This is a genomic window from Dickeya oryzae (assembly GCF_009372235.1).
Classification (GTDB): Bacteria; Pseudomonadota; Gammaproteobacteria; order Enterobacterales; family Enterobacteriaceae; genus Dickeya; species Dickeya oryzae.
On the sequence record NZ_SULL01000014.1, the window covers coordinates 1 to 57,671 of the forward strand.

Sequence of the window (57,671 nt, forward strand, 5' to 3'; positions counted from 1 at the left end):
TGTGGGATTTTGACGTGTTCTGCCCGAAGGACGGGTCGGTGAGTCGAACGTTGCTGGCGCACGAGCCTCGTCGGTGTATACTCTGTGAGGAATCGGCGCATGCCTGCGCGCGTTCGCGTCGGCATGCGTTACCGGCCGTGATTGAAAAAATCGAGAGTATCCTCCATGCCTGGTTTGACGCACACTGAATCTGTTGTTGCTTCTCCATTACTGACGACGCTATTTCCTGATGCCACCGGCGTGCTGGTGGCTCTACCTGATATTCATCAACGTGTAGTGGCCGCACTGACGGTTGAAGTGATGCTGACGCCAAAACCCGGTCTGGTGGATAGGGATAATAATGGCGCGCATCGCGATATGGATGTACCGTTATTTCAGGCCAGTATCGCCGCGCTGACCCCGTGGTTTGCCCGTTTTACCGAAGCTGGTATGACGCACAGTCTGTTGCCGATAACCCAGCTATTGTCGCAGGTGCGGCCGATTGGTATTGCTGCTGAACAAGCGATGCTGGCAGCAACAGGTGGCGTCAATACCCACAAAGGCGGTATCTTTGCCTTCGGGCTGCTGTGTAGTGCTGCAGGCTGGCTGGCGGGGCGCCGACAGCCGTTGACACAAGATAGCCTATGCCAGTGCGTAGCCCAGATGAGTGCCGATTTGGTTCGCAATGAGCTGGAAAATAGTCAGCATACGGCGACAGCAGGCGAGCTTTTGTTTCGACGCCATGGCTTGACCGGGGCGAGGGGCGAGGCGGCCAGCGGGTTTGCTACTGCACGCCAGCATGCGTTACCTGCCTATCTCAATGCTCGCGCACAGGGTAAGGACGATGAATCCGCTTTATTGCAGACACTGGTAGTTTTAATGGCCAACAACCCGGATACCAATGTCGTTTCCCGGGGGGGGATAGACGGGTTGGCGTTCGTACAAGCCTATGCACGTAATTTACTGTCCGATGGTGTGACCCATCAGGGGTTACAGGAAATGAATCGTGCGCTGGTTGAACGCAATATCAGCCCTGGCGGTAGCGCCGACCTGCTCGCACTGACCTGGTTACTTTCACACTATCCTGCCGCTTAAACCTCGTCTATTATTGACTAACAGCCCTTCCTGTTTTTCATGAATGTTTGCCTCTCATGAAATGTGCCTCGCGCTGGCGGGGCATTGTGCGTGCCGGAGATTCCGCGTGCGCCATATATTTCTACTATTCACGCTTCAGGACATTGGCGGGTTTGGCAGAAATTGAACAACGGAATTGAACAACCGGATAAGTAAATAACAGGTTTTGAATAATGGCTTGCTGAATAGCTGATTATTGAATGACTGTGTGCGTTGGCCCCTTAGCAGGTTTATGGAAAAACGTGAGAAACCGGATTGGCGTATTGGCAACGCGATAGAAGGTGGGTATATAAGCTAATGAATTGATAAAGCACTAAAGTTGACGAGAAGCATGTCGATACTAGTGCCATATCGTCTCCAGGGGGCTGGGACACTGAATAACGGATTAACCATTCAATCGACGGTGGGGATGGATGTAGTGGATGACAATATGAAAGAACAGTACGCCAGGCGTGGCAAGATGGCTATTTGCGCCACATTGCGCGGACTGCAAAAGCAGGACGCCACTGTAATGGTGTATCACACACATGGCCAATTCATCAGTAAGATCCTTGAGGTCGATTCGGACGAGGAAGAGTTCCTGTTTGACCTCGGCGCGCTGGAGCGTGAAAACAGCCGGGCGCTGTTTGCTGGTGAGCTTGGTTTTGTGGCGGAAACGGCGGGTGCCAAAGTTGAATTTCGTACGACGATTATCCGCACGGTTGAACATGACGACTTGCCTGCTTTCTGCGCGGCGATACCTGACGTGCTGTACTATATCCAGCGCCGTAATTTTTTCCGCATTAATTCGCCAGCCTGGCCACCGATGGTTTGCCGTGGGGAATTACCAGACAGTACCTATTTTGAATTTAACCTGAAGGATCTGTCATTGGGTGGTTTGTGCATGTACACCGATGATCAAGGCCTGGCAGGGCTGTTTGAACCGGGAATGATATTGAAAAACGTCGATGTCGATCTTGCCAGTTACGGGCAGTTTTGTCTGGACATGGAGTTTGTCAACCATGCCACCACGAAAGTGGTCGACAGTAAAGGCGAGGTCAAACAAATAGAGCGCCTGAGCTTCAAATTCCCGACGTTAAGTGCGGTGCAGGAGCGTGGATTACAGCAGGTTATTACTGAGCTGGAGTTGGATCAGAACGAAAAACGCAAACGCCTGCGTTGATTAACGAACATCAAGCCTGATGAGTGTGCGCAAGTCACACGCGATTGATATAACAGGTCTTGTCTCAAATTGCTAGCTGGGGCAAAATACGCGCCCTGAAAAACCGACGCACCGTTATCGCGTCGGTTATTTTTTTGTATTTCATCAAGAGGCCGGCGCTGTTGATGGTTCCGGATAGATATCAGTAACACGCATGCCATGCAGGCTGCGCAGAGTGAATAGAGAGAGACAATGGGGCAATCAGTTGTTTTTGAGCCGGTGCCCGCCGGCTGGTGCTGTAAACGCAGCGGCAAAGATGCTATCTGGGCAGACTTTGTAACGGGCGGCGTGTCTGCTGCTCATGCTCACCTCGGTTACGGCGACCTCGTTCGCGCGACCACGTCCAGTTACCTGAAACATCGTTGTGCTACGTTGCCATTGGCGATGAATTCATGGGTGATGGCGGCTATCGGTAAAGGAGGTTTGCGTAATGACAACTGATTCCACGGTTTCCACATCGCGCGTACAACTGCGTAAGACCCTGACGCTGGTGCCAGTGGTAATGATGGGACTGGCTTACATGCAACCGATGACGCTGTTTGATACTTTCGGCATCGTTTCTGGGTTGACGGATGGTCATGTCGCGACGGCCTATGCCTTTGCGTTGATAGCTATCCTGTTTACCGCCCTCAGCTACGGCAAACTGGTGCGTCGTTTCCCGTCTGCCGGTTCGGCCTATACCTATGCCCAGAAAGCCATTAGCCCGACGGTGGGTTTCATGGTGGGTTGGTCATCGTTGCTTGACTACTTGTTCATGCCGATGATCAATATCCTGCTGGCAAAAATCTATTTTGAAACGTTGATCCCCAGTATCCCATCATGGATCTTTGTCGTGCTGCTGGTAGGGTTCATGACGCTATCCAACCTGCGTGGCATCAAAACCGTCGCCAACTTCAACAGCCTGATAGTGGTACTGCAGGTTGCCGTGATGGTGGTTATCACCGGGATGGTGATTTACGGTGTGTCTCAGGGGGAAGGGGCCGGTACGCTGGCCAGCAGCCGTCCGTTCTGGTCTGATAACGCACACGTAGTACCGATGATTACGGGTGCGACGATTCTGTGTTTTTCATTCCTCGGCTTCGATGGGATCAGCTCGTTGTCTGAAGAAACCAAAGATGCCGGTCGCGTGATTCCGAAAGCGATTTTCCTGACAGCCCTGTTGGGTGGGGTGATCTTCGTTGTGGTGTCTTACTTCCTGCAACTCTACTTTCCGGATATCTCGCGTTTTCAGCACCCGGATGCTTCGCAGCCTGAAATCATGCTGTATGTGGCAGGCAAAGCCTTCCAGTTCGGTATTCTGATTTTCTCCTGCGTGACGGTACTGGCGTCTGGCATGGCAGCGCATGCTGGTGTTTCACGCCTGATGTACGTGATGGGCCGTGATGGCGTGTTCCCTGAGCGTTTCTTCGGTTATGTGCATCCCCGGTGGCGTACACCGTCATTGAATGTACTGCTGGTTGGCGTGATTGCACTGTCGGCGATTTCGTTTGATCTGGTTACTGCGACGGCGTTGATCAACTTCGGCGCGCTGGTAGCGTTCACCTTTGTGAACCTGTCAGTGATTTCCCAATTCTATATCCGTGAGCGCCGTAATAAGACGCTGAAGGATACGGTGAACTATCTGGTTCTGCCGGTCATGGGGGCGCTGACAGTAGGCGCGTTGTGGTTGAATCTGGAGCGTACATCCATGACGTTGGGACTGGTGTGGGCAGCGATTGGCCTGCTTTATCTGGCCTTTGTGACGCGTCGTTTCAGCCAGCCGGTACCGCAGTACAACGAAGACCTGGCGTAATCCCAGGTGATGAGAACGGGCTCCTGCGGGAGCCCATTTTTTTGTCAGCTTTAAACCACCTCCTCGGGAGGTGGTGATTGTTTGTCTATAGAAACCCCAGCCAGGCTAGGGGTTCCGTTTACATACTCGATAACGGGTTTTGTGTTGCTGATTTATACCGACATCAGGCCAGCAGTTGCTGTGCATAGGCAAACAGCGCTTTTAGCTGCGTCGTTTTCTTTTCGTCGCCATCGTGCTGCTGGTAAAGCTGATCCAGCGTATCGAAATAGTTTTGTAACCGCTCGGTGGTAAATACTTCTCGGCGATGTGCCAGCCAGCGTTGTTGCTCCTGTTCGTCCAGCGTACCGGGGAAGTTGCGTGCCCGATAGCGAAACAGTAACTCCTCCACCCGACGATCGGCAAATTGGAGATTCAGTGCAGGGAGATGTTGAGCATCGGTTTTACGGATAATTGCCATTGCGGCGCGATCAGCGTCACTAAAAAAACCATCGTAAAGTTGCAGGTCGACATCCTTAGCGGCCTCAAACGGCGGTGCATCGGCAAATAGCGCCACGACTTTTTCTCTTACGCCACTGTTCTGACGCAACAACTGTAAACTATTCAGGCAATGCTGGCGGTCGATACCCAGCCGTTCCGCGTCTTCGGGTCGCAGTGTACTGGCTGGTGCCAGTACTGGGCATTTGTTGATATGCACCAGTTTGATAGGGACGGGCGATTCATCTTCGGCCAGTAAGTCTCGGCGGGTATAAAGCCGGGTACGCAATTCATCCGCATCCAGCGCCAGTAGTGGCTGAATATCTCCCGCCAGATCACAAACAATGACCGCGTTGCGATTATCCGGGTGCCAGGCCAGCGGTACGATCCAACTGGTATTACCCCGTGCGGCACCAAACATACCGGAAACATGTACCAGTGGTTTCATTTGCGGGATATCGATTAACGCGCTGACTTTATTCTTGTTCCGTAACGCATAGAGATAGTCAAACAGTTTGGGTTGTGCCTGTTTAAGCAGCCGCGCCATCGCAATAGTGGCATAGACATCGGACATCGCATCATGAGCCTGCGTATGCTCAACCCCATTGGCACGAGTCAGATGCTCCAGCCTGAAACTGGGAAAACCGTCGTCGTTTTCCGGCCAGACTATGCCATCAGGGCGTAAGGCATAGCATGCGCGCAACATGTCCAGCAAATCCCAGCGAGAATTGCCCTGTTGCCAACTGTAGGCATAAGGATCGAAGAAGTTGCGGTAGAACAGGTTACGGCTGACTTCGTCATCAAAGCGGATATTGTTGTATCCCATGATGCAGGTGCCTGGCACGCTGAACGCCTCATGGATGTGGCTGGCAAACTCGGCTTCGCGTACTCCTCGTTTTTGTGCCACCTGCGGTGTGATGCCGGTAATCATTACCGCTTCCGGCTCGGGCAGATAGTCATCGGCTGGCTGGCAATAGATCACGATTGGTTCGCCAATCACGTTAAAATTCAAATCAGTACGGACACCAGCGAACTGCGCCGGGCGATCTTTGGCTGGGTGTTTGCCAAAAGTCTCATAATCATGAACGAAAAAAGTGGGTTCGATGTGTTGGTTTTGCACGGTTTCTCTCTGTTCAGCCTGGCGTCGGCGTGCGTTATAAAATACTCATACCGCCGCGAAGCGTGTTTGTCATCGCCGGTTTTAGCGAGCCTTAGAACCATGCGCGATGGTTCGCCAGCGCAACGGCAACGTATTACTCTTTCAGTAAAAAGGGTGACGGACAACACAAAGTCGCCATGGTAAACCATCCTGTCGTCTGACTAAAGCTGACCGCAGTGATGTTATGCTGTGTTGAATCGAGTCAGGTGCAATCCGCTCGCGGGAGTGATAGGGTGCACAGAAAGGCAACGATTGCATCAGCGATGTGGGTAAACCACCTTGTCGACGATAGCGGCTAACCTGTATGGTTAACGCAGAGCGGTTTCCGCGTGACGAATCTTAATCGTTAAGTAAGGGTAGAGAAATGGATAAGGGTAACACTAAGCCATGTTTCCAGGATGTACTGGAATTCGTGCGTATGTTCCGTCGTAAAAACAAGCTGCAGCGTGAAATTGCAGATAACGAAAAGAAAATCCGCGATAACCAGAAGCGTGTGCTGCTGCTGGATAACCTGAGTGAGTACATCAAACCGGGTATGTCGATTGAAGACATCCAGAACATTATTGCTAACATGCGTAGCGACTATGAAGACCGTGTTGATGAATACATCATCAAGAACGCGGAACTGTCGAAAGAGCGTCGTGAGCTGTCCCGCAAAATTAAAGAAATGGGTGAAATCAAACCGTCGGTAGAGGCGAAGTAAGTTCACTGATTCAGGGCCGGTTTCCGGCCCTGATGCGTTGGGGCGGGGCACTGCATCTGACGCAAGCTGTTGCCTGGTTTACGACTGACTCATCACGATTTCCGGTGCCAGAGCGTTTTTCCCCTTCATGCAATCACGCCAGGCGCTGCCGGGATTGCCGTTATCTAAGGATGTGGCATTGATAGCAGGAAGCTCTCGTACCTGCGTATCGACAACTCTGCCGCCGTTCATCTCAATCGTCTGATTTTTAATGTAGTATCGCGTTAGTACCTGATATCTCCCACTAAGGCGCTTCACCTGTGCCAGTATATCGGCAGTACATTCGTTGGCGGCGTTTGCCACCCGTTGAATCGGGTTATCACCAGGCGAACTCTGGGGAGTAACCGTACAGGCTGATAACGTCAACGAACCGAGCAGTAAAGCCCCTACTGAAGAAATGCCATGCCTGTCAGCCATAGGTGAGCTATCCCTTTTTAATCGTTATCCCTGGCACGCGTCGTGTATGCCGATGGACGTGCACAATTTTTTACATAATCTCCCGCTATTTACGCAACCTGCATATCTAAACGGTGGTGCGATCGCGATAGACGATTGATCGGGGAGCTGTTGATTGTCAACAGTGGTGCCTGGGGCGTGTTGATACGTTCATAGCACCTCGCAGTCTCAATGTAATGGTGTGCAACTATTGCGGTTGTTTGCGTAACGCATTCCTGATGTGCCCTTTCGGTCTACTACCGGGGATGGTGCGGTGGCAGACTGCAGCCGGAAAGGAGGATTGCCGGAACATCGGCGACAACGGGTAAGGGAATCGCCATCAGAATTTCATTGAACCAACTGGCAACAACATTGAGTGTGGGGCCGCTGCTGTTGCTGATCATGCCAGAGATGCCGGATACCCGAGTGTTGTGGTGGGGGCTTCCCGCATTGTGGTTATTGCGATCACGTTTTTGTCTCATCGGATTGGTGGTGATTGGTGTGCTCTGGAGCTTCTACAGTGGGCGTTTGGTGCTGGATCAGGTGGAACGGTATACCCGACAGCCGCTGACAGCGAAGGTCAGCGTGAGCAGTGTCCGATTTGCACAAGCGGATGCCGATCAGGTCGTGGTGCGTTTGCTACAGATTAACGGGCGTTGGGTATTTCCGCCGCTCTATGCAAGGCTGGATGCACAACCGCAGATGAGTAACTGGTGCGGTGGGCAGTTGTGGAGTCTTCGGTTACGGCTGCGTCCTGTTCATAGTCGACTGAATGAAGGTGGATTTGATCGTCAGCGCTGGGCACTGGCGAAAGCCCAACCGTTTACCGGGCGGATCATGGCCGCTGAGGCTGAGGCATCAGCATGCGGGTTGCGCCAGCGACTGGTTGATGCACTGGAACAGCAAACCCTGCCGTTACCGTGGCGTTCAATCATACTGGCGCTGGCGGTTGGGGAAATGGCCACGGTGGACGACGCGGTGCTCGACGTACTTCGACAGACAGGGATTATGCACCTGATGGCGATATCGGGGTTGCATATTGCACTGGCAGCCCTGCTTGGCTGGAGTCTGGTTCGGGCGGTGCAATATCTGCTGCCAGCCCATCTGGTGGGGCATCGTATCCCGTTGTGGTGTGGTCTGTGTTTTGCCTGGGTGTATGTCTGGCTTGCTGGAGGAAACCCACCTGCAGTAAGGGCGGCGCTGGCCTTGTCGTGCTGGACACTGATCAGATTGCGCGGTCTGTCAGTGTCATCATGGCAGGTGTGGTTGTGGTGTGTGGCCGTAATTCTGGTCAGTGACCCACTGAGCGTTCTCTCAGACAGTTTCTGGCTCTCGGCACTGGCGGTTGCCGCTTTGATTTTTTGGTATCAATGGGCACCTTTGCCGCCGCACATGCAACACGCATGGCGATGGGTATGGCTGCGCGGATTACATATGCAGGCTGGTGTCACATTGCTGCTGATGCCACTGCAGGTGTTGATCTTTCATGGTGTTAGCCTGAGTTCGCTGCCTGCCAACTTGTGGGCGGTACCGCTGGTTTCATTTGTGACGACGCCGTTGATTCTGCTGGCGTTACCGCTAATGGGGTTTCCGGTGATGGCACAAGGTCTCTGGTGGTTGGCTGATCGATCGCTGGCACTGGTCTTCCTGCCGTTGCAGGCTATGCCACCGGGCTGGTTACCACTTGGAGAACATCTCGTACCATACAGCGTAGCAGGATGGCTGGCGGTTATCGTCTGGCGCTTCGGCTGGTGGAGAACATACCCATTCAGCCTGCTGGCGTTGGTTCTCTTCATGGTGCTGCGTCCTAAACCACCGGCACCGTTGTGGCGTATCGATATGCTGGATGTCGGGCATGGGCTAGCGGTAGTGATTGAACGGCAGGGCAAAGCCTGGTTATACGATACTGGGCCCGGCTGGGAAGGTGGTAATAGTGCCGAGCGTGAAATCCTGCCTTATCTTAAATGGCGAGGGCTGCAGCTGGAAGGCATTATCCTTAGTCACAGCCATTTGGATCATCGCGGTGGGCTGAAGACATTGCAGCGCGCATTGCCATCGGTGCCGATATACAGTTCGTTGCTTGAGCCGAGCCACCATCCTTGCGTTCAGGGGGAACAATGGCGTTGGCAGGGACTGACGTTTAGTGTTATCTGGCCACCGCTACGGGTTCGTGAAGCTGGCAATCACGATTCCTGTGTGGTTCGGGTCGATGATGGGCATTACCGGGTATTGCTGACAGGCGATGTAGAGCGCGAAGATGAGGCCGTATTATTGCGCACACAACCGGGCGAGTTAGCGGCGGATATTCTGCAAGTGCCGCATCATGGCAGCACCACATCGTCATCACCACCATTTTTGCGGGCTGTGGGGGCGAAAGCCGTATTGTCGTCTAATTCCCGATACAATCCGTGGCGTTTGCCAGCGGTCAGCGTGGTAAGGCGTTACCGTCAAATGGGGTATCGCTGGCGTGATACAGCCAGCAGCGGGCAATTGAGTGTGCATTTTTTCGACGAAAGCATCGAAATGTTGCGCTACCGGGGTGAAATATCACCTCGCTGGTATCATCAGTGGTTTGGCGCTGGCCGGGATAATGAGTAATAATAGACGGCTATTTATCAAAGGCTCAGGTTTATTGCATGATTAATGATAAAGATCTCTCCACATGGCAGACGTTTCGTCGCCTATGGCCGATGATCTCCCCTTATAAAGCCGGGCTGGCCGTTGCGGCAGTGGCGCTGGTGGTCAACGCCGCGGGCGATACGCTGATGCTGTCCCTGCTTAAGCCGTTGCTGGATGACGGATTCGGCAAGGCTGATCGCAGTGTGCTGGTGTGGATGCCGTTGGCTATCATCGGGTTGATGATTATGCGCGGCATTTCCAGTTATGTATCCAGTTATTGTGTGGCCTGGGTATCGGGCAAGGTGGTGATGAACATGCGTCGTCGGCTGTTCAGCCACATCATGGGGATGCCGGTGTCCTTTTTTGATCAGCAATCTACCGGTACATTGCTATCGCGCATCACCTATGATTCCGAGCAGGTGGCCTCCTCATCGTCAAACGCACTGGTAACCGTAGTACGTGAAGGGGCGTCTATCATTGGCCTGTTTGTGCTGATGTTCTGGTATAGCTGGCAGTTATCGCTGATTTTGGTGCTGATTGCACCGATTGTTGCTTACAGTATGCGGGTGGTGTCAAAGCGTTTTCGTAGTATTAGTAAAAATATGCAAAACACCATGGGGCAGGTCACGACCAGTGCTGAGCAGATGCTGAAAGGGCACAAAGAAGTGCTGATTTTTGGCGGGCAGTCCGTCGAAGCGGAGCGTTTCGATGCCGTCAGCAATCGCATGCGTCAGCAGGGCATGAAAATGGTATCCGCATCTTCCATTTCTGACCCGGTGGTGCAGTTAATCGCTTCGCTGGCGCTGGCATTCGTGTTATATGCCGCCAGTTTCCCGTCGGTGATGGAAACGTTAACGGCAGGTACCATCACGGTAGTGTTCTCCTCTATGTTTACGTTGATGCGGCCATTGAAGTCGCTCACTAACGTCAATGCGCAGTTTCAGCGTGGTATGGCCGCTTGCCAGACCCTGTTTACCATTCTGGATATGGAGCAGGAGAAAGACACCGGTACTCATGTACTGGAGCACGCTAAAGGCAATATCGAATTCCGTGATGTCAACTTCGCGTATCCCGGTAAAGAAACGCTGGCGTTAAAAAATATTAGCCTGTATATCCCGCCCGGAAAAACCGTGGCGCTGGTAGGGCGATCAGGTTCTGGCAAGTCGACCATCGCCAATCTCATTACTCGTTTTTACGATATCCAGTCTGGCGAAATTCTGTTGGATGGATGCGACTTACGCGATTATACGCTGCCATCATTACGCAGCCAGGTGGCGTTGGTATCGCAGAATGTTCACCTGTTTAACGATACGATTGCCAACAATATTGCCTATGCCTGCGGCGATCGTTACAGCCGTGAGGATATCGAGCGAGCGGCCAAAATGGCCCACGCGATGGATTTCATCAGCAAACTGGATCAGGGGTTGGATACCGTTATCGGTGAGAACGGGGTGTTGTTGTCTGGCGGTCAGCGTCAGCGTATCGCTATTGCCCGGGCGCTGTTGCGGGATTGCCCGATTCTGGTTCTGGATGAGGCGACATCGGCGCTGGATACTGAGTCGGAGCGCGCTATCCAGGCGGCACTGGACGAGTTGCAAAAAAACCGTACTGCACTGGTCATTGCCCACCGCTTATCCACGATTGAAAATGCGGATGAAATCCTGGTGGTAGAGGATGGGCAGATCATAGAGCGTGGTCAGCATGATGATTTGCTGGCGCGTAACGGGGCCTATGCCCAGCTCCACAAGTTGCAGTTTGGCGCATGATTGAACGCATCTGGTCAGGGCGCTCGCCGCTGTATCTGGTGTTGCTGCCGCTGTCGTTGCTTTATGGGCTGGTGAGCCATCTTATACGGCTGAGCTACCAGTGTGGCTGGCGTAAGGTATGGCGTGCACCAGTGCCAGTGGTCGTCGTTGGAAATTTGACGGCGGGCGGCAATGGTAAGACACCTGTTGTTATCTGGCTGGTGGAGCAATTGCAGCAACAGGGTTATCGCGTTGGTGTGGTATCGCGTGGTTATGGCGGTAAAGCGGAGCAGTATCCGCTGCAGGTTACAAATAAGGTGACGACCGCACAGGCTGGTGATGAGCCGCTGCTGATTTACCAGCGTACCGGTGCACCCGTTGCTGTGGCCCCTAAACGCTGTGATGCAGTGAAGGCATTGCTGGCTCAGCACCCACTGGATGTGATTGTAACGGATGACGGTTTGCAACATTACGCATTGGCTCGGGATATGGAGCTGGTGGTGGTAGACGGCATTCGTCGCTTCGGTAATGGTTGGTGGCTGCCTGCGGGACCGATGCGGGAGCGCGCCTCGCGCTTGCGGACCGTTGACGCGGTCATTGTGAATGGGGGTGAAGCGAAACCGGGTGAGATTGCCATGCAACTCACGGCGGGTGACGCCGTGAATTTGCTGACCGGAGAACGCCGGGCGGTAGCGACGTTACCGCCACTGGTTGCTATGGCGGGGATCGGCCACCCACCGCGCTTTTTTGCTACGCTGAAAGCGCTGGGAAGCACGCTTTTGCGTGAAGTGGCGTTCGCCGACCACCAACACTGGCAAGCTGAAGAGTTACAGCGGCTGACTGACTCTGACCAGCAACCCCTGATGATGACGGAGAAGGATGCGGTGAAATGTCGCGCCTTTGCTCGTGCTAACTGGTGGTATCTGCCAGTTGATGCCGCATTGTCGGTGCCGGAGTCGACGTTACTATTACAGCGTCTGACGCAACTGATTGATACGAAAAGTAGTATGTCGCGTCAGACGAAAATCGGGTGACCGGCTATTTTTGATAATCGCTTCTTGATGGGAGGAAGCATGGATCATCGTTTACTTGAAATCGTGGCTTGCCCGGTGTGTAACGGGCGGTTGGTTTTTGACAAAGAAAAACAGGAACTGATTTGTAAAGTCGACGGGCTGGCTTACCCAGTGCGGGATGGCATTCCTGTATTGCTGGAAAACGAAGCTCGCTCACTGGCGCCGGATGAGATTGCACAATGACGTTTACTGCAATTATTCCCGCTCGCTATGCCTCTACCCGGCTGCCAGGCAAGCCGCTGGCGGATATTCATGGCAAACCGATGGTAGTACACGTCATGGAGCGTGCTCGTGAGTCGGGTGCCAGCCGTGTTGTAGTGGCGACCGATCATGCCGATGTTGCGCGCGCCATTGAACTGGCGGGTGGCGAAGTCTGTTTGACCAGTCCGGATCACAACTCCGGTACCGAGCGGCTGGCTGAAGTGATCGACCGTTATGGGTTTGCCGATGATGAAATCATCGTCAACGTACAGGGTGATGAACCGTTGATCCCACCGGTGATCATTCGACAGGTGGCAGATAATCTGGCGGGGAGCCGTGCCGGTATGGCAACGCTGGCTGTGCCGATCACGACCTGTGAGGAAGCGTTTAATCCGAACGCAGTGAAAGTGGTCACCGATGCGGAAGGGTATGCGCTTTACTTCTCTCGCGCCACAATCCCGTGGGAACGTGACCGTTTTGCTGAATCCCGGGAGACCATTGGTGATCATTTCCTGAGACATATCGGGATTTATGCGTACCGTGCCGGATTTATCCGTCGATATGTTGGCTGGGAACCCAGCCAACTGGAAAAAATCGAAATGCTGGAACAACTGCGTGTGCTCTGGTACGGCGAGAAGATCCATGTCGCGGTAGCCAAAGAAGTGCCGAGCGTCGGGGTTGATACCCCTGAAGACCTGGCCCGGGTCAGAGCGGTCATGATGGCTAACTGACGTCGGTTTCGGTATACCGTCTCGCCAGCGCATGTGCTAACAACACATGCGCTTTTTTGTCTCACTTTTTTATCCCACCTGTTTTTATCACTTACAGTACCGTTATCGGTGCCAGTCGTTCAGCATCATTCGCATAACGCCTGCCAGTGGCCTCGCTGGTCAGTTCCGCCTGAAGACTTGTCAGCGTTGCCTGTGACGAGAGAATTATCCTGTCATTAATAAATCCGGTGTCTGAGAATGCCGGTTTTTATTATTGGCAGGAATAATGAAACAGCGGAATGAAAAAAGGAATGAAAAAGAGATCGGAATAATAAAAACCGATGACGCAGATGCACAATGATTAACCATGGCTTATTATTGGATGGCATTCATCCCATTATGATGAATGTATTGATTTTTTTACTTAAGGATGGAGTAACAATGAATATGAATAAAAAATTTTTACCCATAATCATGGGATGCGTACTGACTGGGACTGTCGCACAAGCTCTGGCGGCAGAATACTATCTGGCACCGAACGGCAGTGATTCGGGTAACGGCAGTAAAAGCGCCCCCTGGAAATCGTTCGCCCGTGCACAACAAACCCTCTCCCCGGGTGATCGCCTGTGGGTTCGAGGTGGGACCTATACCTTTACCGCCGGGCTTAATCGCTGCGCCAGTCAGACGGATATCGTGAATGCGATTACGCTCAACAAGAGTGGTACCTCCGGCAAACGCATTGAATATGTCGCCTATACTGGCGAAACACCGGTATTTGATTTCAGCCAAATGAAAGATGACTGCCGCGTTAAAGGATTTAACGTCGTCTCAGACTGGGTAACCCTGAAAGGGCTGGAAATAAAAGGCGTGCCGCAAAACAATAATAAAAACCACGAATCATGGGGTGTATGGATAAAAGGCAGCAACAATCGATTTGAGCAACTTAATATCCATCACATTATGGGGACGGGGTTATTCCTGCAAAATGGTGCGTATAACACTGTACTTAATTCTGACTCGCACCATAACTATGATCCGTTGACGTCTAATGGTGCTGGACAGAGTGGCGATGGCTTCGGCGCGCATATCGCTGCTAACATGCCAGGCAATATTTTCAGTGGTTGCCGTGCCTGGTCTAATTCGGATGATGGTTTTGATCTTATCAACGCCTATTCCGCGGTCACTATCGAGAACTCCTGGGCCTGGTCTCACGGTTATCTGCCCGGCACCACAACATCTCTGGCGGCCGGTAACGGCAACGGCTTCAAGGCGGGTGGCTATGGTGCCAAATATATTAACAATGCACCGAAACACATTGTGAGAAATTCGGTCGCCTTTCTGAATAAAGCCGCCGGTTTCTATGCTAACCACCATCCGGTCGCGAACGATTTCTTCAACAATACGTCGTACAGAAATACGGTTAACTTCAGCATGCGCGGCATTGACGAAAACGGTAATGCGATAGCATTGGGTACCCTGCGCAACAATATTTCCTATGCGGCGAAGTCGCAATCACTGGCCTATACCGATGGCGCGAATATGCGCTACAACTCCTGGAATTACAGCAATGTGATGTCTGATGCGGAATTCCAGAGTGTATCGACCACCGGTTGGGATGCGCCACGTCAGGCTGATGGCAGCTTACCGGTGCTCAAACACCTGCGTCTGGCGACAGATAGCTGGATGATCGATAAGGGCGGTGACGTGAAGATTGCGTATCAAGGTGCCGCGCCGGATCTGGGGGCGTTTGAGCTGAAATAAGGTGAGCTGAAATAAGGTGAGCTGAAATAAGGTGAGCTGAAATAAGGTGAGCTGAAAAATAAGGTGAGCTGAAAAATAAGGTGAGCTGAAAAATTAAGGTGAGTTGAAAAATTAAGGTGAGTTGAAAATACATAGATGTGTGGCCGTTATCTGGAAGGATAGATGACGATACCACCGGATAATCTCACGGATGCCCGCTTCGGCGGGCCTTTTTTGTCGGTAAACCAGCGGCAGTGGGGATGGTCATTTTGTTGGATGACTGAATACTGTCTATCGTCAATCAGTTGCACCGGTGTATATCCCGCTTTCTTTGATCTGCATTGGGGAAATTGTTATGTGCTACTCGCATGATAAAGGCATGTGACAACGACACAAGTCTGCAACCGCGAGATAGGTCGCTTATGGAACTCTTGAAAGCTGAATTGAGTACGGTACTGGGGGAATCACTCAGTCGCCTTGAACGCATCAGTGAACAACCTTACGCGCACTTGTATGCTCTGTATGATCACGCGGGCAATGCGATGCCACTGCTGGCGAAAAGTTATATTTGTCAGGGCGTTGCCGGGCAGGAAGCGTATAAGCTGACCATGCTGTCCCGCGAAGGTGAAGTCAGGCTACCCACCGTTTACGGGATGGTGATGACGCATCAGGCACCTTATAAGGAGTTGCTGCTCATCGAACGCTTGCGCGGCGTATCGGTAGAAGCACCGTCCCGCTCGCCCCAGCGCTGGACGTTACTGATGGATCAAATTGTCGAGAACATGCTGGCGTGGCACCGCATCGACAGTCATGGTTGCGTCGGCACGGTGGACAGTACACAGGATAATAGCTGGGCAAACTGGTATCGCCAGCGACTGGAGGTGCTGTGGGCCACGCTGATGAATGTCAACGCTACGCAACTGACCCAGCAAGATCGCACCGTGCTGTACCGCTCACGACAAAGTCTGCCCAGATTGTTTGAGGACTTCGATGACAATTGCGTACTGGTGCATGGCAATCTGACCTTGCGCAGCATGCTCAAAGACCCCCGCAGCGATCAACTGCTGGCGATGATCAACCCCGGCATGATGCTGTGGGCCCCGAGAGAGTATGACCTGTTCCGTTTGTGCGAAGAGCCGGGTATGCCGGAGCAGTTGTTTTATCACTATCTGAAACAGGCGCCGTTGGCTGAGTCCTTTGTTTGCCGCCGCTGGCTGTACATCCTGTGGGCGGCGGTTTCCCGTTATATCCACACTGGTCAGTTGGATCGCCCGTTGTTTGATACCGCCACCCGAGAATTGCTGCCCTGGCTCGAATAATCAGCAACGCGGGGGATGTCTGAATCTCCCGTGTTGCTGTTGTCAGTCTATCCACCCTCAGTCGGTCGGCTATCAGGATTCCGGCTGGGGGGTGACCCCTTTCATTTGTTGCCAGATAAGCCCCAGTCCTTCATACCAGGCGCGTTCGCTGTGAGACAGATAGAGCGCGGAGGGGAATACCCGCTCCCAGGGGTTCAATGGCGAGGTGATAGCCAATTGATTGGCGGGCGCAGGAATGGGATGCAGGCCACGAGCCTGAAAAAAGCGAATAGCGCGTGGCAGGTGGTTGGCAGAGGTGACAAGCAGGAATGGTTGTTTGCCGATCAGGGTCTCGGTTCCCGCCGCTTCTTCTTCCGTATCGTGCGCCTTATCCACCAGCAGGATATCTTGTGCGGGCACACCCAGGCTTTCTGCAACCCGTGCAGCGGTGCTGGCGCTGGTTACGGGGTTACCCTGTGCTGCGGCTCCGGTAAAAATGAGTTTGGCACCAGGATTAGCTCGCCAGAGCCGAATACCTTCGGTGACCCGGGCAAGGCTGTTGTTGATAAGGTTCGCGCTGGGCGGCCAGTCTGGATTAAAGGTATACCCTCCACCCAGCACCACGATGTAATTCACTTTAGGAAAATCCGGCGTCCAGGTCGGATAGCGGGATTCCAGTGGCAACAGCAGCTTGTCGGCCACGGGCTGCAGGCTCAACAATAACAGGGCCAGCCAGCCGCCGGTCAACATGATACGAGCGGTTTTTTGCCAGCGCGAAAACCACAACAGGGCGAGCGCGATACCCAGCACCAGCATTAACAACGGCAGTGGCAGTAACAGACTACCGATGTATTTTTTGACGGCAAACAGCATAAAATAGCGTCCCTTTTGAATGAAAAAACATCATACGGGCGAAATTAGCGTGTTCAAACCATTTATTCCAGGCCAGCCTGTGACAGAATGTCAGGTTCAGAGAAAAACCAGTTGTTTAGATAGTACAGTCACCCATCATGCAGAACCGTGGAATGCAGGATCGTAATTTTAACGATATCGCAGACAAATTTGCCCGCAACATTTATGGCACCACCAAAGGGCGGTTACGTCAGGCGGTATTGTGGCAGGATCTGGAAACCCTGCTGACACGCCTGCCGTCACGACCGCTGCGTATTCTGGATGCAGGCGGCGGTGAAGGACCAATGTCACGCCGTCTGGCAGCGTTGGGCCATCAGGTGTTGTTGTGCGATCTCTCCGATGAGATGATTATGCGCGCCCATGACGCTGCGTGTGAAGCGGGTGTGGCGGATAACATGCGTTTCGTACGCTGCGCTGCGCAGGATATCGGCGCGCATTTATCGCAACCGGTCGACCTGGTGTTGTTTCACGCCGTGTTGGAGTGGGTTGCAGAGCCGCAACACGCGTTGCGTGCGTTGACCGATTGTCTGGCACCGGGCGGTGCGCTATCGCTGATGTTTTACAACCATCAGGCGCTGGTGATGCGCAATATGGTGCTGGGTAATTTCGGTTATGTCGAAGCCGGTATGCCCAAGCGCAAACGGCGTTCGCTGTCACCGGACCACCCGTTGGACCCGCCGCAGGTCTATCAGTGGCTCGCTGAACTGGGGCTGCAACTGAGCGGCAAAACCGGCATCCGGGTGTTTCATGACTACCTGCAAAATAAGCAACAACAGATTGACGATTTTGACCAACTGCTGGCGCTGGAGCAGCGCTATTGTCGGCAGGAGCCCTTTGTCAGCCTGGGGCGCTACATCCATGTTATGGCACACAAGCATGTTATGGCACACGAGCACGTCATGGCGCATAAGCCCCCTATGAAGGATGCATTATGAGTGATTTTTCCCAGACCGTACCCGAACTGGTTGCCTGGGCGAGAAAAAATGACTTCGCCATTACGCTGCCCACCGAGCGTTTGGCGTTTCTGCTGGCTATCGCCACCTTAAATGGTGAGCGTATGGATGGCGAAATGAGCGAAGGGGAACTGGTGGACGCATTTCGTCACGTCAGTAAAGGCTTTGAACAAACCCATGAAACCATTCCGGTACGCGCCAACAATGCTATCAACGACCTGGTGCGTCAGCGTTTGATCAACCGATTCACCAGCGAACTGGCGGACGGCAACGCGATTTACCGGCTGACGCCGTTGGGTATCGGTATCACCGACTATTACATTCGCCAGCGTGAGTTCTCCGCATTGCGTTTGTCGATGCAGTTATCGATCGTGGCGCAGGAGCTGGGGCGTGCGGCTGAGGCCGCAGAAGAAGGTGGTAACGAGTTCCACTGGCACCGCAATGTGTTCGCGCCGCTCAAGTATTCGGTGGCAGAAATCTTCGACAGTATCGACTTGTCACAGCGCGTGATGGATGAACAGCAGCAGGGGGTGAAAGAGAATATCGCCGGGCTGCTCAATCAGGACTGGCGTGCGGCGATTTCCAGTTGTGAAAAACTGCTGACCGAAACCTCGGATACCTTGCGTGAATTGCAGGACACGCTGGAAGCGGCGGGTGACAAGTTACAAACCAGTCTGCTGCGTATTCAGGACGCGACGCTCGGCCACGCTGAACTGGCGTTTGTCGACAATTTGGTTTTTGACCTGCAAGGTAAGCTCGACCGCATTATTAGCTGGGGCCAGCAAAGCATTGACCTGTGGATCGGTTACGATCGCCATGTTCACAAGTTCATCCGTACCGCTATCGATATGGATAAGAATCGCGTCTTTGCCCAGCGGTTGCGTCAGTCGGTACAAAGTTATTTCGAGGCACCGTGGGCGCTGACCTACGCCAACGCGGATCGCCTGCTGGACATGCGCGATGAAGAGCTGGCGTTGCGTTCCGAAGAAGTTACCGGCGAGTTGCCGCCGGATCTGGAGTATGAAGCCTTCAGTGAAATTCGTGAGCAGATCGCCGCTATGATCGAGCAGGCGCTGCAGAAATACAAACAGCAACAAATACCGCTTAATCTGGGTGACGTTGTGCGGGAATACCTGACGCAGTACCCGCGCTCGCAGCATTTTGATGTTGCCCGAATCGTGGTCGACCAGGCAGTTCGCCTGGGCGTGGCCGAAGCTGATTTCACCGGATTGCCTGCGCTGTGGCAGGCAATCAATGATTACGGAGCCAAGGTACAGGCCCATGTCATCGACAAATATTGATCAACACGTTTCCGCCCGGCTGATGACCGCGCTCTCCAACACCTTATTTCCGGCGCTGGACAGTCAACTGCGCGCCGGTCGCCACATTGGTGTGGAAGAGCTGGAAAATCACGTTTTCCTGATGGATTTTCAGGATGAGCTGGAGCAGTTCTACGGCCGTTATAATGTGGAGCTAATTCGCGCTCCCGAGGGCTTTTTCTACCTGCGACCGCGCTCCACCACGCTTATCCCTCGTTCGGTATTGTCCGAATTGGATATGATGGTGGGCAAAATTCTCTGTTATCTCTACCTCAGCCCCGAGCGGCTGGCGCATGAGGGTATTTTCAGCCAACAGGAACTGTATGAAGAACTGCTGAGCCTGGCGGATGAGAACAAATTGTTGAAGCTGGTAAACCAGCGTTCCACCGGCTCGGACCTTGACCGGCAGAAATTGCAGGAGAAGGTACGCACCTCGCTTAACCGGTTACGTCGTCTTGGCATGATCTACTTTATGGGTGTCGACAGCAGCAAATTCCGTATCACCGAAGCGGTGTTTCGTTTTGGTGCCGATGTGCGTAGTGGCGATGACCCACGTGAAGCGCAGTTGCGGATGATCCGTGATGGCGAAGCCATGCCGATAGACGGCAGCCTGTCGCTGGACGATAGCGATGAGGGGAATGGCGATAACGCCTCCGGTGATGATCAACGTGCTGAGGATGAACAGGAATGATTGAACGCGGTAAATTTCGCTCACTGACGCTGGTTAACTGGAACGGCTTCTTTGCCCGCACGTTTGATCTGGATGAATTGGTGACCACTTTGTCCGGCGGTAATGGTGCCGGGAAATCCACCACCATGGCGGCGTTTATCACCGCATTGATCCCCGATCTGACGCTGTTGCATTTTCGTAATACCACAGAAGCAGGTGCCACCAGCGGCTCCCGCGATAAGGGGCTGCACGGTAAGCTACGTGCCGGGGTGTGCTACTCGGTGCTCGATGTCGTCAACTCTCGCCATCAACGTGTGCTGGTCGGGGTTCGCTTGCAGCAGGTCGCCGGGCGCGACCGTAAAGTCGATATTAAACCCTTTACCATTCAGGGCCTGCCGATTGCTGTTTCTCCGACACAGATCCTCACCCAGACGGTGGGCGAGCGGCAGGCGCGCGTACTGTCGTTGCAGGAAGTGAAAGACAGGCTCGACGAGTACGAAGGCGTTCAGTTCAAGCAGTTCAATTCCATCACCGATTACCATTCGTTGATGTTTGATCTGGGCGTAGTGCCCAGACGCCTGCGTTCGGCATCGGACCGCAGTAAGTTTTATCGCCTGATCGAAGCCTCGCTGTACGGCGGGATTTCCAGTGCCATTACCCGTTCGCTGCGCGATTATTTGCTGCCGGAAAACAGCGGCGTGCGTAAAGCCTTCCAGGATATGGAAGCGGCACTGCGCGAAAACCGCATGACGCTGGAAGCCATCCGCGTTACTCAGTCGGACCGCGACTTGTTTAAGCACCTGATCTCTGAAGCGACTTCGTACGTGGCAGCGGACTACATGCGCCACGCCAATGAGCGACGCGTGCATCTGGATGGCGCGCTGGCGCTGCGTCGTGAGCTGTTCGCCAGCCGTAAACAGTTGATCACCGAACAAACCCGCCATGTGGAAATGGCGCGTGAGCTGCAAGAACAGAGCGGTGCTGAAAGCGATCTCGAAACCGATTATCAGGCCGCCAGCGATCACCTCAATCTGGTGCAGACCGCAATGCGCCAGCAGGAGAAAATCGAGCGTTACAACGCCGACCTGGAAGAGCTGAGCTACCGGCTGGAAGAACAAAACGAGGTGGTGGAAGAAGCGCGCGACCAACTCGAAGAGAATGAAGCCTGTGCTGATGCCGCCGAGCAGGAAGTCGACGAGCTGAAGAGCCAACTGGCCGATTACCAGCAGGCGCTGGATGTGCAGCAAACCCGTGCGATCCAGTACCAGCAGGCACAACAAGCGCTGGAGCGCGCGCGCAGTTTGTGTCAGGTACCTGAACTGACGGCAGATAACGCCGATGAGTGGCTCGACAGCTTCCAGGCCAAAGAGCAGGAAGCGACAGAATTGCTGCTGATGCTGGAGCAAAAGCTGAGCGTGGCCGATGCCGCCAACAGCCAGTTCGAGCAGGCTTATCAGTTGGTGAGCCGCATTGCCGGTGCAGTCAGTCGTAGCGAAGCCTGGGACGTTGCCCGTGACCTGTTGCGCGACAGTTCTTCTCAGCGCTATCTGGCTGAACAGGTGCAACCGCTGCGCATGCGGTTATCGGAACTGGAACAGCGCCAGCGCGAACAACAAGACGCCGAGCGTTTGTTGCAGGAATTCATCAAGCGTAGCGGTCAGGATTATCAGCCGGAAGACCTCGACGACCTGCAACAGGAGCTGGAAGCGCGCATCGAGGATTTATCCGTCCGTGTGTCGGAGGCTGGTGAGCACCGTCTGGCGTTGCGCCAGGAGCTGGAACAGATCCAGCAGCGGATCGCGCAGCTGACCACCCGTGCACCGGTATGGCTGGCGGCGCAGGAAGCCCTGACCCAGCTAGGAGAACAGAGCGGCGAGCATTTTGCTGATAGCCAGCAAGTCACCGAATTCATGCAGCAATTGCTAGAGCGCGAACGTGAAACCACGGTGGAGCGCGACAGTGTGGCAGCCCGTAAGCAGCACATTGACGCACAGATTGAACGTCTGAGCCAGCCGGGTGGCTCTGAAGACCCCAGGCTTAATGCGCTGGCGGAGCGGTTTGGCGGTGTGCTGCTGTCTGAAATCTATGATGACGTGACGCTGGATGATGCACCGTACTTCTCTGCGTTATACGGCCCGTCGCGCCATGCGATTGTCGTGGCGGACTTGTCACTGGTGCGCGAGCAGCTGGCCGGTCTGGACGATTGCCCGGAAGATCTCTATCTGATCGAAGGGGATCCGCAGTCGTTTGACGATAGTGTGTTTGAAGTCGAAGAGCTAGAAAAAGCGGTGGTGGTGAAAATCGCCGATCGTCAATGGCGTTACTCTCGCTTCCCCGAGGTGCCGCTGTTTGGTCGTGCTGCCCGTGAACAGCGTCTGGAAAGCCTGCGTGAAGAGCGGGAGCAACTGGCGGAACAGTACGCCACGCTGTCGTTTGACGTCCAAAAAATCCAGCGTTTGCATCAGGCGTTCAGTCGCTTTATCGGCAGCCACTTAGCGGTGGCGTTTGACGCGGACCCGGAAGCGGAAATCCGCCAGATCAGTAGCCGACGCAGCGAGCTGGATCGCGCTATCAGCAATTTCGATAACGAAAATCAGCAGCAGCGTCAGCAGTACGAACAAGCGAAAGAGCAGGTCGGTATGTTAAACCGCCTGATCCCGCGCATCAGCCTGTTGTGTGATGATGCGCTGGCCGATCGGGTAGAAGAACTGCGTGAAGAGCTGGACGAAGCCGAAGACGCCGCGCGCTTTATGCAGCAGCATGGTGCTTCGTTGGTGAAACTGGAGCCGCTGGCGGCGGTGTTGCAAAACGACCCGCAGCAGCATGAGCAAATGCGTGAAGATTATGCGCAGGCGCAGGCGGCGCAACGTGCTGCTAAACAGCAGGCGTTCGCCTTGACCGAAGTGGTTCAGCGCCGTGCACATTTCAGCTACACCGACTCGGCAGGCATGCTCAATGCCAATGCTGATCTGAATGATAAATTGCGTCAGCGGCTGGAGCAGGCGGAGCAGGAGCGCACCCGCGCCCGCGAACAACTGCGCCAGCATCAGGCACAACTGACCCAATACAGCCAGTTGCAGGCATCGCTGAAGAGTTCTTATGACGCTAAACGCGACATGCTCAAGGAGTTGACCCAAGAGCTGTCGGATATCGGTGTTCGTGCTGATGCCGATGCAGAAGCGCGTGCCCGGACTCGCCGTGATGAACTGCATGCGGCGCTGAGCGCCAACCGTGCCCGCCGTAACCAGTTGGAAAAACAGATAACCTTCTGTGAAGCGGAAATGGATAGCTTGCAGAAGAAACTGCGTAAGCTGGAGCGTGATTACCATGTCATGCGCGAGCAGGTGGTGACCGCCAAGGCGGGCTGGTGTGCCGTGATGCGGTTGGTGAAAGACAATGGCGTAGAGCGCCGTTTGCACCGCCGTGAACTGGCATACATGAGCGGCGACGAACTGCGCTCGATGTCGGATAAGGCGCTGGGGGCGCTGCGTCAGGCGGTGGCGGATAACGAACACCTGCGTGATGTGCTGCGCATGTCGGAAGATCCGAAACGACCAGAGCGCAAAGTTCAGTTCTACATTGCGGTGTATCAGCATCTGCGCGAGCGTATTCGTCAGGATATCATCCGTACTGATGACCCGGTGGAAGCCATCGAACAGATGGAGATAGAACTGAACCGACTGACTGAAGAACTGACTGCCCGCGAGAAAACGCTGGCGATCAGTTCCCGCAGTGTGGCGAACATCATCCGCAAGACCATCCAGCGCGAACAAAACCGTATCCGCATGCTCAACCAGGGATTACAGTCGGTGGCATTCGGTCAGGTGAAGAGCGTGCGGTTGAATGTGAACGTGCGCGAAACCCATACCACGCTGCTGAATGTCCTGTCTGAGCAGCAGGAACTGCATCAGGATCTGTTCAACAGCACCCGCCTGACCTTCTCTGAGGCATTGGCGAAGCTGTACCAGCGCCTGAACCCAGAAATCGACATGGGCCAGCGCACACCACAGACTATCGGCGAAGAACTGTTGGACTACCGCAACTATCTGGAGATGGAAGTGGAGGTTAACCGTGGTGCCGATGGCTGGTTGCGTGCTGAGAGTGGGGCGTTGTCCACGGGTGAGGCAATCGGGACCGGCATGTCGATTCTGGTGATGGTGGTACAGAGCTGGGAAGAAGAGTCCCGCCGTCTGCGTGGCAAGGATATTTCGCCGTGCCGTCTGCTGTTCCTCGACGAAGCGGCGCGTCTGGATGCGAAATCCATCGCGACCTTGTTCGAGTTGTGTGAACGGTTGGAAATGCAGCTGATTATCGCCGCGCCGGAAAACATCAGCCCGGAAAAAGGCACTACCTACAAACTGGTGCGAAAAGTATTCCAGAACCACGAGCATGTTCATGTGGTGGGGCTGCGCGGGTTTGGTAGCGATGCAGCAGAAACGACGCAGCAGGCGTCATAATGCTTTGTTATTAAATGAGAAATGCCCGCGATAGCGGGCATTTTTTTACCTGCTGCGCTGCTACCTGCAAACGCGAGGTTGACGAGCGGTGGAGCGATGATCTGGTGGGATACAGGGTGGCCTGCGCATTGTCCGAGACGGTGAGTAAAATACAGCACATAAATATAAGCGTCAAAACAGGGAGAAAAACGTGAACATCAACGCATTACCGCTGGATGCCAATACCAATGGCTGGTCGGCGATGTTAGCGCCACGAGAAGTAAAACCGGTACTGCGCCAGTCTGTCAATGCTGACTGGTTGGTGATTGGTGCGGGTTACGCCGGGCTGGCGTTTGCCCGCCGGATAGCGGAAAACCACCCACATGAGCAGGTGGTGGTACTGGATGCGCTTGATATTGATGGCAGCGCCTCCGCGCGCAATTCCGGGTTTGCCATTGACCTGCCGCATAACATCGGCAGTTCCACCGCAGAGCTGGAAAAAGCCGCCAGTTATCGGCGTCTGTTGCAGGCAGGGCTGGCGCAACTGGAAGAGCAAATCAGCCGCTATGGTATTGCATGCGACTGGAACCGCAGCGGTAAGTATCACTGTATTGTCCGCCCTGAGTTGGGGACGTTACTGGACCAGTATGCTCACGAATTACAGTCGCTGTCAGAACCCTATCAATTATTACAAGGCGAGAGCCTGGCCCGCCAATTAGGCACACCTTATTACCACGCGGCTATCTATACGCCGAATAGTGTCTTGCTTAACCCGGCGGCGCTGGTGCGGGGGTTGGCGGATAACCAGCCTGATAATGTCACGCTGTATGAACGCTCGCCGGTACTGGAGATCCAACCTGGGCATAAGGTTCGGGTACGAACACCTTATGGCGAGGTGCAGGCCCGGCAGGTGATGGTGGCGACTAACGGTTGTGCCCGGCAATTACCGATGTTTTCCCACCAGGTGGCTGGATTATCGACATTCGCTACCTTGACCGAGCCGCTGACGACGGAGCAGCGCCAGCGCATCGGAAATATTGGTGAATGGGGGATGACGCCAGCAAATGCCATTGCCGGGGCAACGTTGCGTTACACCCGTGACCACCGTTTTTTGATTCGCCAGCATGTCACCTACGTGCCAGGTTACACTGTCACGGCAAGATACACGGCAGACATCACGCGTCGGCATCAGGCGATCTTTTTATCCCGTTTCCCGCAACTGGCGGATGTGGCTATCGCGCACACCTGGTCTGGGATGATCGGTGTGACCCGCAACGGTGCGCCGACCTGGGGGCGATATGGCGATAATCTGTATGCCGCATTGGGGTGCAATGGTGCCGGTATTTCGAAGCAAACCATTGCTGGCAGCACGCTGGCGGATCTGGCAAGCGGTGTCGATAATCCTCTGATTAGCGAGATGCAGTCGCTGGGTAAACCGAATTGGATTCCACCGCGTCCACTGCTGGATATTGGCATCCGTGGCAGCATCCTGAAAGAACGCTGGCTGGGGCGAAAGGAATAACCGCAGCTATCAATGGCGCATGCTGTAGTCAGATAAAAGCCTTGACCTTCCTGTTACTGGAAGGTGCAGTCTGCCAGCTATTATCATCATTTTTTTGAATGATAGCTGACTGGAGGAGAGCGGTATGCGTCGCCGTGAGTTTATCAAATTGAGCGCTATGCTGGGGGCATCCAGCCTGTTGCCCTGGTGGAGCCGTTCCGTCTGGGCGGATGAACGCCCAAGCCTGCCGGTACCACCACTGCTGGCACCGGATGCGGCAGGCAACATTGCACTGACACTGCAAACGGGCAGTATGCGCTGGCTGGCGGGAATGGAAGCCGCTACCTGGGGCGTGAATGGCGGTTTTTTGGGGCCAGCGTTGCAACTGGAACAAGGCAAGACGGTAACGATGAATGTCACCAATACCTTGCCGGAAACCACCACCCTGCATTGGCACGGCATGGAAATCCCCGGGGACGCCGATGGAGGTCCACAGGCAGAGATCGCACCGGGAGGGACATGGACGGCGACATTCCGGGTTGAACAACCGGCGGCGACAGCGTGGTTTCATCCACATACCCATGGCGTGACCGGGCGACAAGTGGCGATGGGGCTGGGTGGGCTTATCCTGATTCAGGATGCCGCCAGCCGGGCGTTGCCACTACCTGCGCAATGGGGTGTGGACGATATTCCGGTTATCCTGCAAGACAAGCGGTTGGATGCTAAAGGGCAGATTGACTATCAACTGGATGTGATGTCGGCGGCGGTTGGCTGGTTCGGCGACCTGATGCTGACCAATGGCGCACGCTATCCGCAGCATACTGCGCCACGCGGCTGGTTACGCTTGCGTATTCTTAACGGATGTAACGCACGCTCGCTCACACTGGCGAGCAGTGATGGCCGTCCGTTGTATGTGATTGCCAGTGATGGTGGACTGTTGGCCGAGCCAGTGCAGGTGAGCAACCTGACGGTGTTGATGGGCGAGCGGTTTGAAGTCATGGTCGACGCGCGTGATGGCAAGGTGTTCGATATGGTGGCGTTGCCAGTGACACAAATGGGGATGCGCCTGCCACCGTTTGACCAACCCTTACCGGTGCTGCGTATCCAGCCTTCCGTTCAACCGGGGGCGGGCAAGTTGCCAGAAACGCTGGTGTCATTACCGGCACTGCCGTCAACGGCGGGTCTGAAAACGCGTCAGCTACAGCTGTCGATGGACCCGCGGCTTGACATGCTGGGCATGCAGGCACTCATGGTGCGTTATGGTATGCAGGCGATGTCAGGGATGGATATGAGCGCGCACGGCTCGATGCAGGGGATGTCGCATGATGCCGGTATGTCTATGCCATCGGGCATGGGGCAACATGGCATGAGTATGAATCACGGCAACATGAATCACGGCAACATGAACCATGACGGAATGAATCACGGTGATATGAATCACGGGGCAATGGACCCACAAGCCGGGCTCGCACCGCTGGATCTGCTGTCGGCCAATCGCATCAATGGTGTCGCGTTTCAGATGGGGCAGCCGATGTTTGATGTGAAACGCGGCGAGCTCGAAGTCTGGAATATTTCCGGGCAGGGCGACATGATGCTGCATCCTTTCCATATTCACGGCACTCGTTTTCGCATTCTGTCCGAAAATGGCAAACCGCCTGCTGCGCACCGGCGTGGCTGGAAGGACATTGTGCATGTGGAAGGCGCACGCAGCGAGGTGCTGGTGCAGTTTAGTCACCCGGCGGCGAAAGAACGGGCATTCATGGCGCACTGCCATCTGCTGGAGCATGAGGACACCGGTATGATGATGTCGTTTACGGTGTCCTGAAACTAAGGAAAAGCGAGGTTCGCTGCACAACCGCTTCAGGCCTGGGCGTCGGGTATCGCTTTTTCCTGCTCACTGAGCCGCTGATCAAAGCGCTCGCGCGCTTGTGCCACCTGCGGCAGATACTCGACAGTCCAGCGGTACAGCGCCTGAAACGGTTCTTTCAACGTGTGGCCCAATGGCGTGATATGGTATTCCACCGCAATCGGTGAAAACGCCAGCACCCGTCGTTCCACAATACCGTTGCGTTCCAGTTTGCGCAGGCACTGTGTCAGGGCTTTTTGCGTAATGCCTTCCAGACTGCGTTTGAGATCGTTAAAGCGCAGCGGCTTCTCACATAATGCACCTAACACCAGTACCGACCATTTGTCGGCGATTTGTTCCAGCAGAAAGCGGCTGGGGCAGTTAGCGTGGGAGTAAGGGGCGGCGCAAGATTTCAGCATGGTGGTTTCCTTAAGGCTACCTGGTAGCATGAATGTGCCTGATTGACACCAGGTTTACATTGTATACCATCACGGGTTCATGCCCAAGGAGATGATTACATGGCCAATATTGATGTGCTGTTCCGTCCTTTTACGCTGAAAACACTGAAATTAAAGAATCGCATCGTGATGGCACCGATGACCCGCTGTTTCGCCACTGATGGTATTCCGGGCGATGATATTGCCGCTTACTATCGCCACCGTGCGGAAGGTGAGGTCGGGTTGATTCTGTCGGAAGGCACGGTGGTGGATCGCTCCGGTTCGCGTAACCACCCCGGGATCCCGTTTTTTCATGGTGAGCGTGCGTTAGCGGGCTGGCAAAACGTGATTAACGAGGTTCACGCGGCTGGCGGCAAGATGGGGCCGCAAATATGGCACGTTGGTTCGGCGCCGCTTAATGGTGTGGAGTGGGAACCGGATTACATTGAAAGTCCGTCAGGACTGTTCTCGCCAGAAGTAGAGCGTGGGCATGCCATGACGGAAGAAGACATTGCCGATACCATTTCCGCCTTCGCCCGCGCAGCCGCTGACGCGAAGCGCCTCGGGTTTGATACGCTGGAATTGCATGGTGCACACGGATACCTGATCGATCAGTTCTTTTGGGGGGAAACTAACCTGCGTACTGATGCGTTTGGTGGCGCAACGGTTAAACAGCGTGCGCGTTTTGCGGCTGAAGTGGTGAAAAGCGTCCGTGCAGCGGTAGGGCCAGATTTCCCGCTGATCTTGCGTGTTAGCCAATGGAAGCAGCAGGACTACAGTGCACGTTTGGCTCCGACGCCGTTGGCGCTGGAAGATTGGCTGGCACCGCTGGTGTCTGCTGGCGTAGATATTCTGCATTGCTCACAGCGCCGTTTCTGGGAGCCGGAATTCCCGGATGTAGACGGTGAAAACGGCCTGAACTTTGCTGGCTGGGCGAAGAAAGTCACCGGGGCGGCAACCATTAGCGTAGGGTCTGTCGGGCTGTCTGATGATTTCTTCGGTGCGTTTGCCGGGCAAGGGTCTGGTCCGGCGGGTCTGGATACGTTGCTGGAGCGTATGGAACGCGATGAGTTTGATTTGATCGCGGTAGGCCGTGCACTGCTGACCGACTCTCATTGGGCGGCGAAAGTGCATCGTCATGAGTTGGATAGCCTTAAAGGGTTCGAACCGGCCTCGCTTGGGCAGTTGGCCTAAATGCCCTCAGACCCCGCTCTGTCGGGGTCTGATAGTCGAGTTTACGGGCATAGCCTCATCGTTATCACCGTGCCGTCATAACATGCGCATGGCGGCATTCACCACAAAACGACTCTCTTCACTGATGGGACAATCCTCAGGGATATCGGACGGCTGACGCACGATTTGCCAGGCATCGTGTTCCGTTTCGTTCAGGCAAACCTCTTCTTGCATCACGTCAACCAGAAAGTTCCACTGACGAACTTTTTCGTTACTCGGTACCAGGTAATCGAAAAAACCCAGATAATGACGGATATAACGCAAACGCAGACCGGTTTCTTCCTGCAATTCTCTCATCAGCGTGGCGAGCAGGTTGTGATCGCCAGGTTCGCGGCCACCGCCAGGGATCTCCCAGTATCCGGGTAACATGGGGTCATTAGCACTGCGACGCACCAGGAGTATACCGCCCCGGAATACCACTGCGGCCGCCATGGTCTGACGGGTAATCCCTTCTTGTTGTGCCTGAAATTCGAATTGACACAACATCCTGGTGTAGGTGCTGTCCTGCGGGGAAAACAAAAACATGCTCTCATACCTGCACTGGGGTGAATGAATATGTCCGACCGGACATGCTAGAGATCTAGCGTGACAGTGATATTTCACAAATAGAATAAATACAATGGAAATTTTTACAAAAGTAATTATTGTTATTCATTGTTTCTACATTACTTGACATAGCCCGCACGCAGGGCGGGCTAAAGATGTCATGAAACTGGCGCTCAACAGCGCCAGCGTGGGGATTAACGCACGTTAGGCACGCGGATGTTGCCATCACGACACTGGGTTTTTACCGATTTACCGCAGGACTGGAAATTCAGATTTTTGTCCATGCACACCCGAATTTCAGACAATTCCGGGCCGCTACAGACAGCGGCGATCCCATCTTGTGGGATTGACGGGTTGCTCTGGCGGAATGCGGCCAGAATCTGCTCAGCGGTCATTTGCAGCGGCTTGGTCGGTGCATTGAAGCTGGCCGGGATCTTCACACTGGTTACGGCTTTATCCGCCGCCTGCAAATATCCATTCGCGCCCAACCCGCTACAGGTACCGTGTTTTTCCCACTCATGCGTCAGCAGCGCATCGGTTGGGAACAGGGTATTACCGTATTTACGTTCCTGCGCGGTAAGCGCTTTTATGGGCGGACAGTTTTGTGGCCAGCCACCATTAGCATATTGCGGCCACAGGCCGTGCAGCACAAAACCATACCCCTTGGTGCATTGCTCATTACTGGCGTGTGTCAGACAAAACGTGGGGGACCAGGATAACGTCAACAGATAGAAATCAAACACACCGGCCTGGCCTTTTGCAGGCACAGCAGGGCTTACCGTCAGGCCGACGGTGAATACCAAACCAGCCAGCAACGAATATATTTTTTTCATAACTTTCTCCTGTCTAATTTCTTAGTTTTGCACGGGTACGCATTTACCGTACCACATAGGGCGGACAAAAATTACAAGTAAAAACCTTGCGATGGATCTTATTTTTTAGATCATAAACACTGGGTGAAAAAATAACCGCAACATGTGCGTGATGCCAGTATAGCAGCTGTATTCTGTATGCGTAAAAAATCGCGAAATGTCAAATTATGGTGTAATAAATACTAATGTCGTTTAAGTATCAGCTAGTTAAATTATTTTGAGAAAGGAGAAAAACAGGCTGTTATTTTTATGGGAAATAATAGTGATCATGAATTAGTCGGCTGGTTATTTTGTAAAAACATCGAATGGAAAATAACCGGGCATACCCTAAATAATTATTAGATGAGGAAGGTGTCTCTTTTGACGATGATGTGTGGTGCGGCGAGCCTTTGCGCTCGCCGAAACCCGGTTAGCGGCTAATCTGGCAGCCCCTCAAACGGTAACGCACGGTGCAACGCAACGTACTGCACCAGCATGATGGTTTTGGCATCAACAATGGTACCCTCGGCAATCGCGGCCAATGCCTGCGGTAGCGTCATTTCCAGCGTTTCCACATCTTCCCCTTCATCTTCAATGCCACCTCCCGTGCCGATACGGGAGCTATCATCATATTCCCCAAGAAAGAAATAGAGTTTCTCCGTTACCGAACCGGGGCTCATGTAGGCTTCCATCACCTTACGAACATTGAATACCCGATAGCCGGTTTCTTCTTCCGCTTCGGCGCGGATGCGCACTTCGGGGTCGGCATGATCGAGCAAACCGGCTGCGGCTTCAATTAGCATCCCGTCGTGCCCGTTGACGAAGACCGGAAAGCGGAACTGGCGCGTCAGTAACAATGTTTGCCTGTGACGATGATACAGTAGGATCACCGCGCCATTGCCGCGATCATAGGTTTCACGGCTTTGCCGCTGCCAGGTGCCGTCCCGACGTAAAAAATCAAAGGTGTTTTTCTTCAGCACATACCAATCGTCGGACAGTACTACGCTGTCGACAATACGAACGCGATCTCGTGTGGTGAGCATCATTACTCTCCTGAACAAGGAATGAGCACTCATCCTAGCGCGAGGTTTCGTGCACACTCAAGTCATTTCGTGCAATTTCGTGCGGAATTTGTTGCCTGAAATACTGATAAAAAGAATAAACGTGCAAATTCAGGCATAATCAAGTAAATAAAGGTAGGCACAACATACTGGGGAACACCATGCTGACGACACAACGCAAACAGCGAATTCTGGAACAACTGGCGGCTGAAGGGCAGGTGCTGGCAAAGCAACTGAGCGATGCCTTTGGCGTGTCGGAAGATACCATTCGGCGTGACTTACGTGAGCTGGCCAGTGAAGGACGATTACAGCGAGTACATGGCGGTGCCTTACCTGCGTCAGAAACGGTAGTCAGTTTTGATGTCCGCAGCCGGATAGCGATAGGTGCCAAACATCAACTGGCGCAGGCCGCTGCATCGTTGATTCTGCCGGGGCAGGTCGTCATGATTGATGGCGGCACGACCAGTGGCGAACTGGTGAAGTGTCTGCCACTTTCGCTGACGGCGACCGTGGTAACGCATAGCCCGAGTGTGGCGGTGGCGTTGGTAAACCACCCTGGTATTGATGTGGTGCTGATTGGTGGTCGCCTTTACAAGCATTCACTGGTCGCGGTAGGTGCGGCGGCGGTGGAAGCACTGGCGACGATCCGCGCCGATATCTTTTTTATGGGCGTCACCGGGGCGCATCCGCAGGCGGGTTTCAGCACCGGCGATCTGGAAGAGGCGTATATCAAACGGGCGCTGGCAGCACGTGCGGCGGAAACCGTTGTCATGGCGACACAGGATAAACTGAATGTCGCCTCCCGCTATGCAATCGGTGAACTCACCATGGCCAGCACGCTTATTGTGGAATCCGCGGTGCCTGATGAGGTGACGGCACCTTTTTCGCAGGCTGGGGTGAGTTTGGTTCGGGCTTGATGTTGTGGGTGGTCACAAGTGCTATTTACGATTGCAGGCGGGTAACCTACCGTTGGCGTAAACAAACTGCAGAATTTGTCTGCGTTCTAAATATCTGATGTATGCTGATGTATAAATGCCGCCCGTCCGTTCCATCGGTTTTATCGGTTCGGCTGGAATAGGGCAGGCAGATACCCACAGCATACTTTCTGACACACCGCCTGATATTTCTTCGTTGTTTCGGAACGTATTTCCGCCTGAATGACCCGGCTTATTATTAAAGGCAGATACAACAAATTGATGAATTCGATTATTAAGTTTTTGATTTGTCGTTTCACCGATATAAATGATGGATGCGTTCTTGGCGCAATAATCAGAAGGCGCAGTCTCACCGCGGGCAATCATATAAACACCAGGATGCTCTTTCCCAATGATATCTTGTCTTTGGGTTAGGTTAACCCATGGGTAGAATTTAAATTTTTTAGACATATGAATCTCTTTTATACTGTATAACAAATAAACTTTTATAAAAACAATGAAATAAAAGCTCATGTATTAATACATATTTTAGTTTTTAAGTTTCTCTATATTGCAAATATAGTATTTTATATGGATGCATAGTGGCGTATGGTGTATTCTATTTTAATTTACTTTCAATATTTTCCCTAGATTGTTTTTAACTATTTCCTTCAAGGTCTGAAGTGGTTCTGTGCTTTGGATACGATGTAACATTGCATGACAGTTCGGGCAAACAGGGATCAAATCATCTATATAATTAATTATATACTCTTCACCAATTTCTGATATTGGGATTAAATGATGAACATGTATAAATCCGTTAGCCAATTTCCCATAGATTAAAGTTAGGTCTAGATTACACACCTTACATATCGTACCATGATAGTTAATGCATTTATTTCTTGCTTCTCTACTACGTTCATATTTTTTAGTGAAAAGCTGTTTTATTGTACCCTCCTTGATATCTGAGGATGATTGAGCCTCATCGGGGAGAGATTCTTTTTCGAGTTTATTGTTGAAATAACCTTCAATGTAATTAAGCAAGTGTGGAGTGAGATCAAGTTTTTTGGTCCCTTGTGGAGCGGCTTTAAGTTCATGTTTTAATAGTTTTTCAAGTGATAGATTGGGATTTTCGATTTGCTCAATAAGCTCTAGGTTCATATAGTATCCAGATAAAGATTTCTGATATTCATCTTGATTTTTCCAATATTTTTCATCATTACGAATTTCGTCTGAAGACAAATTCAATTTAGTGATACGGCATTTATATTGGATTTTTCCTGTTGGTTTTGTAACATAAATGTAAACGATATCTGATACTTCGTACTTAGCTATGCCCTGACGCCAATCAATAGATCCATAATCCTTAAAAGAGGATGCATGATCGTACACCTCTGAATTTGCTGAAATCAACCAATTCATAAAAATTTCCTTGGGGTGAAAATTAATTACATGGTTTTTTGATTACATCAAAATTTGTATTTTATACTCTTTCATGTATATGAAATGTACATTCCCTAACTCTGTTTTTCCAACGTTAGTGTCCAAAATAGTTGTCAGGGTTAATAGGAGTAATATATATATAAACAAAAAACTGGTCGAGTATTAAAATATATTTAATACCAGTTCTTTTGTTCAGTATCAAGTATCAAATCTTATAAATGAAAAACTATCGAATCCCCAGACTTGCACCTGAATCAAGGATAAGGGGGGGGCTAAACCGCCGGTCGGGATTGACTCGCGCGTTGCGCTCGCCCTGCGGGCCGCCTGCGGCGGTCCAAAACGGCAAGCCGTTTTGTCGAACCCTGTCGAGACTTCTCATCCATCCCGTCACCGGTTAAAAACAAAAACCCCAGACTTTCGTCTGGGGTTTTTGTTTTTAATCTGGCGGTGAGGGAGGGATTCGAACCCTCGATACGTTTTCACGTATACACACTTTCCAGGCGTGCTCCTTCAGCCACTCGGACACCTCACCGGATCGTCGCCAGCAGGGGCAACGGGGCGCTACTCTAGGGAAAATCCGCAGCAGCGTCAACACACTTCTTTCATAAAAGCGTGCGTTTAGCCAAACTTAGCGCAATTTGCTGCTTTAGTCGCCATTTCTGCCTGTCAGCTCTCCGTAGCGATGGAGGAAAGTCGTGCATGTTTCATTTCTGTTAATTTGTCGTTATCCCATCATTGCCTCGGCTGTGCCAGTGCGGGATAAATGGTATGCTTGCTTATCAATACCGAGTCAGGAGAAACCATGTATCCCGTCGATTTACACATGCACACCGTCGCCAGCACCCACGCTTACAGCACCCTGCATGACTACGTGGCAGAAGCCAAAACCAAACAGATCCGCCTGTTCGCTATTACCGATCACGGCCCGGATATGGCGGATGCACCGCATCACTGGCATTTCATCAATATGCGTGTCTGGCCGCGAATAGTGGAAGGGGTCGGTATCCTGCGTGGTATTGAGGCGAATATTAAGAATCTGGCAGGCGACATCGACTGCACCGGGCCGATGCTGGAGTGTATGGACGTGGTTATCGCTGGTTTTCATGAGCCGGTGTTTCCCCCCTCAAACCGTGATGTCCACACCGAAGCGGTGATTGCCGCGATGGCTCAAGGATCCGTCCATATCATTAGTCATCCCGGCAACCCAAAATTCCCGATTGATATTCAGGCGGTTGCTCAGGCGGCCGCGAAATATAATGTAGCGCTGGAATTGAATAATTCCTCGTTTACTCATTCCCGCAAAGGCAGTGAGGCGAATTGCCGGGCAGTAGCCGAAGCGGTGCGCGACGCGGGTGGTTATCTGGCGTTGGGATCAGATTCACATATCGCCTGGTCGCTGGGTGAGTTTCCACACTGTGAGCGTATTATGCGAGACGTTGATTTTCCGCAGGATCGCGTGTTGAATGTCAGCCCGCGCCGGGTGCTGGATTTTCTGGAACAACGCGGGAGACCGGCCATCCCGGAGTTTGCCGATCTGTGACGTTGTCACTAAATCGCGCTGTCATGTCTTTTTACAGGTTGATGAGATGAATGAATTTTCCGTGGTGTGCCGTATTCTCGGCACGCTGTTTAAACGCTCGCCACAGGATCCGCTGCTGGCACCGTTGTTTACCCTGATTGAGCAGGGCAAGCTGGCACAACAATGGCCGCTAGAGCAGGATGCGTTGATGGCGCGCTGGCAGCGCAGTATCGATTTACCGGCGATGAGTGCGGATTACGAGGCCTTGTTCGGCGCAGAACCCTCGGTGTCGCCATGGCGTTCCAGTTGGGAGCCGGACGCACCGCAAGCTGAAGTTCGGGCGTTTTTACAACAGCGCGGTATGCCATTAGGCGAAGGGCCGGTCGACCACTTTGGCGCATTGCTACTGGCTGCATCCTGGCTGGAAGATCAAGCGCAGGAAGATGAAACGGCAGCGCAGTCAGCGTTTTTCGATAACTATCTGTTGCCGTGGAGCGATCGTTTTCTGGGCAAGGTGGAAAGCCATGCCACGACGGCGTTTTATCGTACGCTGGCGATTATTTGCCGTGAAGCGCTGGAAGCGATGCGTGACGAACTGGCGGAAGCAGAAGGCGACGAAACGGATGATGAGTCGTCTGAAGAATGAAAAACGGGTGGCACATGCCACCCGCTTTCTTGTCTGTAGAAAACCCCAGCCAGGCTGGGGGTTCCCCATTTAATCGGTCAACATGATAACCAACTGACCGGGTTTTACCTCGATACCTTTAGCTAATTTTTTCGCCAGTGCCTCTTTGTTACTGTGCTCCGGGTTAAGCACATAGGCGGGCTTCTGGTCAAAATAGCTCTTCAGCGATTGGTTCAGGTAGGGCGTCAGCGTTTGCATCACCGTTTGTAATGTCTCCGGCTGAACGCTGTAATCCACCAGCTCCATATCTTTCAGGTAGATGGCACCTTCATCCTTGTTGAATACTGGCTGGGCTTTGAGCGTCAGCTTCATGTCTGCCTGCTGTTTTCCCAGCAGGGAGCTGATATCCACTTTCGCGTTGCCGCTCAGCGTGACTTTGCCGGGTTCCGTGCGACCAATTTGGCTGGCCAGGTCAGTCAGCGTAATGTGTGCGTCTACCACACCGGGAACACCCAGTTGCTTCTGGTAGTCATTATGCTGTTGCAAATACTGATTGATTTCCTGCTCGCTCAGGCTGTATTGCGCCAACTGGTTGCAACCACTGATGAGTAACGTCCCCAACAGCGCCAGAGCGGCCAGTCCCGATTTTCTCATTGTTATAACCTCTTGTTTTTTGTAATGGACCCCGCCGTGCGAGGCCTGTCGGCAGGGTGCGTTATTCCGCTGATATCGCCAATCGGAATACACCTAAACGCCGCCGTCGGGCGGCGGCGCCAGGGGTTATTGTGCCTGTTCGATCAGCAGGTCGATGTTGGCAAGCTGAGACATCGTATCGCAGTAGGTGGCGACAGCCGCCGGGACATTGACGTCAGCAACGATGGTCAGTGAACGCAGCAGGGGGAACAGGTTGATATCATCCAGTGACAATGTGCCATTGCAGGCCTGTGACGAGACAATCAACGGGGCCAGTGCCTGCAGATCACTTTCCAGCTGTTTTGTCAGGGGATCCGTCTGGCTAAAGTGGGTCGCGAAGCTGCCGATTTGTCCCTCTTTTTTGTTGATGAAGTAATTACGGCCAGCTTCTGTCGCGAATTCCTCAAAATCAGCCTGGGAGAAACGGGGAATCAGCAGACGCGGTGCGTAGTCGTACACGCCACGAATCCAGGCATCAATCGCCGGATTCGTAGTACCGGTCAGCACCGGTTTACCATCCAGATCATCAACGTATTTCACGATATCCAGACTTTCCGGCATATAGCTGCCGTCCTCTTTTTGCAGAATCGGCACCATTTTCTGACCGACCATCGAAATCGGCGTGGTTTCGTCATCGTTGGATAACACGCACAGTTCCACCGGTAACTGCTTCAGACCGAAAATCATGCGTGCCTTCACGCAGAAAGGACAATGTTCATAAATAAACAGTTTCATACCGGAACTCCTTGGGTTGATCAGCGTCGCATCGGACGCAACTGTGATGGTGGTGTCGAAGGGGATTATCTATTGTCAGCGTCAGCCCGTCCATGCGCAATGTGTGCTGCAACAGCTGGAAATTGAAGATAAAAACGGGGCGATGCAACGCCCCGTCCGTGATGTGGAAGCAACCTGCGATCAATGCTCGCTCAGCATAGCCGGTTCGATACGTCTTAAGTGGAACTGCCAGTAGAGGGCCGCCAGAGTCAGCATGCCGATGATACCCAGCATGCACCAGGGTAAGGCTGGCTGGCCGAGCGCTTTTCCGGTATCAAACAACCAGCCACCGCCGCTGTAACCCAGCGCGCCGCCCAGTGCCAGCCCCATACGGCTAAACCCCATGTAGCTGCCGCGGGCGCGGGCATCGGACAATGATGCCCCCAGCGTTTCCCGCGCCGGTTCAGCAATGATAGAGCCAATATAAAACAGGCCGATTAACCCCAACAGCCATTGCAGGCTGGTGACCATTCCCATCGGAATCAGGCTCAGGGTCATGATGAATAGCCCGAACATCAGCCGCTGTTCCAGTCGAAACCGTTTTTCGCTCCAGCGGGCGACGGGGTAAAGCAGCGTCAACGACAGCGCGGCTTCGATTGCGTACATCCATTTTACCGCAGACGGCGAACCGGCCAGTTCATTGACCATGATCGGCATCATCAACAGTACCTGCACACCTAACATGAAATAGCCGGTCAGCGTCAGTACATAGACCACAAAACGCCGGTCGCGCATGACCCGCATCATGCCTTCGCGGATTGGTGTACGGGTGGTGGAAATACGATAAGCGGGTAGTAGCAAGGCATTCAGCAAGGCCACTAACACGAATACGCCTGCGCCGACCCAGCACACCACGGAAAAGTTGTATTGCATCAGCCAACTGCCGATAAGCGCGCCGATTACCGCACCAGCGTTATCCTGCATCATTAACAAGGAGAAGAAGCGGCTGCGTTCATGGGGGCGTGTCAGCTTAATCACCATGGCGTTGCGGGGTGGTTCGAACAGCGTCCCGCCCAGTGCGGAGAGCACGCAGGAGAGCATCAACATCAACGGTGTCGTTGCCAGCGCCATGAACGCAAAGCCAGAGGCACGCAACAGCATGCCGGTGACGATCATTGGTTTGGCACCGAAACGATCGGCGATGGCACCGCCGAAAATACCGAGTCCCTGTTGGGTGAACTGACGCAGGCCGAGTGCAATCCCGACGGTGAGCGCAGCCCAGCCAAGTTGATCGACAAAACGGATGGAAATGAGCGGGAACACCACAAAGAAACCCAGTATCACCAGCATGTTATCCAGCAACAGAAAATATTTACCCAGGCTGCGAGCCTGTGCCATCAACGACATGTTTCACCACGAGGCAGAAAGAGAGGAAGGTAAAAGATAACCATTCCATTCTCTCGCCGATTGCGTGATGGCGATAGGGGATCCTGCTAATAAATTTTTTTATCGTTCAACTGTTATCTGACGAACAATTTAAGAAAAAAAGTCATGACGGCGTATCGATTGTGCAATAACTCAGCAGTCATGATTTTACGCTATGGAATTTATAGGGTTATAGTAAGCGCTATGGGTTGTTTATCCTGTGGCGACGTTCGTCGGCGTTGATCACATTAATAAAAGTTATTCATCGATAATCCGTCACCTGAGGGGGAAGGCATGTTTGGCTATCGCTCAACGACACCCAGAGTCCGCTTGACTACGGATCGGCTGGTGGTCCGTCTGGCGCACGAACGCGATGCCTGGCGTCTGGCTGAGTATTACGCAGAAAACCGTGATTTTTTGAAACCCTGGGAGCCGGTGCGCGATGCCAGCCATTGTTACCCTTCTGGCTGGCAGGCGCGGTTAAGCGTGATTTGCGATATGCACAAACAGGGCAGCGCCTACTACTTTCTGCTGCTGGACCCGGATGAAAACGAGGTACGTGGCGTCGCGAACTTCAGCAATGTGCTGCGCGGCTCTTTTCACGCCTGTTACCTCGGCTATTCACTGGGCCAAAAGTGGCAGGGGCAAGGCATGATGTATGAGGCGCTGCAATCTGCGCTGCGTTACATGCAACGCCAGCAACATATGCACCGTATTATGGCTAATTACATGCCGCACAATCAGCGCAGCGGTAACCTGTTGGCGCGTTTGGGGTTTGAAAAGGAAGGTTACGCCAAGAATTACCTGTTGATTGATGGTAAATGGCAAGATCACGTACTGACTGCCCTGACTAATAATGAATGGACGCCGATGCGTTAAGTGCACACCGCTACGGATCCGAATGAGGATAAGCCCATGAAATACCAATTGACGCCCCGCGAAGCGCGGATTATTGGCTGCCTGCTGGAAAAGCAGGTGACCACCCCGGAACAGTATCCGATGTCTCTCAATGGGCTGACCGCCGCCTGTAATCAGAAGACCAACCGAGAGCCGGTCATGGATCTGAGCGAAAGCGAGGTACAACAAACGCTGGATTTGCTGGTGAAGCGGCATTTTCTGCGTACCGTCAGCGGTTTTGGCAACCGGGTGATGAAATATGAACACCGCTTCTGTAACTCCGAATTTGGTGACCTGAAGTTTTCAACCGCTGAAGTGGCACTGGTCACGACCTTGCTGTTGCGGGGCGCTCAGACGCCGGGCGAACTTCGTACCCGTGCGGCTCGTTTGTACGAGTTTGCCGATATGGACGAGGTGGAGAACGTCCTACAGCACCTGCAACAGCGCGAAGACGGGCCGTTTGTTGTGCGACTGGCGCGGGAACCGGGTAAGCGTGAAAGCCGGTTTATGCACCTGTTCAGCGGCGAGGTTGACGATGCGGTGTCGTCTTCTGAGTCGGACGAGACGTCCGCATCGGTAGATACCTCACTGGCCGCACGGGTGTGCGCGCTGGAAAATGAGGTGGCTGAACTGCGTGCGCAACTGGCGGCGTTACAGGCGCACCTTGCCTGATACCATCCGGATAAGTGGGAAGGCGGGAGAACAGTATGACGCTTTTGCGTATTGGTGTGGTGGGGTTAGGGGATATCGCCCGTAAAGCCTATTTACCGATTTTGTCCCAGGCCACCGACTGGCAACTGGTGGGGGCCTGGTCGCCGGGTCAGGCGCGCGCCCGACAGGTATGTCAACAATACCGCATAACCTGTTTTTCCTCGCTGGCTGAATTAGGTCGCCAGTGTGACGCGGCATTTGTGCATAGCAGTACCGCCAGCCATTACGAGGTGGTGAAAACCCTACTGCTGGCGGGTAAACACGTCTATGTGGATAAACCGCTGGCGGAAACGCTGGCGCAGGCGGAAGAGCTGGTCGCGCTGGCAGCCAGCCGTAACCTGCTGCTGATGGTGGGGTTCAACCGCCGTTTTGCGCCGCTCTACCAACGGCTGCGACAGCAGCAGACGGCGCCGGATAGCCTGCGCATGGAAAAACATCGTGTTGATAATGTTGGCCCGCAGCCGTTGGCGTTTACGCTGTTGGATGACTATTTGCATGTGGTGGATACCGCACTGTGGCTGGCACAAACACCGGATACGACCGCCACGTTGTGCGCTGGCCGGATACGGTGTAATTCGCAAGGGCAAATGGTGTACGCCGAACACCAGTTCCAGACCGCGCATACCCTGATCACCACCAGCATGCATCGCCAGGCGGGTAGCCAGCGAGAAAGCGTTCAGTTGATCAATGACGGCGGCTGGTATCAGGTGGATAACCTGCGGGAATGGCGTGAAGAACGTGAGGGGGTCGTGGTACTTCGTCCCGCGCCTTCCTGGCAGAGCACGCTGGAGCAGCGTGGTTTTACTGGTGCTGTCCGACATTTTATTGAAGCGGTGGTTTCACAGACGCCGCCGTTGACCTCTAGCGATCAGGCGTTGTATGCACAGCGGTTGATCGACTCGCTGCTGAGAGAATGCTGAAAAAAGCAGCGACCATCGGGTGTTCATGTGGCTATTGACGGTACAATCGACTAGGCTGTGTGCCGCGATAGCCGTACCTGACCGTCAGTGTTGTGGCTGTCGGCATGACGTATCGCAGGCGGTTTGACCGTCGTGGACATGGCGGTTGAGCCGGTTTTGCCCTGCCATCTCTCTCTTTCCCATAGTCAGAACAACTGAATGAATCTACTGAAATCATTGGCTGCGGTCAGTTCCATGACCATGCTTTCCCGTGTGCTGGGCTTTGTGCGTGATGCTATCGTCGCTCGCGTGTTTGGTGCTGGTATGGCGACCGACGCCTTTTTTGTGGCGTTCAAACTGCCCAATCTGTTGCGGCGTATTTTTGCCGAGGGCGCGTTTTCCCAGGCATTTGTGCCTATTCTGGCGGAGTATAAGAGTCAGCAAGGCGAGGAGGCAACGCGTACCTTTTTGGCCTATGTCGCCGGGATGTTGACGCTGATTCTGGCGCTGGTCACGGTCGCCGGGATGATTGCCGCGCCCTGGGTCATCATGGTGACGGCACCGGGTTTTGCCTCCACGCCGGAGCGCTTCGAGCTGACGTCGGCACTGTTGCGGGTGACCTTTCCTTATATTCTGCTGATTTCACTGACGTCGATGGTCGGGTCGGTTCTCAACACCTGGAACCGTTTTTCCGTGCCAGCGTTTGCACCGACCTTATTGAATGTCAGTATGATCGGTTTTGCATTGCTGGGTGTGCGTTGGTTTAATCCGCCGGTGATGGCGTTAGGCTGGGCGGTGGTGGTCGGCGGGGTACTGCAACTGGGCTATCAATTGCCGCATCTGAAGAAAATCGGCATGCTGGTACTGCCTCGCATCAAGTTTCGCGATCCTAGTGTCAGCCGGGTAATGAAGCTGATGGCACCCGCCATTCTCGGCGTGTCGGTCAGCCAGATCTCCCTGATCATCAATACTATTTTTGCCTCATTCCTCAGTCAGGGTGCGGTTTCCTGGATGTATTACGCCGACCGTTTGATGGAGTTCCCATCCGGTGTGTTGGGTGTGGCGCTGGGGACGATTTTGTTGCCCTCGCTGTCGAAAAGTGTCGCCAGCGGCGATCACCAGGAGTATTCCCGGTTGCTGGATTGGGGACTGCGGCTTTGTTTTCTGCTGGCGTTGCCCGCTACAGTCGCGCTGGGGTTGCTGGCTAAGCCGCTGACCGTTGCGTTATTTCAGTACGGTAAATTCAGCGCCTTTGACGCGATGATGACCCAGCGGGCGCTGGTGGCTTACTCCATCGGGCTGATGGGCTTGATCCTGGTGAAGGTGCTGGTGCCCGGATTTTACGCCCGGCAGGACATTAAAACGCCGGTAAAAATTGGTATCGCAACACTGGTGATGACCCAACTGATGAACCTGATGTTTATCGGCCCGTTGCAGCATGCCGGGTTGTCGCTGTCGATTGGTCTGGCATCCTGCATCAATGCCGGGTTGCTGTTCTGGCAATTACGCCGTCAGCGCCTGTTTGCACCGCAACCCGGCTGGATGATGTTTCTGGTTAAAATGGTCACTGCCGTTGTTGTGATGTCGCTGGTGCTGCTGGCGCTGAACCTGTGGATGCCCCCTTGGGCACAAGGTAACATGACGGAGCGCCTGCTGCGCTTGTTGTTTGTGGTAGTCGTGGGGGCTGGCAGCTACTTTGCTTCACTGGCTGCATTGGGCTTTCGTCCGAAAGATTTTTCTCGCCGCAGTCTCTGATCCTTTCTCTTTTTCTTGCTCGCTCTCGCGTTCTGCAGGTGGTCTGACCCACCGCCTGCAGAGGATTTCTGCTTTTCAGGGTTCCATTTTTTTATTCTGACGTTTCCTAAAAAAATAGCACATCAACTGACCCTTAGCCTTTTGTTTAGCTTTTCTGATCAGTTAAGCCTAAAGCTTCACAAATAACCTGTTCAGTAAAGATCGGGGTTTAATCGATTTTTGTTGAAGAAATTTTTTTATATTACTGTTTTATAAGTCGATTTCTTTAATGGTGCAATATTTGTTGCCGATAATGAGTTATCAGTGCAACACGGCTGATGCTTTAAATAAAAACACGATAACCTTTAGTAAACAAAGGAAAAAAAGATGACAATTTTCCAAAAGCTAGCGATAGCTATCATGATTTTCGTACTGGCGCTCATTGGGGTGGGCGGGTACGGCATTAAAGCTCTCGGGGATTCGAAAGATAGGGTGGAATACGTGACAGGGAATACGCTGCCCAGCCTGACGTTATTATCTAATTCAAATATCAATGTGCGCGAAGTGCGGGCGGCACTCGCGATGTTAGGTGATGTTGACGATCAGACGCAACGCGTGACCCAGTTGAAGTCCATTATGGATAAGCTCACCAGCGTGGATAAATTCATGGCGGATTATAAGCAGAACTACATTGCTGATAACCGTGATGCGCAGATGACGGATAGTACGATTCAGCTGCTGGTGTCTTACCGTCAGAACATTGATAACCTTTATAAGAGCGGCACTATCCAGAAAAGTACCGATGCGGCAGCGGAGAGCGCCAAAAAGCAAACAGAGCAGGCGGTGATTAAATCCTTGCAAGATCAGCGTGAATACAATCTGGCGCTGGCCTCGGCTCAGGAAAAAGCTAATCAGGAGAACTATAACAGCACACTGTATACGCTTATTGGCTTGATCGTTGTTTCGGTCGCGGTCGCGGGCACCCTGGCGTTGATGATCCTGATTTATGTCCGTCGTAGCCTCAACCACTTGCAGCATACTTTGCTGACGATTAGCGACAGTCTGGATCTGACATTACAGGCAGATGATAGTCGTCACGATGAAATCGGTAAAACCGCACAAGCACTGAACAGCCTGACCGAGCGTTTTGCGACGGTGCTGGCAGATGTGCGTACGGCTAGCGAGAGCGTGGCGACGGCATCTAACGAAATAGCCGCCGCCAATATCGATCTTTCCGCCCGCACTGAAGAGCAGGCGGCATCACTGGCGCAAACCGCCGCCAGCATGCACGAAATTTCCTCTACCGTAGAAAGTAACGTCGAAAATGCCCGTCAGGCCAATAGTCTTGGTCAGCAGGCCGCAGATGCTGTTGCCCATGGTGATGACTCGGTGGAACGCATGATGCAGGCGATGAAGGCGATTGCTTCCGGCTCCGAAAAAGTCGCTGAGATCACTACGCTTATCGAAGGTATCGCTTTTCAGACGAACATTCTGGCGCTTAACGCCGCAGTGGAAGCGGCACGTGCTGGTGAGCATGGACGTGGTTTCGCCGTGGTAGCAGGCGAGGTGCGCACGTTGTCTCAGCGTTCTTCTTCCGCAGCCAGAGAAATCAAAACGCTTATCGATAATGCTATTGGGGCAGTGAAAAACGGGTCACAGCAGGCTGATGATGTGCGCGATGCCATCAGCAATGTCAAAACCTTGATCACCAATGCATCATCACTGGTAGGGGAAATGTCGCTGGCATCGGAAGAGCAAAGTCGCGGCATCAGCCAGATCAACGTGGCGATTAACCAGATGGAAGCTGTCACACAGCAAAACGCCGCTATGGTGGAAGAGGCATCATCAGCAGCAGAATCACTCAATGATCAGGCGGCGCGGTTGCGTCAATTGGTAGAAATCTTTCGGTTGAATGCAGGCGGGGAACGTCAACAGTTTGGCGAGGTATCTGCACCCCGGTTGTCTGTTGGGATGAGGTAACAGTTAACGACAATCGAATTATTTACTGAGACTGGCCGACATCACGTAGTGGATGTCGGCCAGGGTTCGGATAATTACATCTTCTCAACGGTCTGGATGCCGGGCGTATCCAGGCTGGTTTTCAGCGTTTTCTCACCGTGACCGGCGCTTTCTCTATACATTTGGAACATCACACACAACAACAGATGTAGACTAAAATCATTTCATTGTCTATTGAATTGGTATTATTTTTCCTGGTAAAAATTTTTCGCATAAACAATAGTAATTTCAATTAATTATGAATTTTTTTATTATACTCTGGCGCATCTGTGGTTTTTTTGTATTTTCCGCTTATACTGAAAAACAATTGTGGATAGTAAAAAAGATGTTGCGGAAAAAGCTGCTTCTGTCGATTTTTAATGTTATTAACGGAAAGTAAATTATAGCCGGAGGCAATAAACAGCGTATCCTAATTGCATACAGACCACTTTATTCACCATAAAATAATGTTTGCCGTCAGTTTTTTCTGATGCGTGTTGTTTTGTCTTTTTATATGCGCTTTCATATAAAGGGTAGGTGGTTGTTGCTATTTTATTTTCGCGAAATTATTTCTATTAAATTAATTTTCTGATGGTGTTAATTATACATTAAATAATGCTCCATTGCAGGAGGTGGTGGCCGAGTTCATGTATCTGATATTGGCTTAATTGCATGGTAAGGTGTCAGGATTCAAACACATTGTTAACCATGAGGTATATCGGGCATATAAGGATTTCTGATGATTGATGATGCTCTGGGTTATATTAAAAGCACGTTGAACCAACAACTATGCCATCAATTTGACAGTGATGGTGAATTGGTTGTGGTAAATAACCTGGTAGAGTTGAATGGTGGTTATCCATTGAAAAATCAGAATAAAATGGTGCTGACGATGATCAATCTCGAACATGAAACCATAAAGCCCTTTTATGGCAGCCGCTCACCAAACAGCCCGGGAAATACCAGTGTCAGGCAGATTCTACCCCCTGTAATATTTAATCTCGATGTTTTATTTACCGCACACTTTGATGATTACCATGAGGCCTTAAAATTTCTCTCAGCCACCATTGCCTTTTTTCAGGCGACCCCAGCGTTGGTCAGACAAAAATTTCCCGATATGCCGGATGATTTAACACAGCTGCAATTTGAAATAGAGAATTCATCTTATGAAAAAACGCAAAATCTTTGGAGTGCATTAGGTGCCCGGTATCAACCATCAATTATTTATAAAATTCGCCACCTCACTATTCAGTCGAATCAGATTGCGGGTGAAATCCCTGTCTTACAGCACATCACTAATAAGGTGTCGCCCTGATGTTTGTGATCGTGGAGCTGACCTTGCAGCACCATTATTTTCCGCAAGGGGAGTGGCGAGAAGCCACGCTGCTGCCGGATGAATATACCCGGCGACAGATGCAGCGTTTTGGTTTGCAACTGGTGGCGTTCGGCAATATCTGGCGTTTCTATGGCTGTGCGGTAACCGGGCGGACGGCATTTCTGCAATATTGTTCTACGTTGGCGGATGAGCAGCCATTTCGTTTCTGGGTGGTACAGCCGCGACCGTATTTTGTGGTCATCACCGATATACCGCTGGACTGGCAAGGCGTGCTGGGGTTTAGCAGTCATCGTGTAACGACCGGAAGCGATGCTCAGGCGGTAGCCCAACTGATCGCCAGCGCACCGACGAGCGACAATGCGCCGACTGGCGCGGTGGCGGAGGTCTGTTGTCATCTGGATGACCTGGTTACCCGGCAGGCCTACGCCATCGTCTTACAGCCGCGTTCCACCACCTGGGAGTATCGCGTAATACCGCGCGGTCAGATGCGGTTACAAGAGCCGCAGGTGGTGGATGCTTCGGGTCAGGTCGCATTTTCGTCTACTGCCACGCTGACAGCAGAATCGGGAGCGTTTGGTGGGTGGGTGACCCGCAGCCTGTCAGCGATTGCGTTTCAGCAACTGCCGATGCAGCGCCTGTCGCTGATGGATCGCCCAATTATGGATACACCCGATGGTAGCGCCCGGCAACGCCGCATCTTATCGGCGCTGCCGACCCCGATGGATACTCAGCCGTTTGTACACCGCGCCGACGATAACCAGCCGGTATCTGTGATGTATGTATACGTCTGACTGACGCGACCTGTCGGCGACAAACTACTGTTGAAGGACATCAGCCTGACGTTATCGGCCAGCCTATCAATGAAGTACAGGAATTTCACTCAGTGAACCAAAGGAAAACCACGACATGCTAGCATCCAATATCAAAACTCCGGGTGTGTACATCAATGAGCTGAATGCGTTTCCGAACTCTGTGGTCCCTGTCGCCACAGCGGTTCCGGCCTTCATCGGCTACACACCCAATGCGGAATATCAGGGCAAGTCATACTATAACAAGGCGCAGAAAATCACGTCCTTTGCCGAGTTTCAGGCCATCTACATGAAACCGAATCCTGCACCGCCGGCGGATCCCGCCTCGCAATATAGTCCGGAATACTATCTGGTAGAGCAGAAGAGCCAGCCTGATAAGGGTGACTACCTGCTGCTTAACGGCAGCTACTACGCGATTGTGCCAGACCCGAATACCATCTATTACCTTTATAACAGTATCCGACTGTTCTACCAGAACGGCGGGGGTGATGCGTATATCGTGTCCGTCGGCAACTATGGCGCGGCCAGCGGCAAAGCGGGCGATGTTGGCGCGCCGCTCGTTAATCCGAATGTGACGCTGGCGGATCTGCAACGGGGGCTAGCGTTACTGCAGAACGAGCAGGAACCGACCATGTATATCTGTCCAGAAGCGACGCTACTGTCGGTGGACGACAACGGCACGTTGATGCAGAGCATGTTGCTGCAGGCGGCAGAACTGCAAACCACGGTGTGCCTGTTCGACATCATCGGTGGCAACGCGCCGGACCCTATCATGTACACCAATGATATCGAGACCTTCCGCAATAGTACCGGGTCGAATGGGTTGAATTACGGGATAGCGTATTACCCGTTCGTGGGCACCACGATCATGCAAAATAGCGATATCAACTTCACCAACTTGTTTGGCGGTGATGTCAAACAGCTGGCACCGATTCTGAATCCACCGTCGGCACCGAATGCCGCCGTCGCCAAGATCCTCGGTATGATTGAGAATCCACCCACCACCAACCCGATGACCAACTCGCAACTGAACGCGGCGTTGCTCAACGCCTCGCAGACCTACTCGCAAATCATTAACCATGTGTTGACCAGCGCAAACATACTGCCGCCCAGCGGCGCGGTGGCTGGTGTCTACACCGTTAACGATAACCTGAACGGTGTCTGGCACGCCCCGGCAAACACCAGCATCGTCGGCGCCGCACACTTACCTATCCGTCTGACGGATGCCCAGCAGGCGGATCTCAATGTGGATGCGGTATCGGGCAAATCAGTCAACGCGATCCGTTTTTTCAACGGGCAAGGCATCCTGATTTGGGGCGCCCGCACGCTCGATGGCAACAGTCAGGACTGGCGCTATGTGTCGGTGCGCCGAACCATGACCTTTCTGGAGCAGTCGGTCAAACTCGCGGCGCGCGCCTATGTGTTTGAACCGAATAACGCGAATACCTGGGCTGCGGTTCGCAGTGAGATCATCAGCTTCCTGACGTCTATCTGGAAAGAAGGCGGCTTGCAGGGGGCATCGGCGGCCGATGCATTCCAGGTGCTCTGCGGGTTGGGCTCGACCATGACCGGCGATGACCTGCTCAACGGCTTCCTGAATGTGACGGTCAGGGTGGCGATCGTCCGGCCGGCGGAATTCCTCGTGATCACCTTTGAGCAGGAAATGGCGAAGTCGGGCTAAGCCCGGTGGTGGGGTTCACTCTATTCAACACATTGATTAGCAACTGTTAAGGAGCATGCTCATGGCAGATGACGGCAGCAAAGAAGGCAGCACATGGCCGATGCCCAAGTTTCGGTTTGAGGTCGATCTCGGCTCAGAATTGAAAGGGGTGGCGTTTCAGGAAGTGTCCGGTATGGACAAAGAGGTTCAGGTCATTGAGTACCGGCACAGCAACAGCACCTTGTTCTCGACCATCAAAATGCCGGGGATTGCCAAGTACGGCAACATCACGATGAAGCGTGGTGTTTTTGTCAACGACAACAACTTCTGGCAGTGGATGGACGAAATCAAGATGAACACCGTCAAACGGCGCACGGTGCTGATCAAACTGCTGGATGAGAACGGCGCGGTCACCATGCAATGGCAGTTGAACAATGCCTGGCCGACCAAAATCACCGGCACTGACCTGAAGTCCGATGCCAATGAAGTGGCGGTGGATACCCTGGAAATCGCTCATGAACAATTGCTTGTGACCAATGGCTCTTAACTTGCAAACCAGCTTTTACTTCAGCGTCTCAATTTCCGGCATGGGCAGCAGCGATGCTGCTTTTCAGGAAGTCAGTGGGCTGAGTAAAGAAATGGGGATTGAAGAAGTGGTGTGTGGTGGGGAGAACCGATTTAAGTATCGGCTGCCTGCCCACACGACGTTTCAGAATCTGGTCTTGCGGCGAGGCGTACTCAATGCAGAGTCGGCGTTGATTAGCTGGGTGAAAGATACGCTGGACAACGGCGTGTCCGTACCGATCAAGACCCGCGATATTAAAGTCTGGCTGCTAAATGAAAATGGCGAGGTCAGCATGGACTGGAATTTTATTGCCGCCTACCCGGTGAAGTGGTCCGGCAGCAGTCTGAAGTCGCAGGAAAGTGAAATATTCATTGAAACGCTGGAATTTGCTTATCAGTACTTCGAGATGCCTAATTTTGAAACTTTTTAACCAGGAGATGACTGACCATGCCTGTGGAAATCCGCGAGTTGGTGATTAAAACCGACATCCAGAGCCAGAATACGCCGACGGTTGCCGAACTGGATCCGGTGCAGTTACAGGCGCTGAAGCAGCGCATTGTTCAGGAGTGCCTGCGGCAACTGGAAAAACAGCAACGGCATAATCCGTTGGAGCGATGACGGGCAGTCGTGCCATCAGAATCGATGAAAACATGCGTAATGGAACCGTAACTGAGGCAGGAAGGGGCGATGGGCGGATTAAAGAAAATGCGGATCGTGGCCTACAGTGATGAAAAGTTCACCACCAAGGTTGCTGGCGGAGAGTTCGTGGTGATGTTGAATCCCGAACAAATCCGCATCAATCGCAGCGTCAGTTATGACGAAGAACAAGCGCCGGGCAGCGGCAAACTGTCATCCAAGTATCGCGCCACGCCTGGGGAGCTACTGAGCTTCGAGATGGTGCTCGACTGTACCGGTGTGGTCGACAGCACCCGCACGGATTTAACCAAAGAAATGGCCCAGTTGAAAAAGGTGGTCTATGACTACAACGGCAATATTCACCGCCCCAACTACGTGGTCATCTATTGGGGGCAAGGGTTGTCGTTCAAAGGCGTGCTGCAGGGGTTCGACACTACCTATACCTTTTTCCGACCTGACGGTACGGCGCTGCGCGCTAAGGTGTCGCTACAGTTCACCTCCTATCTTGACCCAGCGACCGCTGCCAGACAGGAAGACAAAAAATCGCCGGACCTGACCCATCTGGTGGATGTGGTTGATGGCGACAGTCTGCCACAAGTCAGCCAGATGATTTATCGCGACCCGGAATGCTATGTCCAACTGGCGGCGTTCAATCAACTCGATAAGATCCGCGCGTTGCCCGCTGGGCTACAGTTGCGCGTTCCTCCGCTCAAACGTGGGGGCGACGCATGAGCGATGGGATAACATCAGGCGGGGTGGCGACGCACGATATTACCGCCAATGGGGTGGCGATCCCGGCGGATTATCAGGTTCGCCGTATTCAGATACAGCAGCGAATCAATCACATCAGCCGCGCCACGCTGGAAATTCTCGATGGCAGCGCCTCACAGGAAAACTTCACGGTGAGCGCCTCGTCAACGTTTGTGCCGGGGGCGGAAATCGTGATCAGCTTGGGGTATGACTGCACCAATAAAAAGGTGTTCTCCGGTATTGTCACCCGGCAATCTTTGCAGGTGAATCCCGGCGTCGGGCCACTGTTGGTGGTGGAATGCCGTGATAGCGCGATCAAGATGAGCGTGGGGCGCAAAAGTGCCGCCTACCAGAATAAAACCGACAGCGATGTGATGAGCACGCTAATTGGTCAGTATGGCTTGAGTAAAAAAGTCACCAGCACCACGGTGACGCGACCAGAGCTGGTGCAATACTACTGTAGCGACTGGGATTTCATACTGAGCCGCGCCGAGGTAAACGGGCTGGTGGTGAGCACCTTAAACGGAACGGTGTCGGTTTTCTCACCCACGGCCAGCACTCAGTCGGTGCTAACGGTGACTTACGGTGCCGGGCTTTACCATTTTAGCGCCGGGCTCAATGCGGTGACCCAACTGGCGCAAGTCAAGGCCAGCGCGTGGGACGACAAAACTCAGAAATGCATTTCCTCGACCGCCGCCAATACCCTTTCCGGGCCGGGCAATCTCAGCAGCAAAACGCTGTCTGGTGTGGTGGGGCTGTCGGATTTTGCCTTGCAGACCACGGCTGCGCTGGATAACGACGCACTGACACAATGGTCCAAGGCGCAAATGCTTAAGAGCGAACTGGCCAAGATCACTGGCGAGGTACGTTTTCAGGGCGACGCTGCCGTGACCGCCGGAAACTACCTGACCATCAGCGGTATGGGAAGCCGGTTTGACGGCGATTACTTCGTTTCCGGCATTGAACACGATTACGCCGACGGGAACTGGTTTACCTGCGCGGAACTGGGGTTATCGCCACTGTGGTTCGTACAGGAACACGATGTGATGGCACCGTCGGCGGCGGGGCTGCTGCCCGGTGTCGAAGGGTTGTTCAACGCTACGGTGAAGAAGGTCGATCAGGATCCTGACAACGCTTATCGCATTCTGGTCGAACTGCCGTTGTTCAATGACGGCGGAAAAGGACTGTGGGCACGGCTGGCGAATTTTTATTCCAGCAGCGGTGTAGGGGCTTTTTTTCTGCCCGAAGTCGGGGATGAGGTCATTGTCGGCTTCCTTAATCAGGATCCGCGGTTTCCTATCGTCCTCGGGAGTCTGTACAGCACCAACCGCAAACCCTACAGCACACTGGTCCCGGATGCGGAAAACAGCAAAAAAGCGATCGTGACGAAAAGTGAGCTGCGCATCGTTTTCGATGATAAGGACAGCATCATGACGATCACCACCAAGGGCAACAATGTGATTGTGCTGAATGATAAAAAACAGCAAATCAGCATCACCGACCAGCATAACAATGCCATCACGATGTCGTCAGCCGGCATCGATATCAAAAGCCCGTCTACCATCAATATCCAGGCCGACCAGAAGGTCAATATCAAAGGCAATCTCGGGGTGACGGTTCAGGCATCGTCGGGGGACGTGAAGGTCTCCGGCCTGAACGTTAACGCCAGCGCCGATGTGTCGTTTAACGCTAAAGGCAGTGCCACCGCCGAAGTACAGGGCGGTGCTGAACTGACCCTCAAGGGTGCCATGGTGATGATCAACTGACAGGTAACGACCAACTGTAAAAGGAGAGGATTCGATGCCGCCAGCAGCAAGACTGACCGATTTCCATCAGTGCCCCATGGTGACGCCGGGATTGCCGCCGATCCCCCATGTGGGCGGGCCGGTTATCGGGCCGGGTTGTCCAACCGTGCTGATAGGCAAGCTGCCCGCCGCCAGAGTGGGCGACATGTTGGTGTGCGTCGGGCCGCCAGACAGCATCATCAAAGGGTCGGCTACTGTGTTGATCGGCGGGATGCCCGCCGCACGAATAGGCGACAGCACCGCGCATGGCGGCAGCCTGGTACTGGGGGATTTTACGGTGATGATCGGGGGATAGGGGATGGATGACAGTAACTTTCTCGGCCGCGGCTGGCAGTTTCCCCCGGTATTTTCCGGGGCCGTCCGGCAGGTAGCGATGAACAGCGCCGAGGCCAACATCAGCCAGTCTATTGACCTGATTTTGCAGACGCAACGCGGGGAGCGCAGCCTGTTGCCCTATTTTGGCAGCGAACTACGCAGCTTCCTGTTCCGCCATTCCGATGCGACGCTACAAAATGAGATTGCGCAGTCGGTGCGGACCACACTGTTGAATGATGAGCCGCGCATCAGCGTCGTGTCTGTGGAGGTTAGGTTCCTGTCCGAGCCAGCCGCCATGGTGGCGATTCATATCGATTACCTCATCAGACAGACCAATACGCGGCACAACCATGTTTTCCCATTTTCTCTGCTTGAAGGGACCAATCTGACCGTGGAGCAGCAGGGTGCGCACCAACGTTGACAGCGATACGTTGCTTGGCGAGATCAATCGCCGCCTGAATCCAGACAGCATCGCGATAGACGATCGTGACATGCGCGATCGTCTGGCGTTTGCCGCCGCTATCGCGGATCTGGTGGTGTTTTATGACGTCCGTAATCAGGCGGCGGGAAACTGGCGTGCGCTGATGCTGAAAGACCCAGCCATCCTGCTGGCGGTGATCAGCAAAACGCCGTATCAGCCGCTGCATTTTCGCTTCAGTCAGTTACAGCGCACCTTGTCGCAGTACCGAAACCACCAGACTGGGGTAGAAGAAACGCCTGACAACTACGTCGAGGCCATTCATCAGTTGTTGCTGCTATTGGACACGATGTTTAACCACATCAATACCTGGGGCCTGTATTTATCGCAGAGCACGACAGTTTACCCATTGCGTCAGTTTGTGCTGGAGGCTATCCCGCAATCATTGTCTGACTGCCTGTGGCAGCGTATCAGCGCGCAGCGCTATCTGATGGAGGCGATACCGGGCTGGACACTGACGATGCCGGATGTCAGTCAATTCGGTGAGTTATGGCGCAATCGCGGCCCACAAATCGCGCGCCCACCGTCAATACCGGTGGCGCTGTCGTTGCTTGAAACGCTCTACCATCAGGTGTTTTCGTTCTTTATGCAGGTGATCACCAGCGCCAAAGACGCATTTTATGCCCAGTGCGACCAACAGAACGACTTTCCTGATACCGCATTGGTTATCGCCTTCAACCGGCTTTTGCAGTTCTCTCAGGCTGGGCTGAATAGTTTCAGTCGTCGCCATCTCGATTTTTATTACCGGAGGCTGTTGCAGCAGCAGCCACGCCCGGCTGAGTCGGATCAGACCTTCCTCTGCCTGACGCTCGTCGCCGGGCAGGTGCCGGTGACGCTGGCGGCCGGAACGGCGTTTCTCGCCGGCGTTGACGCCGAACAACGCCCGATAACCTTTGTCAGTACGCAAGACACCGAGATTAACGGCATACGGCTAGGGGCGGTTATCAACACTCACTATATGCAGGACGAGAGCGGCGACAAACAGCTTTACGTCGATACGCTCCCCGACAGCACGCAGATCCGGCGTGATACGCAGCAACACATCCTGACCAGCAACTGGTTTGGGGGATGTGGCGTTCAGGCACAGGCACAGGTGCAGGGGCTGGCGTTCGCCAGCCCGATGTTTTGTCTCAGTGCTGGCGAACGCGTGCTGACGCTCACGCTCACGCTGGACCAGCCCGTCGATGTGACCACGTACCAACAGGCTGCCGTTGCGCTCAGCAGCGCGAAGCAATGGCTGGATGTCACCCGCTATTGTCGCTGGCAGCAGGGTGAAACGCCCGCACAGATAAACGTGGTCGTGACGCTGGACGCATCATTCCCGGCGGTAGCGGCGTTTGCCGTGGCACCATCCTCGGGCTTTGATACCGAGTGGCCGTATTGCCGGTTATGGCTGCCACCGACGGTTGACTTGCAACAGACACCGCGTTTGTTGGCTTTGCAGATTGCAATAGACGTGAAGCAAAGCCCGGCGGTGACCTTGATCTATGGTGGTGCACTGCTGCCAGCCGCTAAACCGATGACCGTCTTCGGGCCGACGCCCACGATCGGCGACTGTTGCGGCCTGAGCGCACCTGAGGCATTCAACCAACCATTGACGCAACTGAGCCTACAGTTTTTCTGGGACCACCCACCGACTGATTTAAGCCAGTACTATGCCGCGTATAACCTATGGCTTGCTAAACACGGCGGCAGCGATACCACATTCAGCAATACCGCGTTTCGGGTCGACTGGCAGGCTGACACGCTGACGGGATGGCAAGCACAGTCGGCCATCCTGACGATTGCACCGCCCACCGATGACGTTCCGTTATCGCCAGCACCCCAACATCGTTCCTGGTTAAAGCAGATTTTGCAGCAGTTGTGGCAGCGGTTGTGGCATCCGACCCGGCATGTTTCGAACGACGAGATTCAGGCGACCGGTGGCCTGCTGGCCCAAACGCAGACTGGCAAGACAAACGTCAACGCACCCACCAGCACCTTCAGTTTCCGCTTTCCGTCGGGGATGGTGTGGCGTTCACTGGCGGATGACTCAACGGCAGCGATAGCGCCGCCTCACCTGCGCATGATGCTTAGCGCGCCGTCGCCCGCATTCGGGTTTGATATGTACCCGCAACTGGTGGCCGACATCAGCCTGGAGAACGCCAAAGCGCTGATGTCGTTTTTGGGTAAAGGTGATACCACAGCCATGCCGAATCCGCCGTGGGTGCCGAAGGTGACCCAGGTCCTCGCCAGCTATCGGGCCAGCCAGACGCTGGACTTCACTCAGCCGCAGGCGCTGACGCAGGCATTTGCGCTGGTGCATCTCGGGACACTGGCGAGTTATTGTTATTTCAGACAGCCAGCAGGTACAGCGACGCCGCAGGTTAATCTCGCCAGTGTGGCTTTGCAGCCGGGCACAGCGACGCCAGCGCCGGGGCTGGCGCTGTATCAGGGGGTGTGTCAGGCGGCTTGCGCGGTATTTATGCCGTTGACGGCGGTGAACCCACCCTGTCGGCTTAGCCTGTTTATCGAACTGGCGCAAGAGGTTGAAACGGTATCGTTGCCCGTATTGATACAGATGTATTACTGGAGCCAGACAGGCTGGAAGCCGCTCAGCGTACTGAGCGATCAGACCGGTGGCTTGAGCGCGTCGGGAGTGATAGTACTGGACCTGCCGCAGGACATGGCGCTGGATACACCGGTACTGGACACCGAGACCGTCACCCCCGGTGTCACGTCACAGCGCGGTTGGCTGCTGATGACTCAGGCTGCGTCGCGCCCGGTACGGGTGGTCTATTGCAATACGCAGGGGGTGCGGGTTCTGCGGCAAACGCTGGCGATGTTGCCCACCGGCGTACAACCGCGGTTGGCGGCGGGCAGTATCACCGCGCTGGCGACACCCAACCCGGCAATTGCCAGTATCGTGCAGCCGTTTGACTCGACGGGAGGACGCCCGGCGGAAGATGACATTCTGTTTCGCCAGCGCGTCAGCCAGCGCCTGAAAACCAAAGACCGAATGCATACCTGTTGGGACGTCGCCCTGCTGGCCCGACAGGCCTATCCCAGCCTGTTTTTTGTGAAGAACCTCAGTGCGACGCGGCCAGGTGAGGTCCGCTTGGGGGTGGTACAGGCGTATAGCGACGCCAGTACGGCGGGTGCTTTTCGGCCAGCGGTGCCGCGCGAGGGGCTGAATCAGATACTGACGTATCTGTCGGCCCGGCAGTCGGCGGTGGCGCAGGTGTCCGTATGTAATTTACGCCCGGAGCCGGTACAGGTCGTCGCCACGCTGGTGATTGGTACGATGGCTAATGCCAACGATTTGGCACAAGCGTTGACGCAGAGTATCAACCTGTTCCTGTCGCCCTGGATCCGGGCCGACCAGTCGCAATATCCAATCGCCACCGGCGTCAGCAGTGCCGCGATAGCGAGTGTCCTGACTGGCTTTGACGAGGTGGCGGCAATACAGCAGCTGCAATTGCGTAAACTGACGCCCGATCACCCTGAAAACGCAGCTCAGGCGGTGCCGCCGGCCGGGGGAACAACATCGGATGAGCTGTTACAGCCAACGGACGAGGATCAGGTACTGGTGTCCGCGTTGCATCACCAACTGACCTTTATTCGCGCCGGCAATACCGCGCTGTCGGCGTCATCAGCGACCGATGCCACCGCGATGCCGATGCCGCAAAACACGCTGGT

Annotated in this window: 51 protein-coding genes and 1 tRNA gene (1 of these 52 running past the window's edge); 39 read left to right on the plus strand and 13 right to left on the minus strand. The window is 53.6% G+C overall.

Features of this window, described 5'->3' with window-relative positions; genetic code table 11:
- From FAZ14_RS14940 to FAZ14_RS14960, 5 genes are all read left to right on the plus strand, one after another.
- Positions 1–188 (plus strand): citrate lyase holo-[acyl-carrier protein] synthase (locus tag FAZ14_RS14940; RefSeq protein ID WP_194287081.1); only part of this gene is annotated, 188 nt, incomplete at its 5' end.
- On the plus strand, positions 166–1,074 hold the full coding sequence (gene citG, locus FAZ14_RS14945; RefSeq protein WP_038904513.1) for a triphosphoribosyl-dephospho-CoA synthase CitG: 909 nt from the start codon (positions 166–168) through the stop codon (positions 1,072–1,074). The genes FAZ14_RS14940 and citG, both read left to right, overlap by 23 nt.
- Positions 1,075–1,522: 448 nt before the next feature.
- Entirely contained in the window at positions 1,523–2,275 is a 753-nt protein-coding gene (locus tag FAZ14_RS14950; protein WP_029456325.1) for a flagellar brake protein, read from the plus strand.
- A 231-nt stretch (positions 2,276–2,506) separates the two neighbouring features.
- Entirely contained in the window at positions 2,507–2,755 is a 249-nt protein-coding gene (locus FAZ14_RS14955) for a hypothetical protein (protein ID WP_153508811.1), read from the plus strand.
- On the plus strand, positions 2,745–4,106 hold the full coding sequence (locus FAZ14_RS14960) for an APC family permease (RefSeq protein ID WP_012884921.1): 1,362 nt from the start codon (positions 2,745–2,747) through the stop codon (positions 4,104–4,106). The genes FAZ14_RS14955 and FAZ14_RS14960 overlap by 11 nt, the downstream gene beginning before the upstream one ends.
- A gap of 163 nt (positions 4,107–4,269) precedes the next feature.
- Here the strand turns inward: FAZ14_RS14960 and sbcB are convergent, their stop codons facing one another.
- The gene (gene sbcB / locus FAZ14_RS14965) at positions 4,270–5,700 is read right to left on the minus strand and encodes an exodeoxyribonuclease I (RefSeq protein ID WP_038926141.1); all 1,431 of its coding nucleotides are present in this window, start codon (positions 5,698–5,700) and stop codon (positions 4,270–4,272) included.
- Between the two features lie 403 nt (positions 5,701–6,103).
- Here sbcB and FAZ14_RS14970 point away from each other — a divergent pair, with 403 nt between their 5' ends.
- The gene (locus FAZ14_RS14970) at positions 6,104–6,442 is read left to right on the plus strand and encodes a DUF496 family protein (RefSeq protein WP_038926142.1); all 339 of its coding nucleotides are present in this window, start codon (positions 6,104–6,106) and stop codon (positions 6,440–6,442) included.
- Between the two features lie 78 nt (positions 6,443–6,520).
- Here the strand turns inward: FAZ14_RS14970 and FAZ14_RS14975 are convergent, their stop codons facing one another.
- Positions 6,521–6,898 carry a hypothetical protein gene (locus tag FAZ14_RS14975; protein ID WP_016941184.1) on the minus strand — a complete coding sequence of 126 codons (378 nt, stop codon included), beginning with the start codon at positions 6,896–6,898 and terminating at the stop codon, positions 6,521–6,523.
- A 420-nt stretch (positions 6,899–7,318) separates the two neighbouring features.
- Between FAZ14_RS14975 and FAZ14_RS14980 the strand changes: the two genes are divergently transcribed.
- The 7 genes from FAZ14_RS14980 (at position 7,319) to FAZ14_RS15010 (ending at position 16,323) form a co-directional block, all read left to right on the plus strand.
- Positions 7,319–9,514: a ComEC family protein gene (locus tag FAZ14_RS14980; RefSeq protein ID WP_235914582.1), complete on the plus strand. Its 2,196-nt coding sequence runs from the start codon at positions 7,319–7,321 to the stop codon at positions 9,512–9,514.
- A 38-nt stretch (positions 9,515–9,552) separates the two neighbouring features.
- Positions 9,553–11,301, plus strand: a complete 1,749-nt coding sequence (msbA, locus tag FAZ14_RS14985) for a lipid A ABC transporter ATP-binding protein/permease MsbA (RefSeq protein WP_016941186.1) — start codon at positions 9,553–9,555, stop codon at positions 11,299–11,301.
- A complete protein-coding gene (gene lpxK / locus FAZ14_RS14990; RefSeq protein WP_153508813.1) occupies positions 11,298–12,314 on the plus strand; it encodes a tetraacyldisaccharide 4'-kinase in 1,017 nt (338 codons plus the stop codon). Before msbA ends, lpxK begins: the two co-directional genes overlap by 4 nt.
- A gap of 39 nt (positions 12,315–12,353) precedes the next feature.
- Positions 12,354–12,536 carry a Trm112 family protein gene (locus FAZ14_RS14995; RefSeq protein WP_012884914.1) on the plus strand — a complete coding sequence of 61 codons (183 nt, stop codon included), beginning with the start codon at positions 12,354–12,356 and terminating at the stop codon, positions 12,534–12,536.
- A complete protein-coding gene (gene kdsB, locus FAZ14_RS15000; protein WP_016941188.1) occupies positions 12,533–13,285 on the plus strand; it encodes a 3-deoxy-manno-octulosonate cytidylyltransferase in 753 nt (250 codons plus the stop codon). Before FAZ14_RS14995 ends, kdsB begins: the two co-directional genes overlap by 4 nt.
- A gap of 420 nt (positions 13,286–13,705) precedes the next feature.
- Complete coding sequence (gene pelN, locus FAZ14_RS15005) at positions 13,706–15,025, plus strand: pectate lyase PelN (RefSeq protein WP_153508814.1); 1,320 nt, start codon at positions 13,706–13,708, stop codon at positions 15,023–15,025.
- Positions 15,026–15,426: 401 nt separating this feature from the next.
- Positions 15,427–16,323 carry a YcbJ family phosphotransferase gene (locus FAZ14_RS15010; RefSeq protein ID WP_016941190.1) on the plus strand — a complete coding sequence of 299 codons (897 nt, stop codon included), beginning with the start codon at positions 15,427–15,429 and terminating at the stop codon, positions 16,321–16,323.
- A 72-nt stretch (positions 16,324–16,395) separates the two neighbouring features.
- Here the strand turns inward: FAZ14_RS15010 and elyC are convergent, their stop codons facing one another.
- Positions 16,396–17,175, minus strand: coding sequence for an envelope biogenesis factor ElyC (elyC, locus tag FAZ14_RS15015; RefSeq protein WP_016941191.1), 780 nt, complete (start codon positions 17,173–17,175; stop codon positions 16,396–16,398).
- Between the two features lie 152 nt (positions 17,176–17,327).
- Between elyC and cmoM the strand changes: the two genes are divergently transcribed.
- From cmoM to cueO, 6 genes are all read left to right on the plus strand, one after another.
- Positions 17,328–18,149, plus strand: a complete 822-nt coding sequence (gene cmoM, locus FAZ14_RS15020; protein WP_016941192.1) for a tRNA uridine 5-oxyacetic acid(34) methyltransferase CmoM — start codon at positions 17,328–17,330, stop codon at positions 18,147–18,149.
- Positions 18,146–19,468 carry a chromosome partition protein MukF gene (gene mukF, locus FAZ14_RS15025; protein WP_153508815.1) on the plus strand — a complete coding sequence of 441 codons (1,323 nt, stop codon included), beginning with the start codon at positions 18,146–18,148 and terminating at the stop codon, positions 19,466–19,468. Before cmoM ends, mukF begins: the two co-directional genes overlap by 4 nt.
- Entirely contained in the window at positions 19,449–20,177 is a 729-nt protein-coding gene (mukE, locus tag FAZ14_RS15030; RefSeq protein ID WP_016941194.1) for a chromosome partition protein MukE, read from the plus strand. Before mukF ends, mukE begins: the two co-directional genes overlap by 20 nt.
- Positions 20,174–24,613 carry a chromosome partition protein MukB gene (mukB, locus tag FAZ14_RS15035; RefSeq protein WP_153508816.1) on the plus strand — a complete coding sequence of 1,480 codons (4,440 nt, stop codon included), beginning with the start codon at positions 20,174–20,176 and terminating at the stop codon, positions 24,611–24,613. Before mukE ends, mukB begins: the two co-directional genes overlap by 4 nt.
- A gap of 190 nt (positions 24,614–24,803) precedes the next feature.
- Positions 24,804–26,114: an NAD(P)/FAD-dependent oxidoreductase gene (locus FAZ14_RS15040; protein ID WP_153508817.1), complete on the plus strand. Its 1,311-nt coding sequence runs from the start codon at positions 24,804–24,806 to the stop codon at positions 26,112–26,114.
- A gap of 124 nt (positions 26,115–26,238) precedes the next feature.
- Positions 26,239–27,918 (plus strand): multicopper oxidase CueO, encoded by a 1,680-nt coding sequence (cueO, locus tag FAZ14_RS15045; RefSeq protein WP_153508818.1) that lies wholly within the window; start codon positions 26,239–26,241, stop codon positions 27,916–27,918.
- A gap of 35 nt (positions 27,919–27,953) precedes the next feature.
- Here the strand turns inward: cueO and FAZ14_RS15050 are convergent, their stop codons facing one another.
- A complete protein-coding gene (locus FAZ14_RS15050; protein WP_235914578.1) occupies positions 27,954–28,358 on the minus strand; it encodes a winged helix-turn-helix transcriptional regulator in 405 nt (134 codons plus the stop codon).
- A 99-nt stretch (positions 28,359–28,457) separates the two neighbouring features.
- On the opposite strand from FAZ14_RS15050, the gene FAZ14_RS15055 reads away from it, so the two are divergent.
- Positions 28,458–29,570: an NADH:flavin oxidoreductase gene (locus FAZ14_RS15055; protein WP_153508820.1), complete on the plus strand. Its 1,113-nt coding sequence runs from the start codon at positions 28,458–28,460 to the stop codon at positions 29,568–29,570.
- Positions 29,571–29,645: 75 nt separating this feature from the next.
- Here the strand turns inward: FAZ14_RS15055 and FAZ14_RS15060 are convergent, their stop codons facing one another.
- The 3 genes from FAZ14_RS15060 to FAZ14_RS15070 all read right to left on the minus strand — a co-directional run bounded on the left by FAZ14_RS15060 (position 29,646) and on the right by FAZ14_RS15070 (position 32,049).
- The gene (locus FAZ14_RS15060) at positions 29,646–30,134 is read right to left on the minus strand and encodes an NUDIX hydrolase (RefSeq protein WP_016941200.1); all 489 of its coding nucleotides are present in this window, start codon (positions 30,132–30,134) and stop codon (positions 29,646–29,648) included.
- Between the two features lie 215 nt (positions 30,135–30,349).
- Positions 30,350–30,988: a ribonuclease T2 family protein gene (locus FAZ14_RS15065; RefSeq protein WP_153508821.1), complete on the minus strand. Its 639-nt coding sequence runs from the start codon at positions 30,986–30,988 to the stop codon at positions 30,350–30,352.
- Between the two features lie 455 nt (positions 30,989–31,443).
- On the minus strand, positions 31,444–32,049 hold the full coding sequence (locus FAZ14_RS15070) for an NUDIX hydrolase (RefSeq protein ID WP_153508822.1): 606 nt from the start codon (positions 32,047–32,049) through the stop codon (positions 31,444–31,446).
- A gap of 179 nt (positions 32,050–32,228) precedes the next feature.
- On the opposite strand from FAZ14_RS15070, the gene FAZ14_RS15075 reads away from it, so the two are divergent.
- On the plus strand, positions 32,229–32,984 hold the full coding sequence (locus FAZ14_RS15075; RefSeq protein WP_153508823.1) for a DeoR/GlpR family DNA-binding transcription regulator: 756 nt from the start codon (positions 32,229–32,231) through the stop codon (positions 32,982–32,984).
- A 21-nt stretch (positions 32,985–33,005) separates the two neighbouring features.
- Here FAZ14_RS15075 and FAZ14_RS15080 read toward each other — a convergent pair whose 3' ends face one another.
- The 3 genes from FAZ14_RS15080 to FAZ14_RS15090 form a co-directional block, all read right to left on the minus strand.
- The gene (locus tag FAZ14_RS15080; protein WP_153508824.1) at positions 33,006–33,452 is read right to left on the minus strand and encodes a hypothetical protein; all 447 of its coding nucleotides are present in this window, start codon (positions 33,450–33,452) and stop codon (positions 33,006–33,008) included.
- Between the two features lie 153 nt (positions 33,453–33,605).
- Positions 33,606–34,403 (minus strand): HNH endonuclease, encoded by a 798-nt coding sequence (locus FAZ14_RS15085; protein ID WP_153508825.1) that lies wholly within the window; start codon positions 34,401–34,403, stop codon positions 33,606–33,608.
- A gap of 463 nt (positions 34,404–34,866) precedes the next feature.
- Positions 34,867–34,956: transfer RNA gene (locus FAZ14_RS15090), tRNA-Ser, on the minus strand.
- Between the two features lie 270 nt (positions 34,957–35,226).
- Between FAZ14_RS15090 and FAZ14_RS15095 the strand changes: the two genes are divergently transcribed.
- Both FAZ14_RS15095 and FAZ14_RS15100 read left to right on the plus strand, forming a co-directional pair.
- Positions 35,227–35,964 carry a phosphatase gene (locus FAZ14_RS15095; protein ID WP_153508826.1) on the plus strand — a complete coding sequence of 246 codons (738 nt, stop codon included), beginning with the start codon at positions 35,227–35,229 and terminating at the stop codon, positions 35,962–35,964.
- 46 nt (positions 35,965–36,010) lie between these two features.
- A complete protein-coding gene (locus tag FAZ14_RS15100; protein WP_038914032.1) occupies positions 36,011–36,589 on the plus strand; it encodes a TorD/DmsD family molecular chaperone in 579 nt (192 codons plus the stop codon).
- Positions 36,590–36,658: 69 nt separating this feature from the next.
- Here FAZ14_RS15100 and FAZ14_RS15105 read toward each other — a convergent pair whose 3' ends face one another.
- From FAZ14_RS15105 to mdtH, 3 genes are all read right to left on the minus strand, one after another.
- Positions 36,659–37,222 (minus strand): lipoprotein, encoded by a 564-nt coding sequence (locus FAZ14_RS15105; protein WP_153508827.1) that lies wholly within the window; start codon positions 37,220–37,222, stop codon positions 36,659–36,661.
- A 126-nt stretch (positions 37,223–37,348) separates the two neighbouring features.
- Positions 37,349–37,996: a glutaredoxin 2 gene (gene grxB, locus FAZ14_RS15110; protein WP_153508828.1), complete on the minus strand. Its 648-nt coding sequence runs from the start codon at positions 37,994–37,996 to the stop codon at positions 37,349–37,351.
- Positions 37,997–38,176: 180 nt separating this feature from the next.
- Entirely contained in the window at positions 38,177–39,382 is a 1,206-nt protein-coding gene (mdtH, locus tag FAZ14_RS15115; protein ID WP_038925949.1) for a multidrug efflux MFS transporter MdtH, read from the minus strand.
- A 312-nt stretch (positions 39,383–39,694) separates the two neighbouring features.
- Between mdtH and rimJ the strand changes: the two genes are divergently transcribed.
- The 16 genes from rimJ to FAZ14_RS15195 form a co-directional block, all read left to right on the plus strand.
- Positions 39,695–40,279: a ribosomal protein S5-alanine N-acetyltransferase gene (gene rimJ, locus FAZ14_RS15120; protein WP_013317780.1), complete on the plus strand. Its 585-nt coding sequence runs from the start codon at positions 39,695–39,697 to the stop codon at positions 40,277–40,279.
- A 36-nt stretch (positions 40,280–40,315) separates the two neighbouring features.
- On the plus strand, positions 40,316–40,969 hold the full coding sequence (locus tag FAZ14_RS15125) for a YceH family protein (RefSeq protein WP_016941211.1): 654 nt from the start codon (positions 40,316–40,318) through the stop codon (positions 40,967–40,969).
- A gap of 35 nt (positions 40,970–41,004) precedes the next feature.
- The gene (locus FAZ14_RS15130; protein WP_153508829.1) at positions 41,005–41,928 is read left to right on the plus strand and encodes a Gfo/Idh/MocA family protein; all 924 of its coding nucleotides are present in this window, start codon (positions 41,005–41,007) and stop codon (positions 41,926–41,928) included.
- A 198-nt stretch (positions 41,929–42,126) separates the two neighbouring features.
- A complete protein-coding gene (gene murJ, locus FAZ14_RS15135) occupies positions 42,127–43,662 on the plus strand; it encodes a murein biosynthesis integral membrane protein MurJ (protein ID WP_153508830.1) in 1,536 nt (511 codons plus the stop codon).
- Between the two features lie 366 nt (positions 43,663–44,028).
- Positions 44,029–45,621 carry a methyl-accepting chemotaxis protein gene (locus FAZ14_RS15140; RefSeq protein ID WP_153508831.1) on the plus strand — a complete coding sequence of 531 codons (1,593 nt, stop codon included), beginning with the start codon at positions 44,029–44,031 and terminating at the stop codon, positions 45,619–45,621.
- Between the two features lie 757 nt (positions 45,622–46,378).
- Positions 46,379–46,954, plus strand: a complete 576-nt coding sequence (locus tag FAZ14_RS15145) for a Pvc16 family protein (RefSeq protein ID WP_153508832.1) — start codon at positions 46,379–46,381, stop codon at positions 46,952–46,954.
- Entirely contained in the window at positions 46,954–47,766 is an 813-nt protein-coding gene (locus FAZ14_RS15150; RefSeq protein ID WP_153508833.1) for a hypothetical protein, read from the plus strand. The genes FAZ14_RS15145 and FAZ14_RS15150 overlap by 1 nt, the downstream gene beginning before the upstream one ends.
- A 115-nt stretch (positions 47,767–47,881) precedes the next feature.
- The gene (locus tag FAZ14_RS15155; RefSeq protein ID WP_016941218.1) at positions 47,882–49,465 is read left to right on the plus strand and encodes a phage tail sheath family protein; all 1,584 of its coding nucleotides are present in this window, start codon (positions 47,882–47,884) and stop codon (positions 49,463–49,465) included.
- A gap of 61 nt (positions 49,466–49,526) precedes the next feature.
- Positions 49,527–49,991, plus strand: coding sequence for a phage tail protein (locus FAZ14_RS15160; protein WP_016941219.1), 465 nt, complete (start codon positions 49,527–49,529; stop codon positions 49,989–49,991).
- A 1-nt stretch (position 49,992) separates the two neighbouring features.
- Positions 49,993–50,439, plus strand: coding sequence for a phage tail protein (locus FAZ14_RS15165; RefSeq protein WP_235914580.1), 447 nt, complete (start codon positions 49,993–49,995; stop codon positions 50,437–50,439).
- A gap of 17 nt (positions 50,440–50,456) precedes the next feature.
- Positions 50,457–50,627 carry a DUF5908 family protein gene (locus tag FAZ14_RS15170; protein ID WP_016941221.1) on the plus strand — a complete coding sequence of 57 codons (171 nt, stop codon included), beginning with the start codon at positions 50,457–50,459 and terminating at the stop codon, positions 50,625–50,627.
- 69 nt (positions 50,628–50,696) lie between these two features.
- Positions 50,697–51,377 (plus strand): CIS tube protein, encoded by a 681-nt coding sequence (locus FAZ14_RS15175; protein WP_016941222.1) that lies wholly within the window; start codon positions 50,697–50,699, stop codon positions 51,375–51,377.
- Positions 51,374–53,161: a type VI secretion system tip protein VgrG gene (gene vgrG / locus FAZ14_RS15180; RefSeq protein ID WP_016941223.1), complete on the plus strand. Its 1,788-nt coding sequence runs from the start codon at positions 51,374–51,376 to the stop codon at positions 53,159–53,161. The genes FAZ14_RS15175 and vgrG overlap by 4 nt, the downstream gene beginning before the upstream one ends.
- 34 nt (positions 53,162–53,195) lie before the next feature.
- Positions 53,196–53,495, plus strand: coding sequence for a PAAR domain-containing protein (locus FAZ14_RS15185; RefSeq protein ID WP_016941224.1), 300 nt, complete (start codon positions 53,196–53,198; stop codon positions 53,493–53,495).
- A 3-nt stretch (positions 53,496–53,498) separates the two neighbouring features.
- Positions 53,499–53,936 carry a GPW/gp25 family protein gene (locus FAZ14_RS15190; RefSeq protein WP_038925944.1) on the plus strand — a complete coding sequence of 146 codons (438 nt, stop codon included), beginning with the start codon at positions 53,499–53,501 and terminating at the stop codon, positions 53,934–53,936.
- Positions 53,920–57,671, plus strand: partial view of a baseplate J/gp47 family protein gene (locus FAZ14_RS15195; protein ID WP_153508834.1) — the 5' portion only. Its footprint extends 16 nt past the window's final position; 3,752 of the gene's 3,768 nt are visible here — the first part of the coding sequence; the start codon lies at positions 53,920–53,922; the stop codon falls past the right edge of the window. The genes FAZ14_RS15190 and FAZ14_RS15195 overlap by 17 nt, the downstream gene beginning before the upstream one ends.

Bases quoted from the DNA above. Each gene is read 5' to 3' on its own strand.
- FAZ14_RS15175 (WP_016941222.1), top strand. From the start codon at position 50,697: ATGGGCGGATTAAAGAAAATGCGGATCGTGGCCTACAGTGATGAAAAG.
- FAZ14_RS15190 (WP_038925944.1), top strand. From the start codon at position 53,499: ATGGATGACAGTAACTTTCTCGGCCGCGGCTGGCAGTTTCCCCCGGTA.
- lpxK (WP_153508813.1), top strand. From the start codon at position 11,298: ATGATTGAACGCATCTGGTCAGGGCGCTCGCCGCTGTATCTGGTGTTG.
- FAZ14_RS15160 (WP_016941219.1), top strand. From the start codon at position 49,527: ATGGCAGATGACGGCAGCAAAGAAGGCAGCACATGGCCGATGCCCAAG.
- FAZ14_RS14950 (WP_029456325.1), top strand. From the start codon at position 1,523: ATGGATGTAGTGGATGACAATATGAAAGAACAGTACGCCAGGCGTGGC.
- FAZ14_RS15155 (WP_016941218.1), top strand. From the start codon at position 47,882: ATGCTAGCATCCAATATCAAAACTCCGGGTGTGTACATCAATGAGCTG.
- FAZ14_RS15125 (WP_016941211.1), top strand. From the start codon at position 40,316: ATGAAATACCAATTGACGCCCCGCGAAGCGCGGATTATTGGCTGCCTG.
- FAZ14_RS15170 (WP_016941221.1), top strand. From the start codon at position 50,457: ATGCCTGTGGAAATCCGCGAGTTGGTGATTAAAACCGACATCCAGAGC.
- FAZ14_RS15095 (WP_153508826.1), top strand. From the start codon at position 35,227: ATGTATCCCGTCGATTTACACATGCACACCGTCGCCAGCACCCACGCT.
- pelN (WP_153508814.1), top strand. From the start codon at position 13,706: ATGAATATGAATAAAAAATTTTTACCCATAATCATGGGATGCGTACTG.
- FAZ14_RS15080 (WP_153508824.1), bottom strand. From the start codon at position 33,452: ATGTCTAAAAAATTTAAATTCTACCCATGGGTTAACCTAACCCAAAGA.
- citG (WP_038904513.1), top strand. From the start codon at position 166: ATGCCTGGTTTGACGCACACTGAATCTGTTGTTGCTTCTCCATTACTG.
- FAZ14_RS15010 (WP_016941190.1), top strand. From the start codon at position 15,427: ATGGAACTCTTGAAAGCTGAATTGAGTACGGTACTGGGGGAATCACTC.
- vgrG (WP_016941223.1), top strand. From the start codon at position 51,374: ATGAGCGATGGGATAACATCAGGCGGGGTGGCGACGCACGATATTACC.
- FAZ14_RS15075 (WP_153508823.1), top strand. From the start codon at position 32,229: ATGCTGACGACACAACGCAAACAGCGAATTCTGGAACAACTGGCGGCT.
- FAZ14_RS14960 (WP_012884921.1), top strand. From the start codon at position 2,745: ATGACAACTGATTCCACGGTTTCCACATCGCGCGTACAACTGCGTAAG.
- elyC (WP_016941191.1), bottom strand. From the start codon at position 17,175: ATGCTGTTTGCCGTCAAAAAATACATCGGTAGTCTGTTACTGCCACTG.
- FAZ14_RS15085 (WP_153508825.1), bottom strand. From the start codon at position 34,403: ATGAATTGGTTGATTTCAGCAAATTCAGAGGTGTACGATCATGCATCC.
- FAZ14_RS15150 (WP_153508833.1), top strand. From the start codon at position 46,954: ATGTTTGTGATCGTGGAGCTGACCTTGCAGCACCATTATTTTCCGCAA.
- murJ (WP_153508830.1), top strand. From the start codon at position 42,127: ATGAATCTACTGAAATCATTGGCTGCGGTCAGTTCCATGACCATGCTT.
- FAZ14_RS15065 (WP_153508821.1), bottom strand. From the start codon at position 30,988: ATGAAAAAAATATATTCGTTGCTGGCTGGTTTGGTATTCACCGTCGGC.
- rimJ (WP_013317780.1), top strand. From the start codon at position 39,695: ATGTTTGGCTATCGCTCAACGACACCCAGAGTCCGCTTGACTACGGAT.
- kdsB (WP_016941188.1), top strand. From the start codon at position 12,533: ATGACGTTTACTGCAATTATTCCCGCTCGCTATGCCTCTACCCGGCTG.
- mdtH (WP_038925949.1), bottom strand. From the start codon at position 39,382: ATGTCGTTGATGGCACAGGCTCGCAGCCTGGGTAAATATTTTCTGTTG.
- FAZ14_RS15130 (WP_153508829.1), top strand. From the start codon at position 41,005: ATGACGCTTTTGCGTATTGGTGTGGTGGGGTTAGGGGATATCGCCCGT.
- mukE (WP_016941194.1), top strand. From the start codon at position 19,449: ATGTCATCGACAAATATTGATCAACACGTTTCCGCCCGGCTGATGACC.
- FAZ14_RS15050 (WP_235914578.1), bottom strand. From the start codon at position 28,358: ATGCTGAAATCTTGCGCCGCCCCTTACTCCCACGCTAACTGCCCCAGC.
- FAZ14_RS14980 (WP_235914582.1), top strand. From the start codon at position 7,319: ATGCCAGAGATGCCGGATACCCGAGTGTTGTGGTGGGGGCTTCCCGCA.
- FAZ14_RS15105 (WP_153508827.1), bottom strand. From the start codon at position 37,222: ATGAGAAAATCGGGACTGGCCGCTCTGGCGCTGTTGGGGACGTTACTC.
- FAZ14_RS15100 (WP_038914032.1), top strand. From the start codon at position 36,011: ATGAATGAATTTTCCGTGGTGTGCCGTATTCTCGGCACGCTGTTTAAA.
- FAZ14_RS14995 (WP_012884914.1), top strand. From the start codon at position 12,354: ATGGATCATCGTTTACTTGAAATCGTGGCTTGCCCGGTGTGTAACGGG.
- FAZ14_RS14975 (WP_016941184.1), bottom strand. From the start codon at position 6,898: ATGGCTGACAGGCATGGCATTTCTTCAGTAGGGGCTTTACTGCTCGGT.
- FAZ14_RS15140 (WP_153508831.1), top strand. From the start codon at position 44,029: ATGACAATTTTCCAAAAGCTAGCGATAGCTATCATGATTTTCGTACTG.
- msbA (WP_016941186.1), top strand. From the start codon at position 9,553: ATGATTAATGATAAAGATCTCTCCACATGGCAGACGTTTCGTCGCCTA.
- cmoM (WP_016941192.1), top strand. From the start codon at position 17,328: ATGCAGGATCGTAATTTTAACGATATCGCAGACAAATTTGCCCGCAAC.
- FAZ14_RS14970 (WP_038926142.1), top strand. From the start codon at position 6,104: ATGGATAAGGGTAACACTAAGCCATGTTTCCAGGATGTACTGGAATTC.
- mukB (WP_153508816.1), top strand. From the start codon at position 20,174: ATGATTGAACGCGGTAAATTTCGCTCACTGACGCTGGTTAACTGGAAC.
- grxB (WP_153508828.1), bottom strand. From the start codon at position 37,996: ATGAAACTGTTTATTTATGAACATTGTCCTTTCTGCGTGAAGGCACGC.
- mukF (WP_153508815.1), top strand. From the start codon at position 18,146: ATGAGTGATTTTTCCCAGACCGTACCCGAACTGGTTGCCTGGGCGAGA.
- FAZ14_RS15060 (WP_016941200.1), bottom strand. From the start codon at position 30,134: ATGTTTTTGTTTTCCCCGCAGGACAGCACCTACACCAGGATGTTGTGT.
- FAZ14_RS15185 (WP_016941224.1), top strand. From the start codon at position 53,196: ATGCCGCCAGCAGCAAGACTGACCGATTTCCATCAGTGCCCCATGGTG.
- FAZ14_RS15145 (WP_153508832.1), top strand. From the start codon at position 46,379: ATGATTGATGATGCTCTGGGTTATATTAAAAGCACGTTGAACCAACAA.
- cueO (WP_153508818.1), top strand. From the start codon at position 26,239: ATGCGTCGCCGTGAGTTTATCAAATTGAGCGCTATGCTGGGGGCATCC.
- FAZ14_RS15070 (WP_153508822.1), bottom strand. From the start codon at position 32,049: ATGCTCACCACACGAGATCGCGTTCGTATTGTCGACAGCGTAGTACTG.
- FAZ14_RS14955 (WP_153508811.1), top strand. From the start codon at position 2,507: ATGGGGCAATCAGTTGTTTTTGAGCCGGTGCCCGCCGGCTGGTGCTGT.
- FAZ14_RS15055 (WP_153508820.1), top strand. From the start codon at position 28,458: ATGGCCAATATTGATGTGCTGTTCCGTCCTTTTACGCTGAAAACACTG.